Source organism: Lacibacter cauensis (genome assembly GCF_007830055.1).
Classification (GTDB): Bacteria; Bacteroidota; Bacteroidia; order Chitinophagales; family Chitinophagaceae; genus Lacibacter; species Lacibacter cauensis.
In genome coordinates this window covers 288357-346027 of the sequence record NZ_VLLE01000006.1, presented here as the reverse complement: position 1 = coordinate 346027, position 57671 = coordinate 288357, and the positions used below count along the sequence as shown (strand labels likewise).

General features: G+C 41.4%; 50 protein-coding genes (2 of these 50 cut by a window edge). 32 read left to right on the top strand and 18 right to left on the bottom strand.

Translation table 11 applies throughout. The annotated features are described in order from the left end of the window. From IQ13_RS18050 to IQ13_RS18035, 4 genes are all read left to right on the top strand, one after another. A protein-coding gene (locus tag IQ13_RS18050; RefSeq protein ID WP_199758309.1) for a Kelch repeat-containing protein crosses the window boundary here: on the top strand, positions 1-413 show its end. It extends 589 nt beyond the left edge of the window; 413 of the gene's 1002 nt are visible here — the last part of the coding sequence; its start codon lies beyond the left edge, outside the window; the stop codon is at positions 411-413. Positions 414-442: 29 nt separating this feature from the next. Beyond that, positions 443-1756 carry a DUF4270 family protein gene (locus tag IQ13_RS18045; protein ID WP_144888028.1) on the top strand — a complete coding sequence of 438 codons (1314 nt, stop codon included), beginning with the start codon at positions 443-445 and terminating at the stop codon, positions 1754-1756. A gap of 54 nt (positions 1757-1810) precedes the next feature. Next, the gene (bamG, locus tag IQ13_RS18040) at positions 1811-3061 is read left to right on the top strand and encodes a BamG family beta-barrel-assembly machinery protein (RefSeq protein ID WP_144888027.1); all 1251 of its coding nucleotides are present in this window, start codon (positions 1811-1813) and stop codon (positions 3059-3061) included. 236 nt (positions 3062-3297) lie between these two features. After that, positions 3298-5136, top strand: a complete 1839-nt coding sequence (locus tag IQ13_RS18035) for a lectin-like domain-containing protein (RefSeq protein ID WP_158637438.1) — start codon at positions 3298-3300, stop codon at positions 5134-5136. A gap of 38 nt (positions 5137-5174) precedes the next feature. On the opposite strand, the gene IQ13_RS18030 is transcribed toward IQ13_RS18035, so the two are convergent. The 6 genes from IQ13_RS18030 to IQ13_RS18005 form a co-directional block, all read right to left on the bottom strand. Beyond that, entirely contained in the window at positions 5175-5624 is a 450-nt protein-coding gene (locus tag IQ13_RS18030; RefSeq protein WP_144888025.1) for a hypothetical protein, read from the bottom strand. A 105-nt stretch (positions 5625-5729) separates the two neighbouring features. Continuing rightward, positions 5730-6629 carry a hypothetical protein gene (locus IQ13_RS18025; RefSeq protein ID WP_144888024.1) on the bottom strand — a complete coding sequence of 300 codons (900 nt, stop codon included), beginning with the start codon at positions 6627-6629 and terminating at the stop codon, positions 5730-5732. A gap of 174 nt (positions 6630-6803) precedes the next feature. After that, positions 6804-7463, bottom strand: coding sequence for a hypothetical protein (locus IQ13_RS18020; protein WP_144888023.1), 660 nt, complete (start codon positions 7461-7463; stop codon positions 6804-6806). Next, entirely contained in the window at positions 7460-8488 is a 1029-nt protein-coding gene (locus tag IQ13_RS18015) for an LLM class flavin-dependent oxidoreductase (protein ID WP_144888022.1), read from the bottom strand. Before IQ13_RS18015 ends, IQ13_RS18020 begins: the two co-directional genes overlap by 4 nt. Before the next feature lie 99 nt (positions 8489-8587). After that, entirely contained in the window at positions 8588-10513 is a 1926-nt protein-coding gene (locus IQ13_RS18010; protein WP_144888021.1) for a PAS domain-containing sensor histidine kinase, read from the bottom strand. A gap of 308 nt (positions 10514-10821) precedes the next feature. Further along, positions 10822-11238 carry a hypothetical protein gene (locus IQ13_RS18005; RefSeq protein WP_144888020.1) on the bottom strand — a complete coding sequence of 139 codons (417 nt, stop codon included), beginning with the start codon at positions 11236-11238 and terminating at the stop codon, positions 10822-10824. A 147-nt stretch (positions 11239-11385) separates the two neighbouring features. Between IQ13_RS18005 and IQ13_RS18000 the strand changes: the two genes are divergently transcribed. The 4 genes from IQ13_RS18000 (at position 11386) to IQ13_RS17985 (ending at position 16511) form a co-directional block, all read left to right on the top strand. After that, positions 11386-12615 (top strand): S-adenosylmethionine:tRNA ribosyltransferase-isomerase, encoded by a 1230-nt coding sequence (locus IQ13_RS18000; protein WP_144888019.1) that lies wholly within the window; start codon positions 11386-11388, stop codon positions 12613-12615. A gap of 174 nt (positions 12616-12789) precedes the next feature. Then, complete coding sequence (locus tag IQ13_RS17995) at positions 12790-14778, top strand: KUP/HAK/KT family potassium transporter (protein WP_144888018.1); 1989 nt, start codon at positions 12790-12792, stop codon at positions 14776-14778. Positions 14779-14898: 120 nt separating this feature from the next. Continuing rightward, positions 14899-15687, top strand: coding sequence for an alpha/beta hydrolase (locus IQ13_RS17990; protein WP_144888017.1), 789 nt, complete (start codon positions 14899-14901; stop codon positions 15685-15687). Between the two features lie 2 nt (positions 15688-15689). Then, positions 15690-16511: an alpha/beta hydrolase gene (locus IQ13_RS17985; RefSeq protein WP_144888016.1), complete on the top strand. Its 822-nt coding sequence runs from the start codon at positions 15690-15692 to the stop codon at positions 16509-16511. A 21-nt stretch (positions 16512-16532) separates the two neighbouring features. On the opposite strand, the gene IQ13_RS17980 is transcribed toward IQ13_RS17985, so the two are convergent. The 5 genes from IQ13_RS17980 to IQ13_RS17960 form a co-directional block, all read right to left on the bottom strand. After that, positions 16533-17135: a hypothetical protein gene (locus IQ13_RS17980; protein ID WP_144888015.1), complete on the bottom strand. Its 603-nt coding sequence runs from the start codon at positions 17133-17135 to the stop codon at positions 16533-16535. A 62-nt stretch (positions 17136-17197) separates the two neighbouring features. Then, positions 17198-18553, bottom strand: coding sequence for a hypothetical protein (locus IQ13_RS17975; protein ID WP_144888014.1), 1356 nt, complete (start codon positions 18551-18553; stop codon positions 17198-17200). A gap of 40 nt (positions 18554-18593) precedes the next feature. Next, complete coding sequence (locus IQ13_RS17970; protein ID WP_144888013.1) at positions 18594-19175, bottom strand: YceI family protein; 582 nt, start codon at positions 19173-19175, stop codon at positions 18594-18596. Between the two features lie 222 nt (positions 19176-19397). After that, positions 19398-20306 carry a S66 peptidase family protein gene (locus IQ13_RS17965; RefSeq protein ID WP_144888012.1) on the bottom strand — a complete coding sequence of 303 codons (909 nt, stop codon included), beginning with the start codon at positions 20304-20306 and terminating at the stop codon, positions 19398-19400. Beyond that, on the bottom strand, positions 20306-21325 hold the full coding sequence (locus IQ13_RS17960) for a S66 peptidase family protein (protein WP_144888011.1): 1020 nt from the start codon (positions 21323-21325) through the stop codon (positions 20306-20308). The genes IQ13_RS17965 and IQ13_RS17960 overlap by 1 nt, the downstream gene beginning before the upstream one ends. An 88-nt stretch (positions 21326-21413) precedes the next feature. Here IQ13_RS17960 and IQ13_RS17955 point away from each other — a divergent pair, with 88 nt between their 5' ends. The 14 genes from IQ13_RS17955 (at position 21414) to IQ13_RS17890 (ending at position 36918) form a co-directional block, all read left to right on the top strand. Continuing rightward, a complete protein-coding gene (locus tag IQ13_RS17955) occupies positions 21414-21977 on the top strand; it encodes a Crp/Fnr family transcriptional regulator (RefSeq protein ID WP_158637437.1) in 564 nt (187 codons plus the stop codon). 300 nt (positions 21978-22277) lie between these two features. Continuing rightward, a complete protein-coding gene (locus IQ13_RS17950; RefSeq protein WP_144888009.1) occupies positions 22278-24617 on the top strand; it encodes a glycoside hydrolase family 3 C-terminal domain-containing protein in 2340 nt (779 codons plus the stop codon). Between the two features lie 74 nt (positions 24618-24691). Next, positions 24692-25750 (top strand): acyltransferase family protein, encoded by a 1059-nt coding sequence (locus IQ13_RS17945; RefSeq protein WP_144888008.1) that lies wholly within the window; start codon positions 24692-24694, stop codon positions 25748-25750. Between the two features lie 164 nt (positions 25751-25914). Continuing rightward, positions 25915-28062 carry a methionine--tRNA ligase gene (gene metG, locus IQ13_RS17940; protein WP_242009585.1) on the top strand — a complete coding sequence of 716 codons (2148 nt, stop codon included), beginning with the start codon at positions 25915-25917 and terminating at the stop codon, positions 28060-28062. 141 nt (positions 28063-28203) lie between these two features. Continuing rightward, complete coding sequence (locus tag IQ13_RS17935) at positions 28204-28755, top strand: RNA polymerase sigma factor (protein ID WP_144888007.1); 552 nt, start codon at positions 28204-28206, stop codon at positions 28753-28755. 55 nt (positions 28756-28810) lie between these two features. After that, positions 28811-29593: an anti-sigma factor gene (locus IQ13_RS17930; protein ID WP_158637436.1), complete on the top strand. Its 783-nt coding sequence runs from the start codon at positions 28811-28813 to the stop codon at positions 29591-29593. Between the two features lie 133 nt (positions 29594-29726). Further along, the gene (locus IQ13_RS17925) at positions 29727-30104 is read left to right on the top strand and encodes a GxxExxY protein (protein ID WP_144888005.1); all 378 of its coding nucleotides are present in this window, start codon (positions 29727-29729) and stop codon (positions 30102-30104) included. 51 nt (positions 30105-30155) lie between these two features. After that, entirely contained in the window at positions 30156-32534 is a 2379-nt protein-coding gene (locus IQ13_RS17920) for a 3-hydroxyacyl-CoA dehydrogenase NAD-binding domain-containing protein (protein WP_144888004.1), read from the top strand. A gap of 124 nt (positions 32535-32658) precedes the next feature. After that, a complete protein-coding gene (locus IQ13_RS17915) occupies positions 32659-33258 on the top strand; it encodes a hypothetical protein (protein WP_144888003.1) in 600 nt (199 codons plus the stop codon). Between the two features lie 65 nt (positions 33259-33323). After that, on the top strand, positions 33324-33935 hold the full coding sequence (locus IQ13_RS17910; RefSeq protein WP_144888002.1) for a DJ-1/PfpI family protein: 612 nt from the start codon (positions 33324-33326) through the stop codon (positions 33933-33935). A 21-nt stretch (positions 33936-33956) separates the two neighbouring features. Further along, entirely contained in the window at positions 33957-34616 is a 660-nt protein-coding gene (locus tag IQ13_RS17905) for a zinc metalloprotease (protein ID WP_144888001.1), read from the top strand. A 41-nt stretch (positions 34617-34657) separates the two neighbouring features. Further along, positions 34658-35551, top strand: coding sequence for an ABC transporter ATP-binding protein (locus IQ13_RS17900; protein WP_144888000.1), 894 nt, complete (start codon positions 34658-34660; stop codon positions 35549-35551). 20 nt (positions 35552-35571) lie between these two features. Continuing rightward, positions 35572-36390 (top strand): DUF2705 family protein, encoded by an 819-nt coding sequence (locus tag IQ13_RS17895; RefSeq protein ID WP_144887999.1) that lies wholly within the window; start codon positions 35572-35574, stop codon positions 36388-36390. Positions 36391-36459: 69 nt separating this feature from the next. Further along, positions 36460-36918 (top strand): hypothetical protein, encoded by a 459-nt coding sequence (locus IQ13_RS17890; RefSeq protein WP_144887998.1) that lies wholly within the window; start codon positions 36460-36462, stop codon positions 36916-36918. On the opposite strand, the gene IQ13_RS17885 is transcribed toward IQ13_RS17890, so the two are convergent. Beyond that, entirely contained in the window at positions 36915-37826 is a 912-nt protein-coding gene (locus tag IQ13_RS17885; protein ID WP_144887997.1) for a TIGR01777 family oxidoreductase, read from the bottom strand. The two genes, IQ13_RS17890 and IQ13_RS17885, sit on opposite strands and share 4 nt — an antisense overlap. A 203-nt stretch (positions 37827-38029) precedes the next feature. Here IQ13_RS17885 and IQ13_RS17880 point away from each other — a divergent pair, with 203 nt between their 5' ends. From IQ13_RS17880 to IQ13_RS17860, 5 genes are all read left to right on the top strand, one after another. Then, on the top strand, positions 38030-39574 hold the full coding sequence (locus tag IQ13_RS17880) for a hypothetical protein (RefSeq protein ID WP_144887996.1): 1545 nt from the start codon (positions 38030-38032) through the stop codon (positions 39572-39574). A 102-nt stretch (positions 39575-39676) separates the two neighbouring features. Beyond that, positions 39677-40666 carry a hypothetical protein gene (locus IQ13_RS17875; RefSeq protein WP_144887995.1) on the top strand — a complete coding sequence of 330 codons (990 nt, stop codon included), beginning with the start codon at positions 39677-39679 and terminating at the stop codon, positions 40664-40666. Between the two features lie 38 nt (positions 40667-40704). After that, complete coding sequence (gene purQ / locus IQ13_RS17870; protein ID WP_144887994.1) at positions 40705-41379, top strand: phosphoribosylformylglycinamidine synthase subunit PurQ; 675 nt, start codon at positions 40705-40707, stop codon at positions 41377-41379. Between the two features lie 110 nt (positions 41380-41489). Then, positions 41490-41948: a protein-disulfide reductase DsbD domain-containing protein gene (locus tag IQ13_RS17865; protein ID WP_144887993.1), complete on the top strand. Its 459-nt coding sequence runs from the start codon at positions 41490-41492 to the stop codon at positions 41946-41948. Positions 41949-42001: 53 nt separating this feature from the next. Beyond that, a complete protein-coding gene (locus IQ13_RS17860) occupies positions 42002-43954 on the top strand; it encodes a protein-disulfide reductase DsbD family protein (protein ID WP_144887992.1) in 1953 nt (650 codons plus the stop codon). A 117-nt stretch (positions 43955-44071) separates the two neighbouring features. Here the strand turns inward: IQ13_RS17860 and IQ13_RS17855 are convergent, their stop codons facing one another. Next, a complete protein-coding gene (locus IQ13_RS17855; protein WP_144887991.1) occupies positions 44072-44653 on the bottom strand; it encodes an RNA polymerase sigma factor in 582 nt (193 codons plus the stop codon). Positions 44654-44987: 334 nt separating this feature from the next. On the opposite strand from IQ13_RS17855, the gene uvrA reads away from it, so the two are divergent. Next, positions 44988-47843: an excinuclease ABC subunit UvrA gene (uvrA, locus tag IQ13_RS17850; RefSeq protein WP_144887990.1), complete on the top strand. Its 2856-nt coding sequence runs from the start codon at positions 44988-44990 to the stop codon at positions 47841-47843. Between the two features lie 213 nt (positions 47844-48056). Then, complete coding sequence (locus tag IQ13_RS17845) at positions 48057-50456, top strand: T9SS type A sorting domain-containing protein (protein ID WP_144887989.1); 2400 nt, start codon at positions 48057-48059, stop codon at positions 50454-50456. A 66-nt stretch (positions 50457-50522) separates the two neighbouring features. Here the strand turns inward: IQ13_RS17845 and IQ13_RS17840 are convergent, their stop codons facing one another. Both IQ13_RS17840 and glyA read right to left on the bottom strand, forming a co-directional pair. Beyond that, complete coding sequence (locus IQ13_RS17840; protein ID WP_144887988.1) at positions 50523-50933, bottom strand: DUF4293 family protein; 411 nt, start codon at positions 50931-50933, stop codon at positions 50523-50525. Between the two features lie 18 nt (positions 50934-50951). After that, on the bottom strand, positions 50952-52232 hold the full coding sequence (gene glyA / locus IQ13_RS17835) for a serine hydroxymethyltransferase (RefSeq protein WP_144887987.1): 1281 nt from the start codon (positions 52230-52232) through the stop codon (positions 50952-50954). Between the two features lie 260 nt (positions 52233-52492). Here glyA and IQ13_RS17830 point away from each other — a divergent pair, with 260 nt between their 5' ends. From IQ13_RS17830 to IQ13_RS17820, 3 genes are all read left to right on the top strand, one after another. Then, positions 52493-53485: a sugar phosphate nucleotidyltransferase gene (locus IQ13_RS17830; RefSeq protein ID WP_144887986.1), complete on the top strand. Its 993-nt coding sequence runs from the start codon at positions 52493-52495 to the stop codon at positions 53483-53485. 16 nt (positions 53486-53501) lie between these two features. Then, complete coding sequence (locus IQ13_RS17825) at positions 53502-54446, top strand: NAD(P)H-dependent flavin oxidoreductase (protein ID WP_144887985.1); 945 nt, start codon at positions 53502-53504, stop codon at positions 54444-54446. Between the two features lie 182 nt (positions 54447-54628). Next, complete coding sequence (locus tag IQ13_RS17820; RefSeq protein WP_144887984.1) at positions 54629-55024, top strand: carboxypeptidase-like regulatory domain-containing protein; 396 nt, start codon at positions 54629-54631, stop codon at positions 55022-55024. Positions 55025-55082: 58 nt separating this feature from the next. On the opposite strand, the gene IQ13_RS17815 is transcribed toward IQ13_RS17820, so the two are convergent. The 3 genes from IQ13_RS17815 to IQ13_RS17805 form a co-directional block, all read right to left on the bottom strand. Continuing rightward, positions 55083-56414, bottom strand: a complete 1332-nt coding sequence (locus tag IQ13_RS17815) for an ABC transporter permease (protein ID WP_144887983.1) — start codon at positions 56412-56414, stop codon at positions 55083-55085. A gap of 9 nt (positions 56415-56423) precedes the next feature. Further along, positions 56424-57359 carry an ABC transporter ATP-binding protein gene (locus tag IQ13_RS17810; protein WP_144887982.1) on the bottom strand — a complete coding sequence of 312 codons (936 nt, stop codon included), beginning with the start codon at positions 57357-57359 and terminating at the stop codon, positions 56424-56426. Between the two features lie 68 nt (positions 57360-57427). Beyond that, on the bottom strand, positions 57428-57671 hold the 3' end of the coding sequence (locus IQ13_RS17805) for an NAD(P)/FAD-dependent oxidoreductase (protein ID WP_144887981.1). The gene runs 1358 nt beyond the window's last position; 244 of the gene's 1602 nt are visible here — the last part of the coding sequence; its start codon lies beyond the right edge, outside the window; it ends in the stop codon at positions 57428-57430.

Genomic DNA, 57671 nt, shown 5'->3' with positions numbered 1-57671 from the left:
ATGTTGTAACAGGTATTAACAACGGCAGCTATCTCAACGATTTTTGGGTGTACGATGCAACAGCAAATGCGTGGACAGAAAAAAGAAAAATTACCAGTGTAAGTGATGAGGATTATGATGATTACTATGGCAACAATATTACCCGGAGTAACGCAGTAGTATTTGTGATAAATGATATTGCTTATCTATCAACAGGGAATATGAGTTCGGTACTCAATACAACATGGGCATATAATATAGCTAACGATACATGGGAAGCTAAAACAGGATTGGAAGGAACAGCACGTGAAGGCGCTGTTGGATTTGCCGTAAACAGCAGAGGGTTTGTTACAACAGGTCATAACAGCAGTTCACGGTTTGATGATCTGTGGGAGTTCTTTCCGTTTACAGAACAGAGCGATGACGATAATTAATATCCTTTTACTTCTTTAAAATTTTAGCTATGCGCAAATGGCCGGTTCAATCAGGTGCAATACTGGTTGCAGTACTGTTGTTGTTACAGGGGTGCCAAAAGGTGGGTATTAATTTTGCTGAACCAGATTATACCAACGATCCGAATGTAACCTACTACAACAATTTTGAAACAGAAACAGGAACATTTAAAGTTGATTCATTTGTTACGTCGGGTAGTTCGCTGTTTACTGTTGGTTATAACAATGATCCTTATATGGGAGTAACAACGGCGGCCTCCTATGCCGAGCTGCAGCTGCCGGGTGAAAACCCGGTGGCGAATGCCGGAGTTGTATTTGATTCGTTACAATTACTGTTAACACCCAAAGGAAGTTTTTTAGGCGACAGTACATTGCCGTTCACGATCAATGTGTATCGGCTGTCGCAAAACATCCGCAATAAAAACAGTACAAACTTCTTTAATACTTCTTCCTTTGCACATTACAGCGAAAAGATCGGTTCGCAAATCTTTAATCTTTCCGGTAAAGCAGGAACAGCTATTGCTGTAAGGTTAAGCGATGCTTTAGGCCAGGAAATACTGCAGCACTTTGTTAAAAGTGCTGTGGAAGTATCGGACTCCAGTAATTTTTACGAATATTTTAAAGGTATTTGTATTGCTGCGGATTCTGTTTCAACAAAGGCTGTAACATCGTTTAGCAGCGGAACAGATGCATTGGTTCGGTTAACTTATCATGAAAAGGGATTATACACTACGTATAAGCATCTCGATTTTATGTTTACAAATACACGGCAGTTTAACCGCATTCAATTTCGTACCACTACCACAAATCTTGCAGCTGCAGTAACAGGAAGATCGCAATTGATCAGCAGCAGAATTACAGGAGGGTATAGTTATCTCAACAGCAGTTTTGGCTCGTACATCAGGGTTGGTTTTCCTGCTTTACTTACGTTGAAAGAGAAAAGTCCAAACCTGCGTGTACTCAGCGCAAAACTTTTGGTGAAACCACACAGCAGTACCCGGACATTACCGTACCGGTTGCCATCAACACTGTATTTGTATTCTACCGATAATACCAATTTGCCGGTTGCAGGATTTACCAATGGTGATGCCAGTAATCCTGTAATGTTAACAGGCAACCTTGTTATTGATCAGTTATACGGAAGGGATACGCATTACAGTTACGATGTAACAGGGTTTATCAATTCAAAAATTGCCGAAGGACAGTTTTCACAATCGGCCATTTTAATTGCACCTGCATCGAGTGGATTCAACGATGGGTTTCACCGGCTTATTCTGCAGGGAGATGATGCTGTGCAGTTACAGCTTTATGTACTTGGACTTTAATGCAGATGTATCCACTTTGGTGAATAAGCTTTCCAAAGCAACAATCATACATACATGAAACAACAATATATTTTTCTATCTACTGCACTGCTGTTAGCAGGCAGCAGCATGGCACAAAATATTTCATCGCCTTACTCCGTATTAGGAATCGGCGATCTGGAAATAACCGATCACGGACGTTATGCTGCCAGTGGCAGTGCATCGGTTTCGAGAAGAGAAGTGGGGTACTATAATTTTTCCAATCCAGCTTCTTTAACTGTCATACCGTATAAGAATATCAATCTCGATATGTCGTTTCGTGGACGAAGCAGCAAATACAAAATGCCGGGTGCCGATACGATTATTGGCCCGGCCAGTGATTTTATTGTGAAGAAAGTTTCGTTGGCATATAAAATGACACCGAAGTCGGCTTTTGCAATAGGGTTGCGGCCATATAGTACGGTCGATTATCAGTATGTAAGCAGCTCCAATCTTAACGATCCCAATCTTGATTACCTCCGTTACACGCAAGGCACAGGTGGTATCTATCAAACCTACTTTTCGTATGCACATACATTGGGTAAACAATTTTCAGCAGGTATTACTACATCATGGTTATTTGGTTCGTTACAAAACACTACCAGTTTTTACAGCGATGCATACGCTCTTACGATTGATAAAAAGGAAACAAAATTTTACAACAGTGCCGGTATTACTGCTGGGTTACAGTATTATTCATCCGATAAAAAGAAATGGCAACACAGTGTTGGTGCAACCGTGTCGTTGTTCAGCAAATTGAAAGGGTACAGCCAGATCGAATATATTGAAGCGGATACAATGCTGAGTAGAACTAAAGCCGAAGATATCAGCTTTGCAATGCCGGTATCAGGTAGCCTGGGTTATAGTCTTGCAAACCGTAATGGGTTATCGTTTCATGTACAGGGTACTTATCAACAATGGCCCTTACAAAAAATCGCTTACAAGAACATCTCTATACAGGATGCGGTTGGTTTTAATGCCGGCATGGAGTACAGCAACAAGGTAAAAATAAACGACTACACAGTTGAGAAGTATTACCTGGCTCTTGGTTTACGTTACGATCAAAGTTATCTCGCCACCGGCAGCAACCGTTTAGTTGATTATGCCATTACGTTTGGCGGGGGCAAAAATATTACACCAACAATGGGCATTAATATCAGCATGGAGGCGGGCAAAAAAGGGAATAGTTCGCTGAACCAGGTACGGGAGAATTACTTCCAGTTTTCCATTGGCGTTACGCTGAAAGATATCTGGTACAGCTCGAAGAAGTTTGGGTTGTACCGGTAGTAATGTTGGTTCAGGTGTTTGCAGGTAGTAAAGCGGGCTGATAAAGAGTTTTGGGCACCATTTTGAGGTAGCCTCCGTTAACAGGGGGTCTTTATTATGCGGGAAACAAATGTTTTTACCGATTTTTATACTTTCGTATACAGGTTTTTCGTTATTAGCACTAGATTTGAGAGCGAAGGCTATTGATATAGGGCACACAGGCCCATCCAAACCTAAAGAACCATACCAAGATGCTTATGAAACCATTTGTACTCTTTCTTTGTTTTTTCCTGTTTATTTTTTGCAGTATTAACAGTTACGCCCAGCAGTTTTTTACTCAGGGTGATGCGGTGCTGGTAGATCCGATCACCTATCGCATAACACCCAGCCAAGGGGGTAAAACAGGGATGATAACCAATCTTTATCCTGTAAACCTGGCGCAAAATTTCACGATCAATTTTAAAATCAATCTTGGTGTAAATGATGCCGGTGGTGCCGACGGGCTTGCATTCGTTCTCAGCAATATTTGTTCCCCTACTCTGGTAAGTGGCCAAGGGTTAGGCGCTTCAGGCATACCCAACTCTATTGTTATCGAATTTGACACCTATACGAATGGCCCCACTATGAACGATATTGATGGTGATCATACCGGTATTTATGCCGATGGTCAATTAAATGCCGGTGGAAATATTATGGATGGGGGGACCGGTTTGCCGGTTTGTTTGCGCAGCAGTTGTGCCAATATGGAAGATGGAGCCTGGCACGATGTGCGGATTACATGGGAGTATTTGAGTGCCACATCACAGCGCATCAGTATTTTATTTGATGGTGAATTACGGGCTACTTCTACCCGTAACCATATTGCGCAACGTTTTGCAAACAATACCAATGTGTTCTGGTCGGTTTCAGGTTCTACCGGTGCTGCCAGCAACCTGCAACAGTTTCGTGTAGTAGATAACAACAATAATAATTTTGCTGTTTGTTCCGGCAGTACCGTTACGCTGAATGCGCCAACGCTTGGCAGCAATTATGTATGGACGGGTGGTTCAACTTCTACAACCAATACTGCCACGTATACGTTTACAACCAATTCTACCATTTCCTGCAGCTATAGAGATTATTGCGGCATAAGCCGTACTGTAAATTTTACCATTACAGCTAACCCCAATCCAGTGGTTAGTGTTCAGGATATTAATGTGTGCGAATTAAATCCACCACCATTAAAAGCAACACCTGCAGTAGCCGGCACTTATAATTATGTGTGGACCGTTCCTGCCGGTGCAACAAACCCCGGTAATGTGGCTTCGTTTACAACACTTGTGCCTGGAGCGTATACGGTGATAATAACAAATCCAACTACAGGCTGTGCAAGTGCACCAGCAACAGGTAATGTTATTACAGCTCCTGCAATTGATCCTGTATTTAGTTCTATACCCGATACCATTTGCCGTGGTAGTGTGTTGGCTTCATTTCCTTTAACATCCGACAACGGAATTACAGGAACATGGTCGCCTGCTCCTAATAACCAAACCACCACTACTTATACGTTTACGCCCGCAGGTAATGTGTGTGCCTATACAAAAAGAGTAACGGTTGTAGTAAACAATATACCTGCCGCCGACTTAAGTGCATTTAAAACAATCTGCACAGGAGAGGTGATTGTACTTGATCCGAAAGCAACAGGTTATAGTCTTTCGTATCTGTGGCAGGATGGAAGTACAGCTCCTGTTTACAATGCAACAACGCCGGGTACATATACCGTTACGGTAAGTAATGCCTGTGGAAGCACTACAGCTTCGGCTACATTGGCGAAATCGGTTTGTAATATTTATATCCCAACTGCCTTTACACCTAACAGCGATGGATTGAATGATTTCTTCCGTGTAATGGGCGCTTCCTATATCCGAACTTTTTCAATGGAAGTATTTAACCGCTGGGGCCAACGCCTGTACAGCAATACCAATCCGTTTGTTGGATGGGATGGAACATTCAGGGGTATGCAGCAAGATGCAGGCATGTATGTGTACTATATCCGGTATACCAATCTTATTGGCGAGGCAAGTGTGGTGAAAGGAACATTTACATTGCTGCGATAAATAGCAGTATGTTTTCAATAAACATTTCAAAAAACGAGTCAGCAATACAGTTGTTTGTTTTCGTTATGTGCAACAGGAGTTCTGTTGTGCATGTACCAATCAATTACCCGTTCCCGTAAACGATCGTACAGATCATCTTCCGTATAAGGATGGTTTCCGTCACTGAGGCGGTCCAGGTCTTTCCTGATCTGTTGAATTGTTGCTTTGTCAAAAATCTTTTCATCTGTTAAATACCTGCGTAAGTAAGTAATAAGCAGGCCGTGGCATTTGGGGTTGAAGTTGATGTTGCCGTTGCGTTGTGCTTCATCGGCAAGTTTTTCAATAGCACGCAGCAGTTCGCCCTGTACTGTTTTGGCCTGTCCCGATTTGGGTACATAGGTTTGCCAGATGTACCTGCCGGTATCGAGATATTGTTCCTTGGTTAGTTTTTGTGCAGTGAGCTGATGACAAAATAGAAACGCAAGAATAAAGAGTGAGCATGCTTTCATTTGGGGTTGACTTTAAAACGATTCTTAATTTGAGATTCGTGAATACATCTTATTTAATAGTGAAATGGTTGCACTTGATTCATTACTGAAACCATATTCATGATTTTACTTATCTACGAATGCTTTTGTTTCTGGTAAACGATCTAATCGGATGATGGTACCTGTTTTTTCAGTCTGATATTGCAGGCAGTTGGCACAAAGCTGAGTAAGTTTATAACGGTACTTCTTGCCATTTTCTGTAAACACGAGACTGCTGTCTGCTGTGTTTAGTGATACCATTCCATGATCTCTTTTCAGCACCGAATCCTGAAGCATCCGTTCAAATATACATGTGCCATTTTTCCTAATAGTTAGTTTACTATATTCATCTTTGGCTCTCGAAATCGAATCAGCAACAAATCTCCAAGACCCATTGAGCTTTGTAAAATCTATTCCTGTACTGCAGGGTAGAGCGAAATAAAAAGTTCCTTTTTTAAATGTTGAAAGCATTTTAGAGTTGGCAGATTTTAATTCTCCTTCGAAATTTACAAGCTCGTTTTTTGATTCACGTAAGCTCCAGTTCAGCCTTTGTAAATTTTCAATAAAATGAATGAATTGATCAAGTGTATCATTTATTTCCAGATCATAACTGTAAAAATGTATACCCTGTGCATCTTTAAATTCAGTGTAAATGGAGGGTCCGCAGCAGAAGTCGCCCTCGTTCATTGGTATCGTAATACTGCCGTTCTTAAACTGTTTTAATGTTCGAACGGTATTGATGAACGTATCAAGCAAATTGGAATTAGCTATTCTTCCCGTAAGCGTTTTATGCGATACTGAATTTTGTGTAAAAGTCATTTGACAGATGAGGGAATCTTTTACAGGATCAAAGTAGGCATAACCATCTAAGCCGCTACCATTGCAAGAATAAATTACTTTGATGTATTCAAAACCAATATTTCGGTTTTTTCGACCGCACCCAACTAGTAAAAGCAGAAATAATGAAAGAATAGAAAATCTTAGCATTGACTTGCGGTACTTAATTGAAGGCTATATTACAAAAAGCAATTCTATTTTGCAATAATGTACTTGCAACAATACATTTATTGTATTTATGTTTCATTTAGGTTATGTGTAGAAAACTAAAAGAAAAGTTGAGTATGCTTTTATGAAAACGAAAGGCCGCCAGATTATGCATAATTATAAATAAAGCTCAAACTTGTATTTAAGCGATTCTATTTTAATTTCTTCTTTATTTCTGTTTTGCAAAGTAATTGGCTGTTTAAGCTTGTAGGTAAATTTTTCTGCTTCTGTTTTAGATATTAACTGATCGCCTTTCTCATCACAGACTTCATATTCTTTTTTACAAAAGACAGTTTGTGTTGAAATATTGTATTCGAATAGCAGCCAATACTCGCATAACTTACCATAGTAACTTTTGTAGCCAATCAGTTCAAAACGGTTATTTTGAAAACGGTATTTGTCAGTTGTATTCCATTTCCAGCTGCTGCCACCAGATTGATAAACAAGCAAAATACCTTTATTGATTTCTATACTCTCAAACGGATCACCCATCATGCCTCCGCTTTTACTATTGCCAATGGCGGTTGTAGATCGATGCCAGATAATCCATTTATCTTTTTGTTTTTTATAAATAATCAGCTCACGATTTATTCCTTCTTCGTCATCATCCGGAGATTGTGACATGTTGTAAACAAAAGCTTTTTCCGCAATACCATCTTTGTTCAGATCGCCGGTTGCTTCATTAATCAATTTATAATGTTTAGGTACAAGATTGCTTTGCGCTTTTGCAAACTGACATGTATAAATAGAGATTAATAGGCTAATGATGCGTTTCATTTCTTCAATGCCTCCCGCACCTTCGGTGCAATCTTTGTTCCGTAAATTTCAATCGACTTCATCAAGGCTTTATGCGATGGTCCACCCACATCCATGTGTGCCGAAAAACGTGTAAGGCCAAACAGTTCCTGCATCTGCAGAATTTTATCAATGGCTTCGTTAGCATCGCCTATAATCAACGCACCATCTTTACTTCTGCCAAAATCAAACTGGTTGCGTTGGTAAGCAGGCCATCCACGGCTGCGGCCCACACGATCCATTTGTGCAGAGTAATACGGATAATACTCATCTGCAGTTTGCTTGCTGTCTTCACCAAAAAAGCAATGCATGTGCACGCCTACCTGGAATTTTGTTGCATCGTGTTTGAAGTGTTTGTACACATCACGATAGTATTGAAACAACGGTTGAAACTGTACCGGGCTTCCGCCAATAATGGCAAAGATTACCGGTAAACCAGCTTTACCTGCACGTACAACCGATTCGGGTGTGCCGCCTACTGCAACCCAAATGTTGAGTTGGTCATTTACTGCCCGTGGAAAAATTTCCTGCTTGTTTAACGCTGCACGGAATTTTCCTTTCCAGGTAATGGGGTTTTCGTTATTGATTTTTTGCAGCAGTTCGAGTTTCTCTTCAAACAACGCATCGTAATCGTTGAGGTTGTAACCATACACCGGAAACGATTCAATAAAACTGCCACGACCGGCTGTTATTTCAGCACGGCCATTGCTTAGTTGATCAATTGTTGCAAACTGCTGGTACACACGCACCGGATCTGCCGAACTCAAAACAGTTACAGCACTGCCAAGCTTAATATGTTTTGTAACCGATGCAGCGGCAGCTAAAATAATTTCGGGAACAGATACTGCATAATCGGGTCGATGATGTTCGCCAATGCCATAGAAGTCGAGCCCCAGTTCATCCATTAGTTTTATTTCTTCCATCAGCTCCTGTAACCGCTGACCAACAGGTAACGGTTTGCCATTTGCATAATGATTATCGCCAAACATGCCAAGGCCTAATTCCATAACAATTCAATTTAGCTGCAAAGATAGGCGAGGATGAGCGGGAAGAGAAAAGGGTTGAGGTTAAGGCCGAGGTTGATAGTTAAGGTTGATGGTTGTTTGTCAGTTAGGGATTGCTACTTCGAGTGTACAGCCTTGCCCGGGCGCCGAAGTAAGTTTCATATTACCGGAGTAAAAGTTAACCCGGCTGTTGATGTTTTTTAGGCCAATACCATTGACCGATTGTTTTGTGTCGAAGCCAATACCATTATCGCTTATTGTAAGATGCAGCTGGTTGCCTTTTTGTTTCAGTTCAATGCGAATGTTACTAGCGTAGGCGTATTTGATGATATTGTTGAGTTGTTCCTGTACGATACGGTAAAGCATCAGCTCTTTGTCTTTATCAACTTCAAGTGCATCGTAATCTTCATCCAGCAGCAGTTGAATAGTTAGCTGGTGCGGTTGCTGAATACTTTCAATCAAATCTTCCAATGCCTCTTTTAAACCATCGTGACCAAGCGAAGGTGCTACCAGCGAGTGCGAAAGCTTACGGATATCGTTCATCGCATCCATAAGATGAGCATAGCTCTTGTCAACCAGTTCTTCGTTGTATTTTTTTTCTGTTTTAATCAATCCGAGATACAGTTTAACAACACTCAGCAATTGATTAATATTATCGTGCAGTTCCAGCCCTAATTCGTTGCGTTCTTTTTCCTGTGCAAGGATGGTAATTTCGGTAATGAGTTTTTGTTGCGACAGTTCTTTCCTGTGCAGCTCTTCCTCCATCTTTTTCTGCTCGGTAATATCTACCATAATGCCGCTTAAACGTACCGGTTTATTTCCTTCCATTACAACAGCAACAATGTCCCGCATCCAGATAATTCTGCCATCAGCTGCATGCATCCGGTATTCAAACTGGTGTGCTTGTCCCTGCGCTGTTGTTTGTGCACAATAGTTTACAGCCCAGGTGCGGTCGTCTTCATGTATATGAGCGGGCCAGAAATCAGGCTCATTCAGCCAGCGCTCCAGCGGATAGCCAAGAATCCGTTCGGCCTGCTCGCTCACAAATGTAAAGGCAAAGGTTTGCGCATCGGCTTCCCAAACAATGCCGTCGATGGTATTCATCAGCTGTTGGTAACGCTCTTGCGATTCCCGGTATTTGTATTCAGCCAATAAACGTCGTTGTTCGTCGGCAGCCTGTTTTTCGGCAATACGTTTTTGTTCAACTTTATTAATGATGTATGCAGTGATCCAGATAAGAATACCGAACATGAAAATAACAGCACAAACGAATAAGGTTACCCAAACGGCTACTGAAAAACGTTCACGCAATACACCGTTTAATACATAATAACCCAGCCATACAGAAATAACAACCATGGCAGGTAACAGTAAACGTGCTGCTTTACCTCCCGCATGTTGGTTGGTAATGGCCGCCATAAAACCTTTGTCGCTTCTTGCCAGCAACAATGCGGTTGATAAAAGAATAAAACCAATGCCTGTATGAAACGACAGTGGAACAAACGAAGTAACTACATAGTACGAACTGAGATGATAGATATACCCTGTAAAAGAAAGGATACCTATTCCATTAACGGGCAGAACGATCCATTGTGCGGCAGTAATGCGGTTGCTCTCCAATAACAGCAAGGAAATGCCGCACAATAAAAAAGCAATGGCAGCATGGGGTACAACCTGGTTGGCCATGCCGTTGTACAAAGTAGCATCCACACCTTTCGCATACAACAAATGATCTACCCTCAGGTTAATAAGGCCCATGACATCACCTATGCGCAGCAAAGCAAAAAGGATAACAATGCCCGCACAGCTTTTTGCAATGATGCGTTGATAACCTTGTTGATTGCGTAACAACAACGCTGTGCCGCAAAAAATAAAGGCAACAGCTACCATGGGGTTCATGGCAACTAATTTTGGAAAAACCTGTTTTAGAAAAGCAATGTTTGCCTGCCAGCCAATTAATACCAGTACGCCAATGCCGGTAACGAGTGTTGCTGCTGCATTTGTAATACTTGTGGTAATCCGGTTCAATGCTGTAGGTTGGTTTTAGATTGTCCGGTAATGAAAAAAAGGCTCTGCAATCTGCAAAAGCATCCGGATGGTCTGCTGTACGAACTCAACCTGCCTAAACTCAAATCCATGTGAAAATGTTGGGTTTATAGTATAATGGATTGGGCAATATTAAACAGATTTCAATTATTTCAAGTCAGTTCTTACGCTATAACGGATAAACGGTTGAATTGATTAAAAGAAATAAGTGTAAACGCTTATTCGTACGCCACATCTTTGGTTTATTCGGCGTCTTTTACAATTGATTTTTGCTGTTAACCCGTTGAAGACTATTCGGTTGTTTGTTGCTTTGCCTGTTTTTTACGGCGGGCAATGTACCTGCCGAGGTATACACCTGCAATGGGCGGAACTGAAAAGAAAAAGTAAATAACAAGTTCAAGCGGAATAAGGTTATGACTGCCCCTGTAAACTCCTGCTTCGTAAAAACTTGCAACGGGTAATGCGGCTACCAGCGCAATACCGGCCAGCCACGGATTGAGTTGAAAGAAATACCCCACCAGCGATCCTGCAAGAAAGAAGATGATGCCTGCAAGAAGAGTATAGTTATTCCGCAAAAAATCGGAGTAATAATATTCGCCGGGACTGGGAGGTGTAACTTTTTGCAGGATACTAACAAGTAAAAAAAGTGCAATGCCTGCAAAAATGAGCAATACATATTTTAGTGCAGTAGTAATGGCTTTGGGCATATAGCCAAGTTAGCTTTTTTTATTTATTGCATGAACAGCTGGGTACGGTTGCTGCTAAATAATAATTGAAGCGGTCCTCCTCTGCTTTCAATTTTTTCTTCACTGTTCGGCTGGCAGCTATTCCTGCAATTTCATTTTCTTTGCAGCATGCATCCTTCGCAACTACAAATCAGTGATTTTACATACGATCTGCCCGATGAGCGTATTGCCCGTTACCCTCTCACAGAAAGGGATCTCAGCAAATTGCTTATTTATAAAGAAGGAACAATCATCAGCGATGTGTACCGTCATTTACCGCAACATTTACCTGCCGATGCATTACTGGTGTTTAACAATACCAAAGTGATCGAAGCACGCATCCTGTTTCAGAAAGATACCGGCAGTAAAATCGAAATTTTTTGCCTGGAGCCTGCTGCAGGTGTGGAACTTACACAGGCTATGATGAGCCAGGGGAACGTACGGTGGACTTGCCTGGTTGGAGGAGCCGGTAAATGGAAGCAACAGTTTTTGGAAAAGCCTTTGCAAACACCAAAAGGAGCGGTGTTGCTGAAGGCAGAAAAAATGAATGTACAACAGGGATGTTTTGAAATTGAATTCAGCTGGGATAACACTTATTTCACCTTTGCAGAACTGTTGCATTATGCCGGTGTGTTGCCCTTGCCGCCTTACCTGCAACGCCAGACAGAAGCGGCTGACTATGACCGTTATCAAACAGTGTATGCACGGCAAGAAGGAAGTGTGGCTGCACCAACAGCCGGTTTACATTTTACACCGCAGCTGTTACTGCAACTACAGGAAAAAGGCATTAAACATTCATTTGTTACACTGCATGTGGGAGCCGGTACCTTTCAGCCGGTAAAAAGTACCACCATGCAGGATCATCACATGCACCGGGAGTGGATTGAAGTTGATGCAGATGCCATTGAAGAATTACTGCAGCAACTGCCCAGGCCCGTTATTCCGGTTGGTACAACATCGCTCCGCACCATTGAAAGTTTATACTGGATGGGTGTAAAAGTTTTGCTCAACCCCAATGCAACAATTCATCAACTGGAAGTACAACAATGGGATGCGTATGATCTGCCTTTACAAAATGCATCGGCAAAAGATGCATTGCAGGCATTGCTTGACTGGATGCAGCAACAAAAGCTGCAAAAAATCATCTGCCATACCCAGGTATTAATTGCGCCGGGCTACACAGCAAGAGTGGCTGGTGCTATACTTACCAATTTTCATCAACCCAGCTCAACTTTATTGTTACTCGTGGCCGCTTTAATTGGCGAAGACTGGCGTAAGGTGTACCGTTATGCACTTGCCAACGATTACCGTTTCCTCAGCTATGGCGATGGCAGTTTGTTGTGGGTGAATAAAACTTGACAAGAAGTGACTGCTTTCTCTCATCTTTCAGCTAAAGAATTACTAACAATTCGTAGCCTGCTGAGGCTGCTTTGTGTTGATTTTTCTTGCTCATATGTTTCCTTCTATTAACTTTGATTTTTGTAAGATCAACCAATCGACCAATTGGTTCGTATCCTCACTTAAATTCTATTTGTGGGAAAGCACACATCCAAAGTCACAGCAGCTGGCTTATTAATTGCGTTAGGTATTATTTACGGCGACATCGGAACTTCTCCCCTGTACGTGTTAAATGCCATCATTACCGGAAAAGAAATTTCAGAGTTTTTAATTGTTGGTGCATTGTCTTGTGTAATATGGACGCTTACACTGCAAACCACACTCAAGTATGTATGGCTCACCCTGCGGGCCGATAACAGGGGTGAAGGGGGCATTTTTGCCTTGTACACACTCGTTCGCCGTCGCAGAAAATGGTTGGTTATACCCGCCATGATTGGTGGTGCAGCTTTACTGGCCGATGGTATGATAACTCCGCCTATCTCTGTTACCTCTGCTATCGAGGGTTTAAAACAGATTGATGTTTTTAAACACATTGAGCAAGACACCATCGTTTATATTGTTATAGGCATCCTGGTACTGTTGTTTCTGATACAGCAATTCGGTACCAATTATATTGGTAAGGCATTTGGGCCTATTATGATGATTTGGTTTTTGATGCTGGCGTTGATGGGCGTTATTCACTTTGCCGATGAGGTACACGTATTTAAAGCGCTCAATCCCTATTACGCCATTGAACTGTTGGTAAAATACCCCAACGGTTTCTGGATACTGGGCGGCGTGTTTCTTTGTACTACGGGTGCTGAAGCATTGTACAGCGATCTTGGACATTGCGGAAGAGAAAACATACGTACCTCCTGGATATTTGTAAAAACCTGTTTAATCTTCAACTATTTCGGGCAGGGTGCCTGGTTGCTGGCAAACCACACCGGCGATGTAATTACTGCCGATATGATTTCAAGCGGGTTTAACCCTTTTTACGGTGTAATGCCGGAGTGGTTCCGGTTGGTAGGTTTAATTATTGCAACATCGGCAGCCATTATTGCCAGCCAGGCCTTGATCAGCGGTTCGTTTACACTCATCAGTGAGGCCATGCGTTTGAATCTGTGGCCACGTGTAAAAATTGTTTACCCGAGCGAAGAACGTGGACAGTTGTTTATACCTGCCGTAAACCTGTTGTTATTTATTGGTTGCGTAGGTATTACTTTATATTTCAGGTCGGCAGCACATATGGAATCTGCCTATGGTTTGGCCATTACACTTTGTATGTTGGCTACAACCGTTTTATTTGCCAACTACCTGGTAGCACATCGCATCAACTCATTCTTGATTTACATATTCCTTATTGTTTATCTGTCGATTGAGCTTGGGTTCCTTGCTGCCAATCTTTCGAAGTTTTCACATGGTGGTTATATTGCTTTAATTGTTGGGGGCGGCTTATTCATCATCATGTATGTGTGGTATCGTGCACGAAAAATCAAAAATCGTTACGTGGAATTTGTACGGCTCGATCATTACCTGCCCATGTTGCAGGAGTTGAGTAATGATATGACGGTAACCAAACATGCCACACACCTTGTATATCTTACCAGTGCCAATAACCCGAAGGAAATTGAGCATAAGATCATCTATTCAATTTTGAACCGCAAACCCAAACGTGCCGATATTTATTGGTTTGTGCATGTAGATACACTGGATGATCCCTATACCTGCGAGTATGAAGTAACCACCATTATTCCAAATGAAGTCATTCGTGTGGAGTTCCGTTTAGGTTTCCGTATGCAGCCAAGGATTAACCTCATGTTCCGTAAAGTAGTGGAAGATATGGTGGCAAATAAGGAAGTGAATATCACCAGCCGTTACGAAAGTTTACAACGCAATAATGTGGTGGGCGATTTTCAGTTTGTGGTAATGGAAAAATTCCTGAGCCAGGATAACGAGCTGCCATTCTTCGAACGGATTATTATGCGTATTTATTTCCTGGTGAAGAAGATTGGCTTAAGCGAAGAAAAGGGCTTTGGATTGGATATGAGCAATGTGGCAGTGGAGAAATTTCCGCTTATTGTATCGCCTATCAGTAACCTGAAGCTGAGACGCATTTTCCGTGAGGAAGATGAGGAGGAATAGAGAGTATACGCTTTCAAATTTTTTCAACGTCATTGCAGGTAAAAGAGCAATGACGTTTTTATTTCGTTTATTCTCGTTAACTTGAAAAACCGGTACAGTCAACTTCAAACCAACACTGCATTGTCATTAACTGTTCTTTATATCATCATCGGCTACATCCTGTTAATGGTGATTGCTTATTTCATACAGGAGAAATTTATTTTTAAACCCGAGAAGCTGGCTGCCGATTTTGAATTCAAATACGATGCACCGTTTAAAGAAATCAGTTTTCAGCCCGAACCAGGTGTAACTATCAGCGGTATTCATTTTCATGTAAAGAAACCACATGGACTGATTCTTTATTTTCATGGCAACACCCGTAGTATTAAAGGCTGGGGTAAGTATGCCCGTGATTTTTTTCGTTTCGGGTACGATGTGGTGCTGGTCGATTATCGTGGTTTTGGAAAAAGCATTGGTAAACGAAGTGAACAAGCCATGCTCAACGATATGCAGTTTGTGTACGATCAGCTTTGTTTGCAGTACCCGGAAGATCATATACTGGTGTATGGCCGCAGCATGGGCAGCGGTTTTGCTACCAAACTGGCTGCCGATAATTTGCCACGCTACTTAATTCTGGATGCGCCGTATTACAGTTTTCGCAAAGTAGTGGAACGCTTTCTGCCGTTTTTACCCATACGTTTTGTACTGCGTTATCATTTAAGAACCGATCAATGGATTGAAAATGTAAAATGCCATACCTATATTCTGCACGGCACCAAAGACCGTTTAATTCCATTAGCACACAGCGAACGGCTGCAACAGATCAATCCAAGACGTATTACACTCATTCGTATACATGGTGGCGGACATAATAATCTGCCTTCTTTCCCGGAGTATCATAATTTTATCCGTGATATTCTGAAAGTATAGGTATGGAAGTAAAAACAAAACGACGGATAAAGGGCGCAATTAAACTCTTGATTATTTTATACTGTGGTATTGGCATCGCCTTATGGTATTTACAAGACAGTATTTTTCTGCAGCCGAAAAAGTTAAAAGCAGGCTATGCTTACCGGTTTCAACAACGTTTCGAAGAGTTGAATATTCCTGTAAGTGAAAACGAAATCATGCATGCTGTTAAGTTGTTTCCTGCAGATACGACTGGCTGCAAAGGGGTAGTGCTTTATTTTCATGGCAACAAAGACAATATTACACATTACGCAGAAGCAGCCACATTGCTTACTGGTTATGGTTATGAAGTGTGGATGTTGGAATACCCGGGTTTTGGAAAAGCTACAGGGATATTTAAAGAAGAGCGTGTGTATGCAGATGCAGCTGCTTTGTACAAGCTCGCCGCTAAAAAATATGCAGCTGATGCTATTACTATCTATGGCCGGTCGTTAGGTACAGCTGTTGCAACAGAACTGGCAAGTTATGCGCCTTGCAAACAATTAATTCTTGAAACACCTTACTACAGCATGCCCGAGCTGGCAAGTGCGCATTTCCCTATCTATCCTACAGCAACCATTATCCGGTATCATTTTCCGTTGTACGAATTTTTGCAGCAGGTAAAAGCGCCGGTAACTGTTTTTCATGGAACAGCCGATGGCATTATTCCGTATAAACATGCAGTAAGGTTAAAACCTTTGCTGAAAAAAACAGATGTGTTTGTAACAATTGAGAAAGGAAGCCATAATAACCTGGCGAAGTACGAACTGTTTACAAAAAAGCTGGATAGTTTATTGCGGAAATGAAGCCAGCTGCTTATTGTATCATTATTTATCTGCATCCACCAGTAATTCGAAGTGGATGGTAATGGTGTCATCGATTTTGATGATGTTGAAAGGAGTGCGGGGTTTAATATCGTACTCGCTCATTTTAATTTGTTTCTCTGCAGTAAGCTTGTAGTAGTGGTCTTTTATGCGTTGCATTTTTACCTGTATCAATTGAGCCTTGGCAATGCCTGCAATGTGTATAACAGTAACAACATTGTAACTGTATTGCCGGCCTGTTTGCAGTTCTTTTTCGTTATGGAGCGGAGTTGCGTTTACAATATCTACGAAAATATAAGGGTGTTCATCAGCTTTCAGGGCCTTGTGCATATCCCTGTTCATGAGGTTATTTTTACAACTGAGGAGTTTGGTTTTAATGCTGAGCTTTGCATTTTTAAATGAAAGCTGCCGGTTGGCAGGATTAATTTCGCCTTCGAGTACGGCTGGTTGAAATTTGTCTTTACAATCGCAGGAAAAATCGTTGACGCTGGTAGTACCTGTTAAGAAGAGCTGGCTTTTATCATCAATATGATAAACCAGTTTTACCGGAACAGCTTTATCTGTTGCCAGGAAAAAAAGAGGTAATATAAACAGCAGACGTAACATAGTTGGTTGAGAAGAAACAAGGCTCCGTTATTCACAGAGCCTTGCTTAGTTGTTGTATCTGATTAGAATCCTACTACTGCTTCAAGAACAAAGCCATTGAATTTACCGTTGTAACGATAGTCTGATTGTAAGAAGTTTTTATACTGTTGGTTTACTACTTCTGCTTTCATCAACACGTTTTTGGTAATGAACCAGCCACCTGCTAAGCAGAAACGGTTTACTTCAACTTCGTTAGTATAGCCAACCATATCAGAACTTACACCGTTGTAACGAACACCTAAGAAAAGGTTTTCTTCTTTACCTATTCTGTAGATACCTTCTACTGCATATTGTGATGCATGACGGGGTTTAGTTTCAGTTTTGCTTCTTCCGTTTGCAGATTCGTAAGTTCCGAAGAATTCAAATCCGTAGATTTTAGCAAATCCGTTCAGCATAACAGCGTCAACTTTATTGCTGAAACCTGGGTTGAAACGGCCAGAGAATGCTGCTGCAGTTGATGCCTGAGCTGCACCTGATTTAACCCACTGGTCGTACGCATTTTGATAGTTAGAACCGGTACGGTCGCCACCATAAAGTGTAAGACCACTGCCATAGTTACCACCGTTGTGATAATAGCTACCGCTTAAACGAAGACGTACATTGTCTGTAACTTGTTTGTCGATACCAGCTTTCAGGTAAATAGAAGGTTTTCTGGTAGTTTTTCCATCAGCTGATGCAAAAACAGTATCAATGTTTCCTTTGATCATACCGTTGGTTAAACCAACCATTCCGAATAAACCATTTTTCTGAACATATACTTCGCCACCAATTTCAGTTGCAAAGGCATCCATTACATTACCTTCCATGAAAGGACTGTAGAGTGTTTGTCCGCCATCGGGTCTGCGGTAGTGCGCATCGCCATAGTTTACTTCAAAGTGACCCACTTTAATAGTGGTAACTTTCATAATGTCATCCCATACTTTTCCTTTGAAAGGAAGTTTATCGAATTGGATATAACCACCCTTTACCCATGTTTCGTTGTGGTGACGTGCAGACAGGTAACTGGTTAAGTTTAAGCGGATACCATCTGCCAACTGTACATCCATAAATAAATTGGCTTGCGCAGTCATGAAACCGGGTTTTAATGGATAGAGTTTATTTGCTCCAGCTGTTGCAACAGAAGTACCACCGCTGTTTAATGCGCCGGGGTTTTCGCTTTTGATTGCCTGGAATTGTTGTGTAAAGCCTGCGCCGAAACGAACTTTAAGTCCATCGAACTTAACATCTGTTTCTTTTGGAGTTTCAAATACATTGATACCGCTTTGGTCGTAAGCTCTGAGGTTTTGAATTTTTGGCTGCTGAGCCTGTAAGGCTAAAGGAGATAGAATAAGTGCAGTTACTGCAGTTTTTCTCAGACAGTTTGTAAGGAAACGTTTCATATACTTTGTTTTAATTGAGTTAATGAATAATTGTTATGGGTTAAGCTTTTTTAAGAATTACATCGTAACTGAGTGTTACTTCATCAGCAACTTTCATGGCACCCAGCATGAAGCTTGGAGGTTTAATGCCATAAGTACTCATTGTAATTTTTTTGCTGCCTTTAATTTCAAGATCGCCATTAGGCAGTGTTTTAATACGCAAGGTGAGATCGGTAGGTTTAGTAACACCACCCAGGGTTAAGTTGCCGCTTACGTTCATGATGGTTTCGCCGCCACTTTGCTGTACGTTGATGATTTTTGTAAAAACGTAAACGATTTCAGGAAACTTATCTGCTTTCAGCGTGCTGTATGTGCGGTCATCCATCAGGTCAGAATCCTTGGTGCTTTTCAGTGATTTGGTTTGCACCTTAACGGTAGCACTGTTGATTTTTTCAGGGATATTGTTGTTTACCAGAAAATCGCCGGTAACTGTTACATTGGTTGCTTTAGAGCTCCAGTCGTGAACGTTAGATGTGCCGTTTATAAGCAGTTGAAATGATTTTGTAGTGTATTTGCTTTGTGCGTTTGCTATGCCTGCAACCAGGAACATAGCAATAATCAGTAGAATTGATTGGCGTTTCATGATGCTTGATTTATTTGTGAACGTTTAATTAATTTGACTCCACAAATATTGGAACGCCTCGTTTGCCGCAGAATGATCGATTACAGTGTTTTGAGTGACTTGTGTCACGGGTATTTCTGACGGGCATCAGTAAACCACATGATCAAAAACTGATGAAAAACAGAAAAGCTTTCTGCAAAGGCAAAAAGCTTTTCATTCTGTACGTGTATACACTTAGTAATCTTATTTCTCTCTTAAGCGTACCTGCTCATGATTTACCTGTAATTGATAGGTTGCGCCCACTTTTAAAGCAAGATTTTCTTTATCGTGACTAACCGGAAAGCCAAAACAAACAGGGTACTTGTATTCACTGATGAGGTCGTGTATTAAATCGTATACCTTTTTACCAAAAGGCCGTTCGGTATCCTGCATATCGGTAAAGCCACCAATGATCAATCCCGCAAGCGCATCCAATTTCCCGCTGCGTTTTAGCTGGTGCAGCATACGATCAACATTGTAATGCTGTTCACCCACATCTTCTATAAAGAGGATTTTTCCTTTTGTCTGGTAATCGCTTTTGGTGCCGATGAGGTGGGCGATCAATGCAAGATTACCGCCCACAAGTTCGGCTGTTGCTGTACCGGTATGGTTGAGCTTATGTGTTTTGCAACTGTAATCGGCTTTGATACCTTCTACTGCCGCTTTAATGGATTGCACATATTTGTTTTTATAACCACCACCATTAAACGCTGATGCCATGGATGAATGCAGGGTGGCAATTTTATAATTCCGGTTGATGTGTGCATGAAGTACAGTGATGTCACTAAAACCAATAATCCATTTGGGATTTTTTTTGAATGCAGTAAAATCCAGCTGATCAATAATTCGCCCAACACCATAACCACCACGACCGCAAAGAATCGCTTTTATTTCCGGCGCATCCAGCATCGCCTGGAATTCATTCAGGCGTTCTTCATCCGTTCCGCTGAAATAAGTTTTCGATTTACTGCCGAGCGTTTTGCCTACCAATACTTCATAACCCCATTGTTGCAAAACATGAATACAGGTTTCTGCTTTTTCGAGCGGCATATAACCTGCAGGGCATGTTATGGCAATGGTATCGCCTTGTTGTAAGTAAGGAGGAATCTTCATTATACTTCGGTTAAGGTTGTTCCGTTTGTTGTAACCTGCAATTTATGTTGCACGCCGCATTTGAGTGCGAAATTATTTTTCTGATGGCCCACCGGAAAATCAAAACAAACTGGGTAGCTGCAATCGGGAATTTTTTCCATCACAATTTCATAGAGGTTTTTACCAAACTCTTCTGCAGGATCCTCGCTGGGTTTTATTTTAAAGCCGCCGATAATTAATCCGGCTAAATGATCGAGCTTGCCGCTTCGTTTTAAATTCCAGAACATACGATCGATGCTGTACAGGTACTCACCCGTATCTTCTACAAACAGAATTTTATTGGTGGTGCGTAAATCGCTTTTACTGCCGGCAAGCGATTCCAATGTTTTTAAATTACCACCAACCAAGGTTCCTTTTGCCACACCTGTTTTATTATGTTCATTCGCAGGTGCCGTGTATTTCATGTTTATGCCTGTTAATGCATCACGGATGGAAAGAATGGTTTCAACCTGTATCGGTTCGGCCTTACTCCAATCATCCGGAAAACTGTTACACATTTTTGAATGAATAGAAGCGATACCAAAGTTGCGGTTGAGGTGGCTGTGCAGTACAGTAATATCACTGAAGCCGATCATCCACTTGGGATGCACTTTCATTGCTGAAAAATCGAGTTGATCGATGATGCGTACGAAACCATAGCCACCTCTTGCACAAAGAATGGCTTTTACTGTTGCATCATCAATGAGTTGTTGAAAATCGGCAATGCGTTCTGCATCGGTGCCGCCGAATGTATGATCACGCTTGCCAATGGTTGAACCGATCTTTACTTTCAATCCCCAGCTTTCAATTTGTTGAATGGTCGGTTGAATTTCTTTTTCGGTAATGTAACCGGCAGGCGATGTAATGCCGATGGTATCGCCTTGCTTCAGGTAATGCGGAATAATACCACTTGCATCAACTTCTTCGTGTAAACCCGAAGCCAGTGAAGGGATAGCCGCACCTGCTGCTGCTAATGAGGAGACAAATGTTTTACGGTTCATGTACAATCTTTACAGGTAAAAGATACAAACTTCTGCTGCCCGTATGTTGACAGGTTCGTTAATTTCTTATCTTTCTTTTTTCAAAACAGTGGAACAGTTACAGCAAGCAGTCGACCAACTTTCAAAATTATCTCCCGAAAGCAGAGAACTGTTTCTTGCTGCCTTCGACCAATGGATTGTACCGAAGGATCATTTTCTTGTTCGTGAAAAGGAAGTAGCCGATTATATTTTTTTCATCAACAAAGGCATTGCCCGCATTTATTATTACAAGGGCGGTAAAGAAATTACCGAATGGATAGCGATGGATGGACAGTTCTTTTTATCCATCACCAGTTTTTTTCAACGCACACCCAGTCACCTCATCATTCAAACCATTGAACCGGCCGAAGTGTTGGGCATTCATCACAACAAATTAATGGAGCTGGCAAAAAAGTATCATGATGTAGAAACGCTGTTTCGCAAAATGCTCACCGGCTCATTGATTCTTTCGCAAATGCGGATGGACTCGATCCAGTTTGAAACAGCTCAGCAGCGTTACGAAAAATTGTTGCAGCAGTTTCCCGATATGATCAGGCGTGTTCCTGTTTCGTATATCGCTTCTTTTTTGGGGGTAACGCTGGAAACGCTCAGCCGTATCCGTTCTGCACGGTAATGATTTTGGAATGAACCGGTTGCTCCTACGGAGCGGACGGACATCGCTCTAAAATCTCTATAAATAGGGTGTCCCTACGGGACAAGGCATCCATATAAGATTTTAATAGTCTTTCAATCTGTTTAAACGTTGCATTAACTCCGGAGGTGTTTCCCATTTATAGCAATTGCATAAACATAAACCTGCTCCTTAGGAGCAACCTGTTTCGAAACCCCGGCATTACGAATATATTATTTGACAATTATCAAATCAACCGGTTGCTATCTTCTGCACCTTAGAAGCCTAAAACGATGTTGTCAAATGAAATATCTCATGCAGAGTATTGCACTCCTTCTGTTCTTTCCTTTCGTAAACAATGCGCAGGAAAATAATTACACAAAAGCCAAAGAGCTGGTAAGTAAAATGACCCTCGACGAGAAAATAAATCTTGTGGTGGGTATGGGTATGAAAATGGGCGCCATGAATATGCCCGGCGGTGCACCCAATGTTGGACAAACAATGGATAAAGTGCCCGGCGCTGCAGGAACTACGTTTGCTTTACCACAACTCGGGTTACCAACAACTGTTGTGGCCGATGGTCCTGCCGGTTTACGTATTGAACCCAAGCGTGTAAACGATGCGAATACGTATTACGCAACAGCGTGGCCCGTGGCAACATTACTTGCATCTACATGGGATGTGAAACTTGTTGAACAGGTTGGTAAAGCAATGGGCAACGAAGTAAAAGAATATGGGGTGGATGTGATTCTTGGTCCCGGCATGAACATTATGCGTAATCCCTTAGGCGCAAGAAATTTTGAATACTATTCGGAAGATCCGTTGGTAACCGGGAAAATTGCAACAGCAATGGTGAACGGTATACAATGGAATGGTGTAGGAACTTCGGTAAAACATTTTGCTGTAAACAACCAGGAAACAAACCGCAACTCGGTAGATGCTATTGTAAGCGAACGGGCATTGCGTGAAATTTATTTGCGTGGGTTTGAACTGGTGGTAAAAGAAGCAAAACCATGGACAGTGATGAGCTCGTACAACTTGTTAAACGGAACCTATACTTCACAATCGTACGATCTGCTGACAACTGTATTACGTAAAGATTGGGGTTTTAAAGGAATGGTAATGACCGATTGGTTTGGTGGTAAAGATGCTGTAGCGCAAATGAAAGCCGGTAACGATTTACTGATGCCCGGTACACCACAGAAACGTAAGGCAATTACAGATGCCATCAATAACAAAACACTCGATGTAAAAGTGCTGGATGAAAATGCAACACGTATTGTGGCCTATATTTTAGAAACACCTGCATTTAAAAAATATGCATTCAGTAATAAACCCGATCTGAAACAGCATGCAGTGCTTGCACGTGAAGCTGCAGCGAATGGTATGGTGTTGTTGAAAAATAATAACACGGCATTGCCCATTATTGCAGCGAAAAATATTGCAGCGTTTGGTAATACCTCGTACGATTTTATTTCGGGTGGTACCGGCAGTGGCGATGTAAATGAAGAATACACCATTTCGTTGGTGGAAGGTTTGCAGAACGCCGGTTATACGGTGGATGCAGAATTGAAAACCATCTACTCCGCTTATCTCTACGACTATAAAGCAAAGCATCCGAAGAAATCATTTATTGAAGAGTTTGTAAATCCCACACCCAATGCATCGGAATTGTTGCTGAACAATGCAATCATCAGCAGCAAAGCAGCAAGCAGCGATATGGCTGTTATAACCATTGGTCGTAATGCAGGCGAAGGGAAAGACCGAGTGGTGCTCAACGATTTTAACCTGAGTAAAGCAGAGCAGCAACTGATTGATGAAGTAAGCACAGCATTTCATGCAAAAGGGAAGAAAGTAGTGGTGATTATTAATGCAGGTGGAGTAATTGAAGTAGCCAGCTGGAGAGACAAAGTAGATGCCGTATTGCTGGCATGGCAACCGGGTCTGGAAGCAGGTAATGCAGTAGCAGATGTATTGAGCGGAAAAGTAAATCCCTCTGGAAAACTGGCTGTAACATTTCCGGTGAAGTATGAAGATGAAATAACCGCTAAGAATTTTCCCGGTAAAGAATTTAAAGAGAAAGCTGTTACAGGTTTTATGGGTCAAAAAGAAATACCCGCAGAAGTAACACATGAAGAAGGTGTGTATGTAGGCTATCGTTATTACAACACATTTAATGTAAAACCCGCTTACGAATTTGGTTATGGGTTAAGCTATACCAACTTCGATTATAAAAATGTAAAACTCAGCAGCAGCACCTTTAAAGGTAAATTGGTGATTACATTGGAAGTGACCAATACCGGTACTGTTGCCGGTAAAGAAGTGGTACAGCTTTACATTGCTGCACCAACCAATAAACTCGATAAACCCAATGAAGAATTAAAAGCATTTGCCAAAACCGATTTACTGCAACCCGGCCAAACACAAACCTTGCAGTTTGTGATTGATGCCAAATTATTGGCATCGTTTCATACAGCTGCCTCTGCATGGGTTGCTGATGCAGGAACCTATACCGTAAAACTTGGAACTTCTTCACTTGCAATAAAGCAAACCGCAACGTTTACTTTAGCAAAGGAAATATTGGTGGAAAAAGTCAATAAAGTATTGGTGCCAACAGTAACCATTAACGAATTGAAAAAATAAACCGCATTTTGATGAGAGCGGGGTATTTTTAAATGCCCCGCTTTTTTAATTACAGTTATTATTACCCTTGCCACATGCAAACACAAACGCTTAGCGGTAAACCACATTTCCCCATTCTTGATGGGCTACGAGGTGTCGCCGCCATTCTTGTTGTCATCTTTCATTTATTTGAAGCGGTATTCCCGGTGCCGAAGGATCTGCCTTTACATCACGGCTACCTGGCTGTTGATTTTTTCTTTCTGCTGTCGGGTTTTGTAGTGGCTTATGCCTACGATGATCGTTGGGGTAAAATGAGCATCAAGCAATTTTTTAAAATACGATTGGTACGTTTACATCCGTTGGTTGTACTAGGTATTCTGATTGGTTTGATTGTTTTTCTGCTCGATCCGTTTGCACCGAAAGCATTCAGCGGAGTATTTGTGTTGAAGTTGATTGCTGCTGTCGTGCTGGGGTTACTCATCTTACCTGCACCGGATATTCGTGGATGGAATGAAACACATCCGCTCAATGGTCCCACCTGGTCGTTGTTGCAGGAATATATTGCGAATATATTATACGCCTTGTTTGGTCGTAAACTCAGCAACACAGTTTTGTGGGTCATCGTTGTTATCAGTGCCATTGCTTTAACGGCAACAGCCGTTTGGCGTGGGGATGTAGGCACAGGTTGGGCCTATGATACTTTTTGGATTGCTTTTGTACGGATGATGTTTCCGTTTTCGGCAGGGCTTTTATTATTCAGGCTAGGCAAAAAAATACAGGTGCCCATGGCGTTCTTACTGTGCTCTGTCGCATTGCTTGTATTATTTGCTTTGCCCACGTTTAAGTACAACGGCTGGTACGAAGCAGCGGTAATCATTTTTGTATTCCCGGTAATTGTTGCGGCAGGCGCAGGAAGTAAAATCAGTGGTGTTTGGGAGAAGCTGTGCAAGTTCTGCGGCGATATTTCGTACCCCATCTATATCCTGCATTACCCGTTCATATATGTGTACACCGCTTGGGTATATGTAGAAAAGCCGGCCAAAAGCGAAATCGTTCCGGTAGCGATTGGTTTGTTCATGGTATTTATGGTACTGGCTTATGCGGCCCTTAAGTTGTACGATGAACCGGTAAGAGCTTGGCTTAAAAAGAAATAACTGCAGGGGAATTGATAGAACAGAAAGTAGCCCGGCCATTTGGCCGGGCTACTTTCTGTAGCGGGTTTGGGTAATGGGAGCGTTTATGGTACTTTTGCAATCCCCTGCAGTGAAGCACTGGCGCATAGAATTACCTTGCGTACAAGTGAGTGACACAACAGGCGATGAACAGAAATTCTAAAGACGACTACAAAATGAGTTTACCAAAACGATATTTAATTACGAGTGCGCTTCCTTATGCCAATGGTTTGAAACATGTGGGTCACCTGGCAGGTGCGTACATTCCGGCAGATATTTATGCCCGTTACCTGCGTGCGCAAAAAAGAGATGTGGTGTTTGTGTGCGGCAGCGATGAGCATGGAACGGCTATTCCCATCCAGGCTACAAAAGAAGGTACAACGCCGAGAGCTATTATTGATAAGTACCACGAAGCGATGAAACAGGATTTTGAAGACCTGAGCATGAGTTTTGATATTTACCACCGTACCAGTGAGCCGATTCATCATGAAACGGCGCAGGAATTTTTTACATACCTGCACGAACGTGGTGAACTGGAAACAAAAGAAACTGAACAGTATTACGATGAAGAAGCAAAAACATTTTTGGCCGATCGTTATATAAAAGGTACTTGTCCGAATTGCGGCAGCGACCGTGCATTTGGTGATCAGTGTGAGAACTGCGGACGTACTTTGAGTCCGGATGAGTTGATTAACCCGGTAAGTACACTCAGCGGTAAAGCACCCATCAAAAAGAAAACATCGCATTGGTATTTGCCACTCGGTAAGCACGAAGAATTTTTGCGTGAATGGATCTTGAAAGAACACAAAGATGATTGGCGTCCAACAGTTGTTGGACAATGTAAAAGCTGGATCGAGGGTGGTTTGCAATCAAGAGCGGTAACACGTGATCTGGATTGGGGAATTAAAGTGCCGTTGCAGGATGCAGAAGGAAAAGTGTTGTATGTGTGGTTTGATGCACCGATCGGTTATGTAAGCGCTACCAAGCAATGGGCTATTGACAATAACAAAGAGTGGGAACCGTATTGGTACGATCAGGATACGAAGCTGGTGCATTTTATTGGTAAGGATAATATCGTCTTCCATTGCATCATCTTTCCGATCATGCTGAAACTGCATGGAAATATTTTGCCAACAAATGTTCCGGCCAACGAGTTTTTAAATCTGGAAGGCGATAAAATGAGTACCAGCCGCAACTGGAAACTCGACATGCGTGATTACATCAACGATTTTGTGGAGAAAGAAAACGGTGGCGGACAGGCTGTTGATATGCTTCGTTATTATTTAACACAAATTGCTCCTGAAACAAAAGACAGTGAATTTATGTGGAAAGGTTTCCAGGATGCTGTGAACAGCGAACTGGGAAATATCTTCGGCAATTTTGTAAACCGTACATGGGTGCTGATGCACAAACTCTGCGGCGGTAAAGTACCGAAGCTGCATGAAGATGTGTTGGTTGAAGATGATAAATGGATCATCAGTGAAATTGAAAACGCAAAATCGAAAGTTGAAAATCTGTTAGAAGAATACAAGTTCCGTGAAGCATTGTTTGAAGTAATTGATTTGAGCCGCAAGGGTAATCAATACATGCAAAAGAAGGAGCCTTGGATTGTTGCCAAACAGTTGGCCGAAAATCCGGAAGCACAAAAGAGTATTGATAACACCATGCATTTGTGTTTGCAGTTGAGTGCAAATCTTGCGATCCTCATCAACCCCTTCTTGCCAAACACAGCAAAGAAAATGTTGGGTATGATGAAAGTGGTGGAGAAAATGCTCGATTGGGAAAATGCAGGTAAGCTGAAATTGTTGAGCGTGGGTTATGCGTTGCGTGCACCTGAATTACTCTTCAGAAAAATTGAAGACGAAGAAATTAAATATCAAGTAGAAAAATTAAAGTCTGGATTAGTAAAACCTGAAACAACAACTGCAAAAGTGGAAGAATCAAAATCTGAAGTAGCCAATCTGAAACCGGAAATTATTTTTGATGATTTCGCTAAGATCGATCTCAAAGTAGGAACGATTGTAACTGCTGAAAAAGTAGAGAAAGCTGATAAGCTGTTGAAACTGTCGGTTGATCTTGGTTTTGAAACAAGAACCATTGTAAGTGGTATTGCACTTCACTTCAAACCCGAAGAAATTGTGGGCAAGCAGGTGGTAGTGGTAGCCAATCTGGCTCCACGAAAAATGCGTGGCATTGAAAGCAATGGTATGATCCTGATGGCAGAGGATAAAGAAGGCAAGCTGCATTTTGTTGCACCATCAACGGTCATCAACCCGGGAGCAGGAGTGAGTTAAGTTTGATTAATTGAAAAAAAAGTTCCATTATTGTTCCTGAATTTCAATTAATCATTCAACAATTCCTTTGTTGAAGTGTTCTTGAACTCAGCTTTACAACTTTTCGTTGAGTGATTATTTAAATTCGCTAAACAACATTCTTTGTTCACTGCCGCTACATATAATGAAACAGATCTGGTAGCCCGTTTAAACAACGGCGATCAGCAGGCAATGTCCGAACTCTATGATCGATTTTCAGGCGCCATTCTGGGTGTTATCATGAAAATCATCACAGATCAGGCTACTGCCGAAGATGTTTTACAGGAAAGTATGCTGAAGATCTGGAACAATATCGGCAGCTTTGATACGTCAAAAGGGCGGCTTTTTACCTGGATGATCAATATTGCCCGTAACCAGGCCATTGATAAAACACGCTCCAAAAACTTTAAAAACAGTTCGCAAAACTCTTCTCTGGAAGATTCCGTATATGTTAGCGAAACCGTTCCTTCAGCAGGAGCAAGTGTTGATACAATGGATGTTCAAAACTGGCTTTTACACCTGCCCGAAGAAAACCGACAGTTAATGCGTCTTGCATATTTCATGGGCTACACCCAAGAAGAAATAAGCAAGGAATTGAATATGCCGTTGGGAACAGTCAAAACCAAAATCAGGAATAGTTTAATTGTATTACGAAAAAAACTAAATGTAACCTGACGTGGATTTAAGTTGTATCATACAATCCGGTGACCTGGAGCTTTATGTTCTTGGTATGCTTCCTCCCGAAGAGGCTGGCAAGATTGAAGCTTTGTGTAAACTGTTTCCTGAAATTCAGCAAGAGGTGGATGCCATTGCTGCAACTTTCGAAGCCGGTGCCATGCAAATGGCTGTAACGCCCTCTGCATCTGTAAAAGAAAAATTAATGGCTTCGCTTCCTGCAAAAACAGGAACCACAGCTACACCAGAAGCAAATGGTTCACCTGCCAAAGTGGTGGAGATGAAACCTGTGGCCGAACAGAAATCTTCGTTCAGCAAATTGGCTATCGCTGCTTCATGGGGATTGTTTTTGCTGGCTACTGCTTTTTCATATTATTTGTACAATGGAAAAAAGGAGCTTGGATTTGAAGTAGCCAAATTAAAACAAGCTTCTATTACATCAGAACAGCAAGTTGCTGAACTCAATAAAAAAGTTTCTTCTTACGAATTATATCGCCAGTTAAAATCGAACCCTTCCTTAACATCAGTGATGTTGGCTTCTGTAAAACCTGAAGTAAAACAACAGGCCGAAGTGTTCTGGAATAAAGCAACCGGCGAGTTATTCATCGATCCTTCTTCGTTACCACCTGCACCCAAAGGCAAACAATACCAGCTGTGGTTCCTCATTGATGGGCAACCAACCGATGCCGGTATGATCAGTTTAACCGATGTAGCTGCTATTCAAAAAATGAAGCAGACCAAGCCGGGTGCTCAAATGTTTGCGATTACATTAGAAGATGAAGGTGGTAAACCTACTCCTGACTTATCTGCACTGGTAGTTGCCGGTAAAGTGAGCTGATCTCCTGTCAAAAATTTTGCTGTTAATTTCTTTTCAGATGCTTCCTGAAATGTGAAATCGTGTTATCTTCGATGTAAATAGTTGCATAACTAACTAATTTGTGTTTGCTCACAGATTACACTGATTTACACCGATGGATATTAACGACTTGACATATAAAATTCGTGGAGCCATATTCCAGGTTCATAATGCACTTGGTCCCGGGCTTTTTGAAAGTGTTTACGAAGCTGCCCTCGCTTACGAATTGGTACAACAAGGGTTACAAATAAGAACGCAAGTCGGAATTCCTGTAAGTTATAAAGATGTGCAATTGGAGATTGGCTTCAGATTGGACATCCTTGTTGAAGATAGTGTAATTGTTGAAATTAAATCTGTTGAGAAATTAGCAGACGTTCATAAAAAACAATTACCCACTTATCTGAAACTTACAAATACGAAAATTGGTTTGCTGGTAAATTTTAATACTGCAAGCTTGTTTGATAAAGAGAATTTGATTCGAATTATTAATTAATGATGCAGATATACACAGCATCTGTGTAAATCTGCGAAATCAGTGAGACATATGAAAAGAACAATTAAAAAAGTTGCCGTTTTAGGTAGCGGTGTAATGGGTAGCCGCATTGCCTGCCACTTTGCAGGAATTGGTTTGCAAACCTTGTTGCTCGATATGGTGCCGAAGGGTTTTGAAGAAAGCACCAAGCCAGCTGAACGAAATAAACTGGTGAATGATGCATTGGCTGCAGCCATTAAAAGCAATCCATCGCCGGTATATACAAAAGAGGTGGTAAAGAAAATTACCACGGGCAACTTCACCGATAATATGAAGGACATTGCTTCCTGCGATTGGGTGATTGAAGTAGTGGTTGAACGTCTCGATATCAAACAACTCATTTTCGAACAGGTAGAAAAATTCCGCAAGCCCGGTACGCTCATTACTTCCAATACGTCCGGTATTCCCATCAGCATGATGGCAGAAGGAAGAAGCGATGATTTCAAAAAGCATTTCAGCGGTACACACTTTTTTAATCCGCCACGCTATTTACGTTTGCTCGAAATTATTCCGACAAAATATACTGATCCTTCCGTTGTTGATTTCTTAATGAATTACGGTGATCTCTACCTTGGTAAAACAACAGTGTTGTGTAAAGACACACCTGCGTTTATTGCCAATCGTATTGGTGTGTTTGGGATGATGGCTATTATGAATTTAATGGACAAGATGAAGTTGACAGTTGATGAGATCGATGCATTATCCGGTCCGATCATTGGCCGACCAAAATCCGCTACGTTCCGCACTGGTGATGTGGTGGGTTTGGATACATTGGTGAAAGTTGCGAAAGGTGTTGCAGAGAATTGTCCCGACGATGAAGCGAAAGAAATTTTTGCAATACCATCCTGGTTAAATAAAATGATTGAGAATAACTGGCTGGGCGATAAAACCGGACAAGGATTTTTTAAGAAGAGTAAAGGTGCGGGCGGAGAAAAAGAAATTCTCACGCTCAACCTGCAAACAATGGAATATGCCCCACGTGTAAAACCAAAGTTTGGCAGTGTGGATGCTGCAAAGCCCATTGATGATCTCAAAACGAGATTGAAAATGTTGTGCAGCGGCAGCGATAAAGCAGGTGAGTTTTACAAACAGTTTCATTATAGTTTGTTCTCGTATATCTCGCATCGTATTCCGGAGATCAGTGATGAGTTGTATCGTGTAGATGATGCAATGATGGCGGGCTTTGGTTGGGAGATCGGTGCATTTGAAAGCTGGGATGTGTTAGGCGTTGCAAAGACAGTGGATGCCATGAAAGCTGCCGGTTACAAAGTAGCTGCATGGGTTGATGAGATGATCGCCAGTGGTGCAACAAGTTTTTACAAAGTAGAAAACAACAAACGTGTTTGTTACGATCCTGCAAGTAAATCGTACAAAGTCATTCCTGGTGGCGATGCATTTATTGTGATGAAGAATTTCGAGAACCAGACCGTTTGGAAAAATGCAAGCTGCAGAACTTATCATTTAGGTGATGATGTGTTGGGTTTGGAATGGAATACAAAGATGGGCAGCATTGGTGGAGAAGTGTTGGAAGGTATTCAAAAGTCGATTGCATTAGCAGAAGACAAATACAAAGGATTGGTTATAGCGAATGATGCAGCACAGTTCAGCGCCGGTGCAAATGTGGGTATGATTTTTATGTTGGCCATTGAACAGGAGTACGATGAACTGGATATGGCCATTCGTATGTTCCAGAATACCATGATGCGTGCACGTTATTCATCCATACCGGTTGTAGTTGCGCCACATGGTTTAACATTAGGTGGTGCATGTGAGTTGAGTTTGCACAGCGATAAAGTTTGTGCAGCTGCCGAAACGTATATTGGCTTGGTTGAATTAGGTGTTGGTTTGATACCCGGTGGTGGTGGCACCAAAGAATTTGTGTTGCGTGCGGCCGATGAAATGCACGAAGATGAACCGGAAACCATCACATTGAAGAATCGATTCTTATCCATTGCCACCGCAAAAGTGGCCACCTCAGCCAAAGAAGGTTTTGAAATGGGCGTGTTTAGAAAAGGATTAGATGAAGTAGTGATGAATCAGGGACGCAGAATTGCAGAAGCAAAAAAATCAGTGATTGAAATTTTCGATAGCGGTTATGTCGCCCCCACACAACGCAGCGATGTAAAAGTGTTAGGTCGTTCGGCATTGGGTGCATTGCTTGCAGGTATCAACGGCATGCGTACAGCAGGCTATGCTACAGAACATGATTCAGTTGTGGCAAAGAAACTCGCATACGTTATGTGCGGTGGCGATTTAAGCGAACCGACTTTGGTAACCGAACAATACTTACTTGATCTGGAACGTGAAGCCTTCTTATCACTTTGCGGCGAAAAGAAATCGCTGGAGCGCATCCAAAGCGTGTTGAAGGGAGGTAAGCCGGTTCGCAACTAGCGAAAAGGAACACGCCCCGTCTGACGCCCTCGTCTGACGGATTACAGCGAGCTGTATTTTAAATTTCAAAACAGAAAACTATTTTTAAGGTCTGACAATATTGTCAGACCTTTTTTTATTACTTATGAAATTTGAACCTGATCATATCTATCATGTATTCAACCAAGGAAATAATAAGCAGCAATTATTTCATACCCGTGATGATTATAAGAAGTTTATCAGTTTTATTCGAGACTATATTCTTCCGTATGCAGATATCGTAAGCTGGTGTTTGCTGCCCAATCATTTTCATATAATGTTGGTAGCTAAATTTGATTCGGGTGAATTTGTAAAATCAGGTAATCTTCGGTTCGATCCACTCACAAACGGGGTCAGAAAATTAATTAGCGGATACAGCCATTATTTTAATGATAAATATAATCGGAGCGGTGCTCTGTTTCGGCCTAAAACAAAAGCGAAAGATTTGAGTGATGAACGATTGCGTTTTAAAGAGGAAGATTATTTGCTGAATTGCTTTTATTACATTCTGCAAAACCCTTTGCGCCATGGTTTGGTGAAAGATTTAGCTGAATGGGAGTTTTCTGCATTTCGATTCTACGCAGGATTAAGGGAACATGATTTTTGTTCAAAAGAAATAGTACGGCTGGTTTGTGAATATGATGAAAAGCGTTTTCCGGAATTAGTTATGGGCAGAATGCCGGATTATTTATTAGATGATTATTAGTCCGTCAGACGAGGGCGTCAGACGGGGCGTGCTGCTTTCTTCATCAACTTTCCTAATTTTAGCAGATGCAATACAAAGTCGCCATTTTTCTGTTCAATGAAGTAGAGGTGTTGGATTTCGCTGGTCCGTTTGAAGTATTCAGTGTGGCTGGTTTACGCACACTGCCTGAAGCACCTTTTGATGTATTCACTGTTGCACAGTTTGAAGCTATCGAAGCAAGAAATCATTTGACTATTAAGCCAACATATACATTGGAAACAGCACCGAAAGCTGATATCATTCTCATTCCAGGTGGCGGAGGAATACGTGCAGATGGAACGCCCTTTGGCAGTCGAAGAGAAATGACCAATCCCATTGTACTCAACTGGGTAAAAGAACAGGCCGCACATGCGAAGCTGGTATTGAGTGTTTGCACCGGCTCACTCATCTTAGGCAAAGCCGGCTTGTTAGAGGGCCTGGAAGCAACCACACATTTCAAAGCAATGGATGGATTGAGAGAAATCTCCAATCAGATTCATGTAAAAGAAAATATACGTTTTGTTGATAACGGAACTGTTATTACTTCAGCCGGTATTTCTGCAGGTATTGATATGAGTTTGTATAGTGTTGGAAAATTGTTTGGTAAAGAAGTAGCAGATGAAACAGCGAAGTATATGCAGTATGATTACTGGAAATAATGAATACCTAACGAAACACCTATGGCACTCGCTCAACTCATAAAACCTTCTCGTCAACTTTTCATTTATTCGCACTTCTATTTCTATGGTGATGCAGCTGATGCAACAATCGCCAAAAATATTGCTGATGATATTACCTGCCACTGGAACGAGCCCAACGCTTCTATTCAATACAAACAGGATTGGTATAAATTGGTCTTCGATATTAAAGCAGTGTATAATCCGCAGTTAAAACCGGAGGAAGTGTGGTACAATACCGATCCTAAATTATTTTTCTTCCGCATCGAAGAATATTCACCGTTGGATGTTTCGTTTGTGGATGGCATTGGCAGTAATACCGGTTTGTTTAAAGTAGCCAACCTGTTGCAAACTTCTACGACAGCTGCACATGAGTACGGGCATATGCTCGGTTTGTATCATCCGAAAAATTTAGATATCCGGGGCAAAGGAATACCTGGCATGATGTATCCCAGGGGAACTATTTGCGATCCGCATTTTCAATACGATCCCAACGCAGCTGCAGGAGTAACAGGCGGCACACTCGACCCAAGACACAGGAAAGTATTGTTACATGATATTGAATTACTAAAACTGCACAAGCTGCGATTTAATGAAAAAGGCTTTGCCGTTCTTGGAGATTTTACCAGTATTTATCATCCGAACTATCAATCATTCAAATAATCTGCTACATTTAAACATCATTTATCATCACAAATTTATCTATGAGCATTTTACAGGTTCAGGATCTCAAAAAAACATACGGGAAAATTCAGGCGCTGAAAGGCGTATCGTTTGATGTGCCGGAAGGTTCGGTGTTTGGCATTCTTGGTCCAAACGGCAGCGGCAAAACAACTATGCTCAGCATTATCCTCGATGTGCTGAATGCCGACAGTGGTAATTATTCCTGGTTTGGCAAACCGGCTTCTCCCGATTTACGGAAGCACATTGGCTCCTTGCTGGAAACCCCGAATTTTTATCATTACTTATCGGCTGTAAACAATTTAAAGATCACCAACAGCATCAGTGGCCGTGGTGATGTTGCAGCGATTGATGCGGTGCTGCAAAAGGTAAAATTATACGAACGCCGCAAAAGCCGTTTCAGTACGTACAGTTTAGGTATGAAACAACGGTTAGCGATAGCCGCAGCGTTGTTGGGCGATCCGAAAATATTGGTACTCGATGAACCAACAAACGGTTTGGATCCTGTGGGTATTATGGAAATCCGTGAGCTAATTATTGAGCTGAGTAAAAAAGGCCACACCATCATCATGGCCAGCCATCTGCTCGATGAAGTAGAAAAAGTTTGCACGCATGTAGCTATTTTAAAAACAGGTACCCTGGTTACTTCCGGCTCGGTTGATGAAGTATTGATAGATGAAGATGTGGTGGAAGTAAGTGCTTCGGATATGCAGCAACTGCAATCATTGTTGCTTACAATACCCGGTCAAACAAAAGTACACATGGCCGAACAAACACTGCATGTACATTTTCCAAAAGGAACAGCAAAGCCCGAAGAAGTGAATCAATTCTGCTTCAATAATGGCATTACGCTGCAGCAGTTATCTATTAAGAAAAAGCGACTGGAAGAGCGCTTTTTTGAACTTACAAACAATTAACCTTATCAATTCTATTTCATATGCTTCAATTATTGCGAACAGAATGGCTGAAACTTAAAAATTATCCGGGCTTTTGGTGGCTGATGGGAATGACTGTTTTATCTTACCCCGGCATTAACGGGATGTTTTATTTTGTTTTCAAAACAGAAACAAGTAATGCAAAACAGGCCGCACAATTGTTGAAAATGCTGTTGGGCAATCCTTTTGAATTTCCGGAAGTGTTTAGAACAGCCGCTTTTTTGTCCTCATGTTTTGTAACGGTTCCTGCACTTTTAGTGATCATGTTAATTACAAACGAGTACACGTATAAAACAAACCGCCAGAATGTGATTGATGGCTGGAGCAGGAATCAATTTCTTATTGCCAAGTTTTTTAACGTAGTTATTATTTCTCTCATCGTAATAGCACTTTACGCAATTGTAACTTTTTCCATTGGCTTTATTAATACGGGTGCAGATGTAAAAAATAAATTCCAACTGGTACATTATATTGGTTTGTTTGGATTACAAACTTTTGCTCAATTATCATTTGCATTTTTGCTGGGTCTTCTTATTAAAAGAGCATTCATTGCGTTGGGTGTATTTATTTTTTACAAGATTCCGGTTGAAAACATCTCCGGAGAGTTATTAAAAAAATATGTGCATCCGGAAGCAGGTCGTTTTTTACCTACGGAGTCATCTGATTTGTTAACACCTGTGCCCGCATTTTTTGGCAGGCTCGATCAGAAAGTATATGATCATTCACTTAGTATTATTAATGAACAGATATTTATAACACTTGCCTATCTGTTAATTTTCTGGGGATTGGTTTTTTGGATTTATAAAAAGCGTGACCTTTAGTGTATGAAAAAAATTCGTTTATTAACTGTGCTATTGTTATTTGTTACGGTGTCAGCAACGGCACAAAACATGTCAACAGTTATAAAAACTGAAGCATTAAAAATGGCAAGGGCTCTTGCTGCATTGGATATTGAAACCTATGTAAGCTTTACTTATCCAACCCTCGTCAGCGATAATTCGAGCAAAGAAAAATTAAAGCAAGGCATTGATTCGGTTGAAAAATACAAAAAGCAGTTTGGTATAAAAGTGAAGTCGATAGTGGTGGGTAATCCTACAAAGGTGGTGACCCATAAAAAAATCATGCAGTGCACATTACCCCAAACCATGACGGTAGAAGTAATGATGGGTACTGTTGAAACAGAAACAACGTTGATTGGTTTATCGCAGGATGGGAGGAAATGGTATTTTGTTGATGCGTTATTGTATAAGCAAAAAGACAGCAAAGACAAATTGCCGGAACTTAGTCCGGATTTGGTTATTCCTCCAATGAAGCAACCGGTAATGAAACCGGCCGATTCAAAAAATTAAGGAATCAGTTCGTTTATCGCCGCATCAAGTGTTGGGTATAAAAAGTTGAAACCACTGTTCCGTATCTTATCGGCACTTACGGTTGTGCTTTTCAACACTTCAACACTCATTTCGCCCAGTATTAACTGCAGTGCAACAGATGGAACAGGAATTGTAATGAAGGCATTGCCCTTCATTTTTTTTGCAATGGCAACAGTCAATTCCTTGTTGGTAACAGGGTTGGGGGCAGCAGCATTGAATACACCTGATAGCTCTTTATTGTCAAGTGCGTATTCGTACATCCGTACAATATCAAGTACATGAATCCAGCTAACTATTTGTTTGCCGCTGCCGAGTATTGCAGCTAATCCAAAAGGAACAGGTTTTTTAAATTCAGCAAACGCACCTCCATCGTTACTAAGCACAATACCTGTACGCAGCTTTACCAGCCGTATGCCCAATTGTGTAACGGGCTCTATGCTGTTTTCCCATTCAAGACAGGTTGTACCTAAAAAGTCGTTGAAGTGTGGCTCGGTTTCTGTGAATGTTTTTCCGTTATCAGGTCCGTACCAACCAATGCCCGATGCACTCACAACAGCCTGTACCTTGTTAGGAATACGGGTTAACGCATCAACCAGCAATGCACTGCTCTGTACCCGGCTTTGTTTAATCTCTTCTTTTCGTTTTTTGCTCCAGCGTTTATCGGCTACGCCGGCACCCGCCAGGTGAATAATATAATCGGCAGCAGCAATCGCACTTTCATCAATCGTACCTTTTTCAGGATTCCATTGACGGTACGTTACTAATTTGTGTAAACCGGGTTTTTCTGTACGGGAAAGGACAATAATGGCATGACCTTTGGCGATTAAGTAGTGAGTTAGCGCCTTACCGATTAAACCTGTTCCGCCCGTTATACAAATGGTTGCCATAATTGTTTTATGAAAATTGAATGTGTAATTTCATTTTTAAACGCATCTTAACGGCGAATTGTTCGCTTTCAACGTAATTTTAAATATGAAATGCCCATAAATAATTGCTGCACATCAGCAAAAGTAATGATGGGCGTAACATATGGCCCCCGATCGCTATCGGGATTAACACTATTAAAGAAATACATGAACACCGAAAAGATATGAAGATGATAAAAACTTTTGTTTTGCCTGTCCTCTTTTTGTTGGCTGTTGTAACTGTAAATGCACAACGCATCTACTATTCCGAACCCGACAGGGATGATTTACGTTCGCTGAAGTTTGAAGTGCTTGGAAAGTACGGGGGTAATTACCTTGTTTACAAAAACATCCGCAGCCGCCATTTTATTTCTGTGTACGATGCAGAAATGAAGCAGAAAGATAAAGTTGAACTTGATTTTATTCCCGATCGTGCAATTAATGTAGATGTGTTTTCCAATCCCGAACATTCCATGGTTATTTATCAATACCAAAAAAAGAATGTGGTATACTGCATGGGTGTTAAGATTGATGGTAATGGAAAGAAAATAGGAGAACCATTAGAACTCGATACAACGGAAGTAAGCATTTTCAGCGATAATAAAATTTACAGCACTATCATCAGCGATGATAAGCAGAAACTGATGGTGTTTAAAATGAAAAATAAACAGCGTGATGATTTCCATATTCAAACCTTGCTGTTAAGCCATAACCTGATGCCGATACGCAGAGGTGCTTTTAACTACAGTCTTGAAAACTCGAGAGAATCAATTGCCGATTTTTATCTCGATAATGAAGGTAACTTCCTGTTCAGTCATGTTTCACGTCCGGGACAAAGGGAATATATCAATGAAGCCAAGTTGGTAATGCTTCCCGTGTACGACGATACAATCCGTTCGTTTAAACTTACGCTGGATAAAGTTTTTCTTGATGAGCTGCGTATTAAAGTAGATAATTCCAATGGCCGCTATATACTTACATCGTTGTATTCAAAATCACGCCGAGGTAATGTGGATGGGTTGTTTACAGCCTTTGTGAACAAAAGTTTTACCGGCCAGGATATTGAAAAGGCCATCGAATTTGATGATGATTTCCGTGCATTGGCGAAAGGCGAAAACTCCAGCAGGTATGCGTTTAACGATTATTTCCTGAAGCATATCATTGTAAAAAAGGATGGTGGTGTTTTGATTACGGGTGAGAATACCTACGGCAGTTCGAGAGGTAGTAATTATAACCGTTGGGATAATCCGTGGATGTGGGGCAACTCTTTTTATCCTGGTCGTTACTATGGATGGAACCCTTATAACAACTGGGGCTGGGGTGGCTATGGAGGCTGGAACTCACCTTATGGTTGGAATTCGCCACAGCAAACAAGGTATTATACCGATAATGTAATGGTGATTTCGTTGGATAAAGAAGGCAGCCTCCAATGGGATAATGTGCTGGCAAAATCGCAGTTCGATGATAATTCGGATAACCTGCTCAGCTACCAGATCATGAACAGCGGTGCAGAACTGTTATTCCTGTATAACGAGTGGAGCCGCAGATCGCCGTTGCTTAACGCACAATCGCTCGACCCTAACGGAAGAATCAACAAAGAACCTCCGCTGAAAAGTTTAGACAAAGGCTTTGAGTTTATGATCCGTTTTGGAAAACAGGTAAGTGCAAGGGAAATGATTGTACCCTGCATTATCCGCAACTCATTCAGCTTTGCACGTATTGAGTTTTAAGAACGCAAACAAAATAGTTATACCGGGGTCAGCTGATCCCGGTATTTTTTTTGGTTAAATCGATTTCTTTCGGAATGTTTGTGCTGCAAATAAACGCTTAACGTGATTCGTTTTTTTTCCGGCAATAATCCATTAAATGTTTTTACACTTTTCTTTTTAGGGCTGCTTATTAAGCTGCCTTATTTTACTGCGCCGGTTATTCCGCAAATGCAGGAATCAGATGGTTTTTTGTACATCGAACTGCTGAAAGTGTTGAAGCAACCGGGAGCTGCTTTCCCAACACTGTATCCCATTTTTGCATTCGTTTTATTGTTTACACAAGCCATTACTTTCAACGGGTTGGTAAACGATCAGAAACTGTTTCCTACACCCAACTACCTGTTGGCACTTTCTTATTTGATTATTACAAGCGTAGTACCTGAGTGGAATGTGTTATCACCTGCACTGATCATTAACACTATTCTTGTAATTACATGGCCACGTATGGTGGAGTTATACCATCACCCCAAACCGAAAACAGTATTGTTCAATATCGGTTTTGGTTTTGGTATCTGCTCGTTCTTTTATTTTCCATCGGCCTACTTGCTGTTATTGTTGATTGTTGCGCTGTTGCTGTTCCGGCCGTTTTATTTAACAGAGTGGTTGATAGCGATTCTCGGTATTCTTACTCCGTTTTACTTTTTGCTGGTGTACTTTTTTGTGTGGGATAAATGGTACATGATTGAAGCGGTAGTACCTAACCAGTACCTGCGGTTACCAAACATTCGTTTTAGCTGGGAATTTTGGGTCAAATTTGGCCTGGTGGTATTTCCGCTGTTGATTGGATTGGCTACAGGTCGCCGGTATTCGGTGCGGATGCTGGTGCAAACCCGCAAAAGCTGGAATTTCATGATCTTTTACCTCATTATCGCCTTGTTTATACCGTTCATAAACAGCGTGCCCGGTCTTGACTATTGGGTGCTGGCAGCCGTGCCCATCAGCCTGTTTCATGCTGCATTTTATTATTATCCCAAAAAGAAATCACTGCCCGAACTTATTTTCTGGTTTAGTTTACTGTGGATCGTAGCAAATTATGTTGTTCTGAACAGCTAATCCACCTCAATCCTTACCTTTGCGCTTTCTTATTATTTATGAAATTTGGTATCGTTGTTTTCCCCGGCAGCAATTGCGACAGAGACATGCAGGACTCACTGCAAAATGATTTGAACCAGGAAGTAGTTATGCTCTGGCATAAAGACAAAGACCTGAGTATGTTTTCAACCGAAGATTGTATAGTACTGCCCGGAGGTTTCTCTTACGGCGACTACCTGCGTTGCGGTGCCATTGCCCGTTTTAGCCCCATGATGGAAAGCGTAATTGCTTTTGCCAACAAAGGAGGTAAAGTGCTGGGTGTTTGTAACGGTTTCCAGATTTTGTGCGAAAGTCATTTGCTGCCCGGCGCATTGCTACGTAATGCCAACCAAAAATTCATTTGCAAAAACGTGTATCTCACAGGTGTGGGCGGCTCGGGTTTAAAAATTCCGATTGCACATGGCGAAGGCCGTTATTTTGCCGATGAAAAAACATTGGATGCATTGGAAGCAAATGGCCAGGTGATTTACCGTTACTGCGATGAAAACGGAAATATTACTGCTGAAGCTAATCCTAACGGTGCTATCCGCAATATTGCAGGTATCAGCAACAAAGAAGGAAATGTATTTGGTATGATGCCGCATCCTGAGCGTGCAACATCTGCCATTCTGGGTAATACCGATGGCCGGGCTATCCTCAATAGTTTGTTAATCAACGCAGCCGTTACAATCTAATCAGCTGCTTCTGCCGTAATTAGGATGAATGGATAAAGTTTTGTGACTTTTATGACATTTCCATTAATGATTTGGAGGCATCTTTGCACCGGAATTGTAAAAGAAACAGCATGAAAAAAATTATAGCAGCATTCGCATTTACATTTATTGCAGTTGCCGTTTTTGCACAAAGCGGAAGTAAAGTAAAATGGGATTTTGTTGTGAAGAAACTTGGCGATAAGAAATACGAGATTCGTATGGTTGCCAATATTCAGCCGGGCTGGCATTTATACAGCCAAACACAAAGTACCGACGCCATTGCATTGCCTACCACAATTAACTTTGCAAAAAATCCACTGATTGTTGTGAGTGGTAAGCCAAAAGAAGTTGGTAAGCTTACCGATGCTTTTGATAAAGCAACGAACTCACGTTCCCGTTTTTATTCGAACAAAGTAGAGTTTGTACAGGTAGTAACTGTAAAGTCGAATGTAAAAACAGCTGTTACCGGCGATGTGGAGTTTATGGTTTGTGATGATAAGCAGTGTTTGCCTCCCGATAAAGCAAAATTCAGCGTAAAGCTTGAAGGTTAAACGAATACACGATCCCGTCTCTTACAAGACGGGATTTTTAAATCAATCATATTATGGGTTTACGTTTACGCAGGATTGCAATTCTTGTAACAACTTTTTTTCTGTCGCTCAATGTTTTCGCACAGGATTCATCGTTTGTTCAATGGACGGTCAGCAGTAAGAAAATTACAAAAGATCAATATCAATTACAGTTTAAAGGCAAGGTGCAAAACGGGAAACTGCTCTACTTGTTTACGAAAGATGCAGAAGGACTTGATTCTATTGCGGTGCAGTTCACCGACAGCAGCATCGTAAAAAATGGCCCGTTACAAATTAAGAGCGGCAGTAGTAGTTATGCTGATCCGGTGTTTGATAGCAAACAAGTACTTATTGCAAATAATGAAATATCACTTGTACAGGATATTACGATTAACGGTGTAGTTCCTGCGCAATTGAAAGGAACACTTGTGTATACAACAGGTGGTAAAGAAGAATTTTTGCCAGCACAGGAATATTTGTTTGATGTGAAGATGGAAGGAGGCGTGGCACAAACAGCCCGCATTAAAATCAACTCTATTGATCTGAACAATACTGTAAGTAATTGTGGCGATGAAGGAACAGAAGGAAAAAGTTTATGGGGTATTTTTCTGTTGGGCCTGGTAGGTGGCTTTATTGCATTGCTCACACCTTGTGTATTCCCCTTAATTCCATTAACCGTTTCGTTCTTTACAAAACGTAGCGGCAGCAGAGCAAAAGGTATCCGTAATGCGTTGCTTTATGGATTCTTTATTTTCCTCATTTATATTCTGCTGAGTATTCCTTTTCATTTACTCGATCAAACTGATCCTGAAATACTCAATAATATTTCAACCAACGTTTGGCTGAACATCATCTTCTTCGCTGTATTCGTTGTGTTCGCTATTTCGTTCTTTGGTTATTTTGAAATAACACTGCCGGGCAATTTTGCCAACAAAGCCGATTCGAAAGCAAGTGTGGGCAGTACATTCGGCATTTTCTTCATGGCCTTAACATTGGCTATTGTTTCATTCTCCTGTACAGGTCCCATTCTAGGTTCGTTGTTGGCTGGTGCGTTAACGAAAGACGGAGGTGCTATGCAGCTGAGTTTTGGTATGGGCGGTTTTGGTTTAGGTCTTGCATTGCCGTTTGCATTGTTTGCCATGTTCCCGAACTGGTTACAATCTTTGCCAAAGAGTGGTGGCTGGTTAAATACCGTAAAAGTGGTGCTGGGCTTTTTGGAACTGGCGATGGCGGTGAAGTTTTTAAGCAATGCAGATTTGGTAAAACAATGGCATATTCTGCCTCGTGAAGCATTCATTGGTATTTGGGTGGTAATCGGCTTTTTGTTGGTGTTATACCTATTGGGAGTTATTAAGTTTCCGCACGATGATAAGAAGATAAAAATCGGTACAACCCGTTGGATATTTATTGCGTTGTTTGCTGCTGCAACTATTTATTTAATACCTGGTATTACAAATACCAAAGCTGCCAATCTTACACTCATCAGCGGTTTTCCTCCTCCGTTATGTTACAGTGTGTACAAGCATCCTGTCAACTGCGAAACATCCTTAGAGCCCTTGCGTGATTATGAACAGGCATTGGAGCTGGCACGAAAAGAAAACAAACCATTGCTGATTGATTTTACGGGTTGGGCTTGTGTAAACTGCAGACGTATGGAGGAAAATGTATGGACCAATCCCGATGTATTGGATTTAATGAAGAATAAGTTTGTAGTGGTGTCATTATATGTGGATGAGCGCAAAGTGTTACCTGCAGCTCAGCAACAAACCTTCACCACAAAAACAGGCGGTAAAAAAGAAATCATTACTGTAGGGGATAAATGGGCCACTTTCCAAAGCGAAAACTTTAACGCAGTAGCGCAGCCGCAATATGCAATACTTGGCTTAGATGAAACAGCCCTTACAAAAACAAAAGGGTACACGCCAAGTGCTGCTGAGTTTAAACAATGGCTGGAATGTGGTTTGGAAGCGTTTGAGAAGAAAAAATAAAAACAACACATTGAAATAAAAATAAAGCAGGCGGAATGCCTGCTTTATTTTTATAAAAAAATCCCCCGCATATGCGAGGGATCTGGTTTTGTCAGGTTCTCTTTTAGGAAATGATTTTTACAGAGCGATTTGTTTTTCAACCATCATCTTACGCATGTTAATGAGCCCGTAACGCATACGACCCAAAGCAGTGTTGATGCTGCAGTTAGTGAGCGTTGCAATTTCTTTAAAGCTCAAATCGGCGTAATGACGTAAAATGATCACTTCACGTTGTTCTTCAGGTAACAGATCCAGCATCCGGCGGATGCGGTCATAACTCTGGTTTTTCATGATGCGTTCTTCAGCATTATCGTTGCTGAAATTCAACACTTCAAAAATATCGTGGTTGTCACTTGTTTTAATTGTGGGAGCCCGCTTTACCCGGCGGAAATGGTCTACACAAAGATTATGTGCAATACGCATCGCCCAGGGTAAAAACTTTCCTTCTTCGGTATAGCGGTTACTGCGAATGGTGTCAATTACCTTGATAAACATATCCTGGAAGAGATCTTCGGCAAGGTATTTGTCTTTTACCAACAGGAAAATAGAGGTATAGAGCTTGTCTTTATGACGCAGCACTAAACATTCCATAGCTTCGGCATTGCCATCTTTAAACAGATGAACAAGCTGTTGATCGGTAAATTGTTGATACAGATGCATACTTCTACAGTTGATGGTTTTCAATAAAGGGTTTCAGAGCCGGTTAAGCAATCTGAAAATTGTTAAGTAGAAGTTGATGCTATAGGCGAAGAAGTTTGGGTTTTGATTCTGATACTGAATTTCTGAATAAAAATAATAGAAATAGTTGTAACCTCCAACATTCTGAATTATTTAACGTATTACCACGCAGCGCACTAATGGTATTTTCCTCAGCCTGTCGTAAAACTCGGACAAGGCATTGTCTGGCTTTTTGTTGAACGAAAGTTGATTTCTTTCCTATAAGTTTTAGCATCTTCTTTCATTGCCATCTGTTATTCTGCTAAATTTGTTTTCTATGGCAACAGCGGTTAAAAAGAAGGGAGTCAACTTATCTGCTCCATTACCCAAAGACGATATTTTTATTAAAGGTGCACGGGTTCATAATCTTAAAAATGTTTCTGTAAAAATTCCCCGCAACAAGTTTGTAGTTGTAACAGGTGTGTCAGGTAGTGGCAAGTCGTCGCTTACTATTGATACGCTGTATGCCGAAGGCCAGCGCCGCTATGCCGAAAGTTTGAGTGCTTATGCCCGCCAGTTTTTAAACCGTATGAACAAGCCCGATGTGGATTACATTAAAGGCTTGTGTCCTGCCATTGCCATCGAACAAAAAGTCATTACCCGTACGCCCAGAAGCACTGTGGGCAGCATGACAGAGATTTACGATTATCTGCGGTTGCTCTTCGCACGGACAGGCAAAACCATTTCGCCTGTAAGTGGAAGAGAAGTAAAAAAAGATGACGTTAGTGATGTGGTTGATGCCATCAAGAACTGTAAGGAAGGTTCTAAAATATTGTTGCTTGTAAATTTTCCGATGCATGCTAAACGAAGCATTAAGGAAGAACTGAATATTCTTATTCAGAAAGGATTTACAAGGGTGTATAAAAAAAATGATGCTGCAAAAGCAAAAGCAGAAAGTGGCGAAATACTACATATTGAAGATTTACTGGAGCAGTCAGAAAAAGATTTGAAGCAGTTGTTTGGTGCTGAAACTGCGAAAGTAAAGATTTATGTATTAGTCGATCGTCTGGTTGTAAAGGCGTTTGATGAAGATGACCTGCATCGTATTGGCGATAGTGCAGGCACCGCTTTTTTCGAAGGCGAAGGCGAAGTGTATCTTGAAATTGATGGAAAACAATTGCAGCATTTCTCCAACAGGTTTGAGTTAGATGGAATAAAGTTTGAAGAACCTGTGCCTAATTTGTTTTCGTTCAACAATCCTTATGGTGCTTGTCCTGTCTGCGAAGGTTTTAGCCAGGTATTGGGTATTGATGAAGACTTGGTGATACCCGATAAAAGTTTAAGTGTATACGAAGGAGCTGTTGCGCCCTGGAAAGGAGAAAAGCTGGGCTGGTGGAGAGAGCAGTTTGTAAAAGCTGCGGGAAAAGCAGGCTTTCCTGTACACAAAGCAGTGATTGATTTAAGCAAACAGCAATACGAACAATTATGGAAAGGTGTTGGTACCGCATTAGGTATTGATGACTTCTTTACAGAGGTAGAACAGAATTTATATAAAGTGCAGTATCGTGTTTTGTTAAGCCGCTATCGTGGCCGTACAACCTGTACCGAATGTGGTGGTTATCGTTTACGTAAAGAAGCCTTATATATCAAAGTAGGCAGTAAGCATATCGGCGAATTATGCGAAATGCCGGTAAAAGAATTGAAAGTCTGGTTTGATGAATTAAAGCTGAATGAATATGATAAAGATGTAGCTAAACGAATTTTGCTCGAGATCAATAACCGTGTACAAACTTTGCTGCATGTAGGTTTGGGTTATCTTACCCTCAACCGGTTAGCCAATACCTTAAGTGGAGGTGAAAGCCAACGTATTCAACTCACACGATCATTAGGAAGCAACCTCACCGATTCATTATATATTCTTGATGAACCATCTATTGGCTTGCATCCGAGAGATACGGCTAATCTCATTAATGTATTGAAAGAGCTGCGCAATTTGGGTAATACGGTTGTTGTGGTTGAACATGATGAGATGATGATGCGTGAAGCAGACTACATCATCGATATGGGGCCGTTAGCAAGTCATTTAGGAGGCGAAGTCATTGCAGAGGGCAACTATGATGCCATCATCAGCAATAAAAAAAGTTTAACCGGTCGTTACCTGAGTGGAGAACTGCAGATACAGGATTTCGGTAAGCCACGTAAATGGAACCGGAGCATTAAAGTAGAAGGAGCAAGGCAACATAATTTAAAAAATATCACCGTTGAGTTTCCGTTGAATGTGTTGTGTGTTGTAAGTGGGGTGAGTGGTAGTGGTAAAACAACACTTGTAAAAAATATTCTTTATCCTGCACTCAGCAAACTGAAGGGAGAGTTTGGCGATAAAGCAGGTATGCACAAACAGATCAGTGGCGATATTGATTCCATTGCACAAATAGAAATGGTCGATCAGAACCCGATTGGTAAAAGCAGCCGCAGTAATCCTGTTACCTATATTAAAGCATACGACGAAATAAGAGATGTGTTTTCCAGTCAGCCGCTGAGTAAAATACGTGGCTTTCAGCCAAAGCATTTTTCCTTTAACGTGGATGGGGGAAGATGTGATGCCTGTAAAGGTGAGGGCGAGCAGATTGTTGAAATGCAGTTTTTGGCCGATGTGCATTTAACCTGCGAGGTGTGTGGCGGTAAGCGTTTTAAAGAAGAAGTGCTGGACGTTAAGTACAACGATAAAAGTATTCATGATGTACTGGAGATGAGTGTGGACGAAGCGATTGATTTCTTCCGTGCAGAAAAAGATTTAGTGCGTAAGCTGATGCCATTGAGTGATGTGGGGCTGGGCTATGTAAAGCTTGGACAAAGCAGCGATACATTGAGTGGTGGTGAAGCGCAACGTGTGAAGTTGGCATCGTTTCTTGGCCGTGGTAACGGACAAGGCAACATTCTGTTCATTTTTGATGAACCAACAACCGGGTTACACTTTAACGATATTAATAAACTGCTCAAGAGCTTTCATGCCTTAATTGAAAAAGGCCATTCGGTTCTGGTAATCGAACATAATACCGATGTTATTAAGCGTGCAGACTGGATCATAGATCTTGGCCCTGAGGCTGGCGATGGCGGAGGAACGCTGGTCTTTGCCGGTTTACCTGAAGATCTTGCTAAAAGCAAAGCGAGCCGAACCGCTGCTTTCATTTAGCACTGCACCGTAATTTCTACATTTTTCTTTTCGGTAAATACCCATTTTTTACCGATTTCAGCCCTTTTTTATACAAGTAAGCACTTAGTGTATCTTAAAAAGATAGCTAAGTGTATATTTGTATTGTTGTATGTATTTACGCTTATTAAGATTAAAATAAGTGGTTGCTGCAACAAGTCTTAAAATCCATTTTTAAAATCAATCCTGTATCGTATGAAGAGCCGTGTTCTCTTTTTCTTTCTCTTTTGTACTATCCGGGCAACGTTGTTGGCCCAAACAACGTACTATTCCAATAACACAAGTACCAATTTCAATACCCTTTCGGGTTGGAGTTTAAATACCAATGGCACAGGTGCTAATCCCTCGGTATTAAATAACAGTGTTCGTCTTGTTGTACAAAGCGGTCATACAAAAAGTACAAGTGCAACAGCAACTGTCAACAGGTTAACAATCCGTAGTGGCGGTACGGTAACAGCAAACCACGCTATTACAATCAGTGGTTCAAGCGATCGTTTTGAAATTGAGAATGGCGGCACGTACATTCATAACAATACAGGTACAATAAGCAGTACAATTTTTGGTGGAACCGAAGCTTTTGGTGAATCCAGCACTTTTCAGATTAATAACTGGCAATCTTCTTCTACATCAATAACGTCATCTTTAAGTCTTTCTGCTACTTCTTCAGTTGACGGGAATGATTATTACTACGGTAATCTGATTATCAATTGGGCAGGCAGCGGTAACTGGAATCAAAACTGGCCTTCCTATCCTTCAGCCACATTGCTTACTGCCGGAGATTTTACTGTGCAAAGTGTCGGTGAGTTTCGTTTTGCTGAAGCGAATGGACGAGTGCCTGATATATATGTTGCCGGTAATTTTATTATGAATAGCACAGGTTCGGGTAATGACATAGTTGATTTAGCAGAAGGAAATAATGCTACGGGTTATATAAATGTTTATGGAAATATTACACACTCGAATGGCACTATAACAGCGTCCGGTAGTAACTCAACAGGATCAATCTGGACATACCGCCCTGGAACTTCTTACTGGACTTTTTCGGGTGGATCGAGAAATAGGCTCACCTATGTTTTGCAAAATTCCAAGCAGGTGCTGTTGAACAGCAATTTTGATTTAGGAACAAATCTCAACGGAGAAAAAATGTACATAGAAGCTGGTTCGGTATTGGATGCGCAACAATATGTAATGAGCAACGCTTCTTCCAATGCTTATATTACTAATTATGGTGCCGTTCGTACAGCCCATCCTTCCGGTTTATGGACTTCCGGCCAATCGGTCCGTACAGTGAGTAACAGCAATAATTTTCAAATTCATTTAGAGACAGGTTCAACTGTTGAATATTATGGTACAAATGGTCAGATTGTTTCTTCTCTTAACGGCCTTGCGGGCTCGTACGATCAGTATCAAAATTTAACCATATCGTCAGCCAATACCAAAGTTGCTGAAGGTAACATAACTGTTGAAAGCGTATTTAATTTTACCGGCACAGGTAATTATTTGCAGGTGGGCAGTAACATCGTAACAATCGATGATGCAGGTTCTATCAGCAATGCGGGACCGAATGCATATTTTATATTACAACCTACAAGTAATACCAATGGCCGGTTAAGACAAAACAATTTATCTGCAACAGCAAGAGTGTTCCCGATTGGGAACAGCAGTAATTATTTGCCGGCAACAATTACTCCTACATCAGCAGGCACCGATTTTTCTGTTGCTGTGTTTCGGGGTACCACTACCAATGGTAGTCCAACTGGTTCTGCATTTGGAAGCCGTACCTACCAGGTAGATGCCGTTTGGATAGTTGATCGTACAGCAGGGCCGGCAAATGCTACAATACGTTTCGATTGGATTACCGGGAGTATAGAAGGTGCGGCATTTGCTGCAACCCCCAACAACCAAATAGGTATTTGGCGCTACGAAACAGGAAACTGGTTGCTTACTCCCAATACACCTGGTCCGAACTATGTGGCAAACAATACAACCAACTTAGCTTATACAAGTGGTGTGGTAACCAACTTTGGTACTGCAGGTTCCGGCTTTTCGTATATCGTTGCTAATATTAATGTATTACCTGGCAAGTTGCTGTCGTTTACTACGGATGCAAAGCCTGGTGAAAATATGTTGAAATGGAAAGTAGCAGACCCAACACAGTTTCAACGCTATGAAGTGGAAGTAAGTACAAACGGTTTTGCTTTTTCTCATCTTACAGAATTACGATCATCTACACAAAGTGAGGAGTATTTCTTAAGTGATAAAGCCAATACGCAGCAAACTGTGTACTATCGTTTAAAGTTGTGGGATCATTTTGGCCAGGCAACATACAGCAATATCGTAGTAGTAAAACGTGAGTTGGCTGCAGGGCTTATAATTGTACAAAATCCTGTGAGCGATCACTTAATCTTTCGCCACCCATCGGCTAAAAACGCATATTACCAAGTGGTTGACTTTACAGGCAGGGTATTTATGAAAGGTGCAATACCTGCAGGAAATATGCAAACTTCTGTAGCCGTTTCAACATTACCGGCCGGTAGTTATGTGTTGCAGTACAGCGACGGTACCTCGCAGTTTGCACAGAAATTTTTGAAATAATAGTTGGACATAGAAACAAAAAAGCCGTTGCTTCTGCAACGGCTTTGTGATATTACGAAAGCAGTTTTAGCGTAAGCGATCCATGCTCTTGATCAGTTTTTCATCTTTACGAATACCCAATACTGCAAGAATAAAGAATACCGGTACAACAAAACTGAAAACAGAAGTAAGTGTGTAATTGCCTTCTATAAATTCAGCTGTTTGTTGAATGTAAAGAAACAATACAACCAGTTGCAACACGAGTGCAGCCAACGCTAAACGCATCTGCAGTTTGCGGTTCTTGAACAAAAAAATACTTACAACAGCCAGTAATGCTACTGCAACAGAAAGCACCAGTAAAAGAAATCCTCCTGTGCTGCCGCTTAACTGTTCAAACAATACTGCATCTTTTTTGCCACTGTAAAACGAAAGCTTTAAGCTGGCAAAAGACGCTGCTGCAGCCAGTAATAACCAAATGGTTTGTATGCGTTGAATCATTGTTTAAAAACTTTAAGCTTATCCTAATTCAGGGTATAAAGGAAACTGTTCCATAAATGCATTTACTTCTTTGCGGATGCCGGCAAGGATCGCTTCGTCGTCTGCATTCATTAAACTGCGGTCAATAACATCTACCACAAAATCCATGTGTTCTTCTTTCATGCCACGTGATGTAATGGCTGCAACACCGGTACGGATACCGCTTGTTACAAACGCACTCTTATCATCGAAAGGAACCATGTTTTTATTCGTAGTTATATCAGCTTTACCTAAAACGCCTTCAGCTTTTTTACCGCTGATGTTTTTGTTACGAAGATCGATCAGCATCAAATGATTGTCAGTACCGTTGGAGATCAGTTGATATTCTCTCTTTACAAATGAAGCCGCCATTGCCTGCGCATTCAGCTGCACTTGTTTGGCATAAACGGTAAACTCATCGCTGAGGATTTCACCAAAGGCAACTGCTTTTGCTGCAATCACATGCTCTAATGGTCCGCCTTGCTGACCAGGGAACACAGCGAGATCTAAAAGATTACTCATCATACGGGTGTTGCCTTTTACATCTTTCAGGCCAAATGGATTTTCAAAATCTTTGTGCATGAGGATGATGCCGCCACGGGGTCCACGCAATGTTTTGTGCGTAGTTGATGTTACAAAATGGCAATGCTCAAACGGAGAGCTCAATAAACCTTTTGCAATTAAACCGGCAGGGTGTGCCATATCGCACCACACAAAAGCACCTACTTCATCGGCAACTTTGCGAATGCGCACATAATCCCAATCACGGCTGTAAGCACTTGCGCCGCAAATGATCACTTTGGGTTTTACCTCACGTGCTTTTGTTTCAAGCATTTCGTAATCGATCAAACCGGTTTCTTTAACCACACCATAAAAATGAGGTTTGTATAATTTGCCGCTGAAGTTTACAGCAGCACCATGTGTTAAGTGTCCACCCATGCTTAAATCCAAACCAAGAATTGCATCGCCGGGCTGAATGATAGCGCTTAACAAAGCTGCATTTGCCTGCGCACCACTGTGTGGCTGTACGTTAGCGTATTCGCAGTTGAAAATTTCTTTTAACCGATCGATGGCTAATTGTTCGGTTTGATCCACAATTTCGCAACCACCATAATAACGGCGTCCGGGATAACCTTCTGCATATTTGTTGGTTAATACGCTGCCCATGGCCTGCATTACCTGCAGAGAGGTAAAGTTTTCTGAAGCGATAAGTTCAATGCCATGACGCTGACGCTGAAGTTCCTGGTTGATGAGGTTGAAGATGACTGTGTCCCTTTGCATGTGTAGTTGTTCGTTTATTTGATGGATTGCTGCCCGAAGAACAAAACGCCGAAGTGAGTGACACAACAGGAGATGAAAAAAGCATTACTGCCCGTACCACCAGCAAAAAACGTTCTGTTTGGCGGGGCAAAAATAAACCACAACAGCCGCCATACCTAATTCGTTTCTAAATTTTATAAACAGTATTTGCAGATGAACTTACATTCGTTCAGTTAAAATGTGCTACTTTAGCCGCTTCGGTAGCAGATTACGATTAGATTATGAAGGCAATTATCCCTGTGGCAGGTGCAGGTACCAAACTGCGGCCACATACATATACTCAACCCAAAGCCCTTATTCCTATTGCTGGAAAAACGGTGCTAAGCATTATTGTAGAACAGTTACAGGAAGCCGGTGTGCAGGAGTTTATTTTTATTACCGGTTACCTGGGCGAAAAAATCCAAGACTACATTAAAGAAACCTTCCCTTCCATTAATAGTACGTTTGTGAACCAAGGCGAGCGCCAAGGCTTAGGGCATGCTATTTTACTTACCAAACAAGCAGTACAAAACGATGAAGTGATGATTGTGCTGGGCGATACCATTTGCGAGTACAATGTGAAAGAAGTATTGCAAAGTAAAGTGTCGATGCTAGCGGTGAAGAAAGTAGATGATCCCCGCAATTTTGGTGTGGCAGAAGTGGAAGAAGAAGGGCGTATCCATAAAGTAGTGGAGAAGCCGCATATACCAAAAAGCAACATGGCATTGGTTGGTATTTACAAGATTATTGAAACCTCGATGTTGTTCGATTGCCTGGAAGCGAATTTTCGTGAGGGAGTAAAAAACCGGGATGAATACAGTTTAACCGATGCATTGCAATGCATGATTGAAAAGGGCACATCCTTTCAATCGTTTAAAGTGTTGAACTGGTTCGATTGTGGTAATAAAGATTCGTTGCTGGAATCGAACGCAACATTGCTGAAAAAATTCGGCACTTCCATTTCTCCCGATCACCGTTTTGAAAATGTAATTATTGTTGAACCGGTGAGCATCGGCAAAAACTGCGAAATACGTAATTCCATTATTGGTCCAAACGTTGCTGTGGGCGATAACACCACCATCAACTATTCAATTATTAAAGAGTCGATCATTGGTTCCTATGCCGATCTGTTTGATATTGTACTGGAAGAAAGTTTAATTGGCAGCGATACAGAAGTAAAAGGCGAGACCAGAAGCTTGAACATTGGCGACAATACGGAGATTGACCTAGGTTAATTCTAATTTGCTTGTTATGTTTTCCACCCGCATTACTCAGTTGTTCGGTATTGAAAAACCCATCATCCAGGCAGGGATGATCTGGGCCAGTGGCTGGCGGCTTGCAAGTGCTGTAAGCAATGCCGGTGGTTTAGGTGTGTTAGGAAGCGGCAGTATGTACCCCGATGTGTTGCGGGAGCATATTCAAAAATGTAAAGCTGCAACCAACAAACCTTTTGCGGTAAATGTACCCTTGCTGTATCCCGATCTTGATCAACACATCAATATTATTATCGAAGAAGGCGTAAAAATTGTTTTTACCAGCGCCGGTAATCCCAAAACATATACTGCAAAACTGAAAGAACACGGCATTACGGTTGTGCATGTGGTAAGCAGCAGCAAGTTTGCATTAAAAGCACAAGAAGCAGGATGCGATGCTGTGGTTGCCGAAGGTTTCGAAGCTGGCGGACATAATGGTCGTGAAGAAACAACTACCCTCGTATTAATTCCTGCAGTAAAAAAGGCTGTACATATTCCGATCATTGCAGCAGGCGGAATTGCTACCGGCCGTCAAATGCTGGCAGCGATGGTGCTCGGTGCCGATGCTGTGCAAATAGGTAGCAGGTACGTTGCAAGCGAAGAAGCAAGCAGTCATATCAATTTTAAACAGGCAGTCATCAACAGCAATGAAGGCGATACTGTTCTTACCTTAAAACAACTGGCCCCGGTTCGTTTAATTAAAAACGAGTTTTATAAACAGGTACAGGAAGCAGAGCAACGGGGTGCAGGCAAGGAAGAAATGCAGCAACTGCTCGGCCGTGCAAGAGCCAAAAAAGGAATGTTCGAAGGCAACCTCCAAGAAGGAGAACTCGAAATAGGCCAGGTGAGCGCTTTGCTTGACGATATTTTACCTGCGGTAGCAATTACAAAAAACATTTGGCAGGAGTTTCAGGCTGCACTACAAAATCCTTTAGGACAATAGGCACAGAAAATTTCTTCATCGAAGTGCGAGTACAGGCTTGTTATTTACGATTTAATTCGTAGATTTGATCGTCAGAAAGATTTTCAGAACAATTTAACAGTAGTGGCTGTTATTTAACCTTGTTCAAATTCGTTCTGATCGTGTAACTTTAAATTCTTATCATCACCATCAAAACCATTGTTATGAAGAAACTATTGATTGCATCCCTCCTCATGACTGGAATTTCGGTTAGTGCATATGCAACTGCTGATAAAGGGACCGAAACAGGTACAGTTCAAGGAACCATCATTGATGCTGAAACAAAAAAGCCTGTGGCAAATACAACGTTCAGCGCAACAATCCGCAAAGCATCTTTCTTTAAAGAGATTGTAACCGATGCAAATGGCAATTTTAAAATTAACAATGTGCCGGTAGGCGAGCACACAATTATCATTGATAAGGTTGGTTATCGTGCCAGTAAAAAAGAAGCCATCCTGGTAAAAGAAGGATTGGTTCTAAAAATCGAATTTGAGGTGGTAGAAGCCGAAGAAGAAATACACGAACCGCTGATATCGCCCATCACCATTCATTCTTTTTAAGTTTTAAATAAAAGAAATCCCCCGGTATTTACCGGGGGATTTCTTTTATGCGAATGTTTTATGCTTTCTTAAAAGCCCACTTGATCATTTCTTTCCAACTGGCTTTTTTACCATACATGAGAATACCTGTACGGTAAATTTTTGCACTGAGCCAGGTTGTAAAGAAAAAGCCTGCAATCAGTAATAACATGGATAAACCTAATTGCCAGTAAGGAACACTTTCAGGAACACCCGATGGGATGCGTCCCATCATTACAATTGGGGATGTAAACGGAATAATGCTTCCCCAGAATGCAAGCGGTCCAGATGGATTTTGTATAGTTGATGTAAGCATGATGAAACCAAAAATGATCGGCATTGTTATCGGCAGCATCAGCGATTGTGCTTCTTGCGGATCTTCGTTAATTACACTGCCCACTGCAGCAAATAACGATGCATAGAATAAATAACCACCGAGGAAATAAAACAGGAAACAGCCTACAATTAAAAGCCAGTTAGCCCCGGCAATATCTACACCTGTGCTTTGTGCAATCATGTTGGCAGCACTGCTTGCTTGTGCAGAACCATCCGGCAGAGCTTGACCGTTTTGTGCTTGTTGCATCATTTCCGGCGACATGATCATCGGAAGAATAGTCATCAGTAACGCAATAAGTATAATCCAAAGCAGTAGCTGCGTTAAACCAACTGCAGCAATGCCCACAATTTTTCCAAGCATCAGCTGAAATGGTTTTACACTGCTCACCATTACTTCGGCAATACGATTTGTTTTTTCTTCCATTACGCCACGCATTACCGATGCACCATAAATAAACAGAGTAATATAGATAATGATACCACTGATGAAACCAACAATACTGCTGAGTTTTTTATTGCCTTCTTTTAACTCGCTGCCTGTTACTTTATAGGAGCGATAGTTGAGCAAATCTTCATCTTCGCTTTGTGCGTGAATTGAATCGAGAATAGCACGGCTTACACCTTTTGCAAGCAAAAGACGTTCTTCATTAATTTTCTGCAATTGTTTTTTAATAGCTTCGTCGGTTGCAAGTCCTAATTCTTTTTCAGAATACAATCGTGCAGAATCGGCATTGGTACGATCTTTTGAATATACCATCAACAGCCCGTCGTAACCTTCTTTGCGGTAATTAGTCATGCTTGCATTTTCAGGAAAAGCATAAAAAGCCGCATCGCTGTTTTTAAGTTTGTTGGTATATAAACCTGTTTCGTCTTTTACAGCAATTTTATATTGCTTGATGGATTTGGCACCGAGATAGGCCGAGCCAAAAATAAATACCATCATTACCAATGGAAGTAAAAAAGTTGAAAGCAGGAATGTTTTGTTACGCACACGGGTTAAATATTCCCGTTTTATGATGATGATAATTTTATTCATATAATAAGTTTAAGCAGTAACTGTTTGGAATTGGCGTGAGTTAGGTGTTCCTTCTACCAGCTGAATGAAAATCTGGTTAAGCGAAGGAAGTATTTCGTGGTAGGCTACAACTACACTCTGCTGATTAATGAAATGCAGAAGAATATCGTTCGATTGATAACCTTCGTTAATCTTTAATACAAGGTTATTCCCTTTTTGCTCTACAATCGTAAACGAAGGATGCTGCAACGTTGCAGGAAGTTTATCGAGTTCAGCATTGAAAATATGTTGCTTAAACTGCTGCTTCACTTCTTTTACACTGCCATCAAGAATTTTGTTGCCTTTGTTTACAAGCACAATATGATTACAGATTTCTTCCACCTGTTCCATACGGTGTGTACTGAAGATGATGGTGGTGCCTTTTTGTGCAAGGTTGAAAATTTCGTCTTTAATTAAATTGCTGTTAACGGGGTCAAGTCCACTGAATGGTTCGTCGAGAATAACGAGCTTGGGCTCGTGCAGCACTGTTGTTACAAACTGCAGTTTCTGTCCCATCCCTTTCGATAAGTCTTCTACTTTCTTGTTCCACCAGCTGCCCATTTCAAACCGTTCGAACCAGAATTTTACTTTCGCAAAAGCATCCTGTTTGCTTAAGCCTTTCAGCTGGGCTAAGTACATGGCCTGCTCACCAACTTTCATTTTTTTGTACAAGCCACGTTCTTCAGGCATGTATCCGATATCGATCACATCATTTACAGGATCGAACTTCTTTCCATTCAGCAAAATATTACCTGCGTCAGGATAAAAGATACCTGTGATCATTCGGATCAATGTTGTTTTACCTGCACCGTTCGGACCAAGCAAACCAAAGATGGATCCTTTTTCAATGGAGAAGCTGATATCGTCTACAGCTTTTTGCGAAGAAAAATATTTCTTCAGGTTCTGAATTTCTAAAATGGTACTCATACAATGTATTAGAGTGCCTGTTAGGGCATTTGTTACAAGATAGCACGGAAAAAAATATTGACCTGCTACTAAGCAGCACCAACAGCCGCAGCAATTACCGATGCCACACGTTCACCATCCATCGCAGCACTAACAATACCGCCTGCATAACCCGCACCTTCTCCACATGGGTAAAGACCATTGATGTGTACATGCTGCAACGTTTCGTTGTTACGTGGAATACGCACCGGCGATGAGGTTCTGGATTCCGTAGCAACAGCGATTGCTTCGTTGGTAAAATAGCCTCTCATTTTCTGGCCAAATACTTTAAAG

Coding starts and splice junctions, on each gene's coding strand:
- IQ13_RS18045 (WP_144888028.1), top strand. CDS start 443: ATGCGCAAATGGCCGGTTCAATCAGGTGCAATACTGGTTGCAGTACTG.
- IQ13_RS17820 (WP_144887984.1), top strand. CDS start 54,629: ATGAAGAAACTATTGATTGCATCCCTCCTCATGACTGGAATTTCGGTT.
- IQ13_RS17815 (WP_144887983.1), bottom strand. CDS start 56,414: ATGAATAAAATTATCATCATCATAAAACGGGAATATTTAACCCGTGTG.
- metG (WP_242009585.1), top strand. CDS start 25,915: ATGAACAGAAATTCTAAAGACGACTACAAAATGAGTTTACCAAAACGA.
- IQ13_RS17965 (WP_144888012.1), bottom strand. CDS start 20,306: ATGAAGATTCCTCCTTACTTACAACAAGGCGATACCATTGCCATAACA.
- IQ13_RS17930 (WP_158637436.1), top strand. CDS start 28,811: ATGCTTCCTCCCGAAGAGGCTGGCAAGATTGAAGCTTTGTGTAAACTG.
- IQ13_RS18020 (WP_144888023.1), bottom strand. CDS start 7,463: ATGAAACGCATCATTAGCCTATTAATCTCTATTTATACATGTCAGTTT.
- IQ13_RS17890 (WP_144887998.1), top strand. CDS start 36,460: ATGTCAACAGTTATAAAAACTGAAGCATTAAAAATGGCAAGGGCTCTT.
- bamG (WP_144888027.1), top strand. CDS start 1,811: ATGAAACAACAATATATTTTTCTATCTACTGCACTGCTGTTAGCAGGC.
- IQ13_RS17945 (WP_144888008.1), top strand. CDS start 24,692: ATGCAAACACAAACGCTTAGCGGTAAACCACATTTCCCCATTCTTGAT.
- IQ13_RS17960 (WP_144888011.1), bottom strand. CDS start 21,325: ATGAACCGTAAAACATTTGTCTCCTCATTAGCAGCAGCAGGTGCGGCT.
- IQ13_RS17950 (WP_144888009.1), top strand. CDS start 22,278: ATGAAATATCTCATGCAGAGTATTGCACTCCTTCTGTTCTTTCCTTTC.
- IQ13_RS17855 (WP_144887991.1), bottom strand. CDS start 44,653: ATGCATCTGTATCAACAATTTACCGATCAACAGCTTGTTCATCTGTTT.
- uvrA (WP_144887990.1), top strand. CDS start 44,988: ATGGCAACAGCGGTTAAAAAGAAGGGAGTCAACTTATCTGCTCCATTA.
- IQ13_RS17825 (WP_144887985.1), top strand. CDS start 53,502: ATGTTTTCCACCCGCATTACTCAGTTGTTCGGTATTGAAAAACCCATC.
- IQ13_RS17970 (WP_144888013.1), bottom strand. CDS start 19,175: ATGAAACGCCAATCAATTCTACTGATTATTGCTATGTTCCTGGTTGCA.
- IQ13_RS18000 (WP_144888019.1), top strand. CDS start 11,386: ATGCATCCTTCGCAACTACAAATCAGTGATTTTACATACGATCTGCCC.
- IQ13_RS17865 (WP_144887993.1), top strand. CDS start 41,490: ATGAAAAAAATTATAGCAGCATTCGCATTTACATTTATTGCAGTTGCC.
- IQ13_RS17905 (WP_144888001.1), top strand. CDS start 33,957: ATGGCACTCGCTCAACTCATAAAACCTTCTCGTCAACTTTTCATTTAT.
- IQ13_RS17895 (WP_144887999.1), top strand. CDS start 35,572: ATGCTTCAATTATTGCGAACAGAATGGCTGAAACTTAAAAATTATCCG.
- IQ13_RS17880 (WP_144887996.1), top strand. CDS start 38,030: ATGAAGATGATAAAAACTTTTGTTTTGCCTGTCCTCTTTTTGTTGGCT.
- IQ13_RS17860 (WP_144887992.1), top strand. CDS start 42,002: ATGGGTTTACGTTTACGCAGGATTGCAATTCTTGTAACAACTTTTTTT.
- IQ13_RS17925 (WP_144888005.1), top strand. CDS start 29,727: ATGGATATTAACGACTTGACATATAAAATTCGTGGAGCCATATTCCAG.
- IQ13_RS17885 (WP_144887997.1), bottom strand. CDS start 37,826: ATGGCAACCATTTGTATAACGGGCGGAACAGGTTTAATCGGTAAGGCG.
- IQ13_RS17985 (WP_144888016.1), top strand. CDS start 15,690: ATGGAAGTAAAAACAAAACGACGGATAAAGGGCGCAATTAAACTCTTG.
- IQ13_RS18035 (WP_158637438.1), top strand. CDS start 3,298: ATGAAACCATTTGTACTCTTTCTTTGTTTTTTCCTGTTTATTTTTTGC.
- IQ13_RS18015 (WP_144888022.1), bottom strand. CDS start 8,488: ATGGAATTAGGCCTTGGCATGTTTGGCGATAATCATTATGCAAATGGC.
- IQ13_RS17810 (WP_144887982.1), bottom strand. CDS start 57,359: ATGAGTACCATTTTAGAAATTCAGAACCTGAAGAAATATTTTTCTTCG.
- purQ (WP_144887994.1), top strand. CDS start 40,705: ATGAAATTTGGTATCGTTGTTTTCCCCGGCAGCAATTGCGACAGAGAC.
- IQ13_RS17920 (WP_144888004.1), top strand. CDS start 30,156: ATGAAAAGAACAATTAAAAAAGTTGCCGTTTTAGGTAGCGGTGTAATG.
- IQ13_RS17980 (WP_144888015.1), bottom strand. CDS start 17,135: ATGTTACGTCTGCTGTTTATATTACCTCTTTTTTTCCTGGCAACAGAT.
- IQ13_RS18030 (WP_144888025.1), bottom strand. CDS start 5,624: ATGAAAGCATGCTCACTCTTTATTCTTGCGTTTCTATTTTGTCATCAG.
- IQ13_RS18005 (WP_144888020.1), bottom strand. CDS start 11,238: ATGCCCAAAGCCATTACTACTGCACTAAAATATGTATTGCTCATTTTT.
- glyA (WP_144887987.1), bottom strand. CDS start 52,232: ATGCAAAGGGACACAGTCATCTTCAACCTCATCAACCAGGAACTTCAG.
- IQ13_RS17830 (WP_144887986.1), top strand. CDS start 52,493: ATGAAGGCAATTATCCCTGTGGCAGGTGCAGGTACCAAACTGCGGCCA.
- IQ13_RS17840 (WP_144887988.1), bottom strand. CDS start 50,933: ATGATTCAACGCATACAAACCATTTGGTTATTACTGGCTGCAGCAGCG.
- IQ13_RS17900 (WP_144888000.1), top strand. CDS start 34,658: ATGAGCATTTTACAGGTTCAGGATCTCAAAAAAACATACGGGAAAATT.
- IQ13_RS17910 (WP_144888002.1), top strand. CDS start 33,324: ATGCAATACAAAGTCGCCATTTTTCTGTTCAATGAAGTAGAGGTGTTG.
- IQ13_RS17975 (WP_144888014.1), bottom strand. CDS start 18,553: ATGAAACGTTTCCTTACAAACTGTCTGAGAAAAACTGCAGTAACTGCA.
- IQ13_RS17845 (WP_144887989.1), top strand. CDS start 48,057: ATGAAGAGCCGTGTTCTCTTTTTCTTTCTCTTTTGTACTATCCGGGCA.
- IQ13_RS18025 (WP_144888024.1), bottom strand. CDS start 6,629: ATGCTAAGATTTTCTATTCTTTCATTATTTCTGCTTTTACTAGTTGGG.
- IQ13_RS17915 (WP_144888003.1), top strand. CDS start 32,659: ATGAAATTTGAACCTGATCATATCTATCATGTATTCAACCAAGGAAAT.